At 72.7% G+C, this 49992-nt stretch carries 45 protein-coding genes, 2 tRNA genes and 7 pseudogenes; 26 read left to right on the forward strand and 28 right to left on the reverse strand.

The annotated features are described in order from the left end of the window. A partial coding sequence (locus ACFY4A_RS17420; protein WP_390830334.1) for an OmpL47-type beta-barrel domain-containing protein occupies positions 1-646 on the reverse strand: 646 nt, incomplete at its 3' end. A 605-nt stretch (positions 647-1251) separates the two neighbouring features. On the opposite strand from ACFY4A_RS17420, the gene ACFY4A_RS17425 reads away from it, so the two are divergent. The 4 genes and pseudogenes from ACFY4A_RS17425 to ACFY4A_RS17440 all read left to right on the forward strand — a co-directional run. Then, entirely contained in the window at positions 1252-2232 is a 981-nt protein-coding gene (locus tag ACFY4A_RS17425) for a multicopper oxidase domain-containing protein (RefSeq protein ID WP_390830287.1), read from the forward strand. 279 nt (positions 2233-2511) lie between these two features. Further along, positions 2512-3450 (forward strand): annotated as a pseudogene (locus ACFY4A_RS17430) (ThuA domain-containing protein); the annotation flags it as partial. Between the two features lie 3 nt (positions 3451-3453). Then, positions 3454-5403, forward strand: a pseudogene (locus ACFY4A_RS17435) (ThuA domain-containing protein); the annotation flags it as partial. A gap of 9 nt (positions 5404-5412) precedes the next feature. Continuing rightward, a pseudogene (locus ACFY4A_RS17440) lies at positions 5413-6546 on the forward strand (family 16 glycoside hydrolase); the annotation flags it as partial. 95 nt (positions 6547-6641) lie between these two features. Here the strand turns inward: ACFY4A_RS17440 and ACFY4A_RS17445 are convergent. Continuing rightward, positions 6642-6980, reverse strand: a complete 339-nt coding sequence (locus ACFY4A_RS17445) for a GNAT family N-acetyltransferase (RefSeq protein WP_390830288.1) — start codon at positions 6978-6980, stop codon at positions 6642-6644. A 40-nt stretch (positions 6981-7020) separates the two neighbouring features. After that, on the reverse strand, positions 7021-8010 hold the full coding sequence (locus ACFY4A_RS17450) for a pirin family protein (protein ID WP_390830289.1): 990 nt from the start codon (positions 8008-8010) through the stop codon (positions 7021-7023). Between the two features lie 125 nt (positions 8011-8135). Here ACFY4A_RS17450 and ACFY4A_RS17455 point away from each other — a divergent pair, with 125 nt between their 5' ends. After that, the gene (locus ACFY4A_RS17455; protein WP_390830290.1) at positions 8136-8612 is read left to right on the forward strand and encodes a carboxymuconolactone decarboxylase family protein; all 477 of its coding nucleotides are present in this window, start codon (positions 8136-8138) and stop codon (positions 8610-8612) included. Between the two features lie 117 nt (positions 8613-8729). Here ACFY4A_RS17455 and ACFY4A_RS17460 read toward each other — a convergent pair. From ACFY4A_RS17460 to ACFY4A_RS17475, 4 genes are all read right to left on the reverse strand, one after another. After that, positions 8730-8803: transfer RNA gene (locus ACFY4A_RS17460), tRNA-Pro, on the reverse strand. Between the two features lie 75 nt (positions 8804-8878). Continuing rightward, positions 8879-9514 carry an SRPBCC family protein gene (locus ACFY4A_RS17465; RefSeq protein ID WP_390830291.1) on the reverse strand — a complete coding sequence of 212 codons (636 nt, stop codon included), beginning with the start codon at positions 9512-9514 and terminating at the stop codon, positions 8879-8881. Next, on the reverse strand, positions 9511-9873 hold the full coding sequence (locus ACFY4A_RS17470) for an ArsR/SmtB family transcription factor (protein ID WP_390830292.1): 363 nt from the start codon (positions 9871-9873) through the stop codon (positions 9511-9513). The genes ACFY4A_RS17465 and ACFY4A_RS17470 overlap by 4 nt, the downstream gene beginning before the upstream one ends. A gap of 81 nt (positions 9874-9954) precedes the next feature. Beyond that, a complete protein-coding gene (locus tag ACFY4A_RS17475) occupies positions 9955-10479 on the reverse strand; it encodes a MarR family winged helix-turn-helix transcriptional regulator (RefSeq protein ID WP_390830293.1) in 525 nt (174 codons plus the stop codon). A gap of 242 nt (positions 10480-10721) precedes the next feature. Between ACFY4A_RS17475 and ACFY4A_RS17480 the strand changes: the two genes are divergently transcribed. The 3 genes from ACFY4A_RS17480 to ACFY4A_RS17490 all read left to right on the forward strand — a co-directional run bounded on the left by ACFY4A_RS17480 (position 10722) and on the right by ACFY4A_RS17490 (position 12699). After that, a complete protein-coding gene (locus ACFY4A_RS17480; protein WP_390830294.1) occupies positions 10722-11204 on the forward strand; it encodes an SH3 domain-containing protein in 483 nt (160 codons plus the stop codon). 163 nt (positions 11205-11367) lie between these two features. Further along, positions 11368-12201, forward strand: coding sequence for a DUF2690 domain-containing protein (locus ACFY4A_RS17485; RefSeq protein WP_390830295.1), 834 nt, complete (start codon positions 11368-11370; stop codon positions 12199-12201). Positions 12202-12354: 153 nt separating this feature from the next. After that, positions 12355-12699 (forward strand): cupin domain-containing protein, encoded by a 345-nt coding sequence (locus ACFY4A_RS17490; protein WP_390830296.1) that lies wholly within the window; start codon positions 12355-12357, stop codon positions 12697-12699. Between the two features lie 15 nt (positions 12700-12714). On the opposite strand, the pseudogene ACFY4A_RS17495 reads toward ACFY4A_RS17490, so the two are convergent. Further along, positions 12715-13122, reverse strand: a pseudogene (locus ACFY4A_RS17495) (LacI family transcriptional regulator); the annotation flags it as partial. A 110-nt stretch (positions 13123-13232) separates the two neighbouring features. Between ACFY4A_RS17495 and ACFY4A_RS17500 the strand changes: the two are divergent. Both ACFY4A_RS17500 and ACFY4A_RS17505 read left to right on the forward strand, forming a co-directional pair. Beyond that, a pseudogene (locus ACFY4A_RS17500) lies at positions 13233-13356 on the forward strand (short-chain dehydrogenase); the annotation flags it as partial. A 103-nt stretch (positions 13357-13459) separates the two neighbouring features. Further along, complete coding sequence (locus ACFY4A_RS17505; protein WP_390830297.1) at positions 13460-14464, forward strand: Gfo/Idh/MocA family oxidoreductase; 1005 nt, start codon at positions 13460-13462, stop codon at positions 14462-14464. A gap of 264 nt (positions 14465-14728) precedes the next feature. On the opposite strand, the gene nhaA is transcribed toward ACFY4A_RS17505, so the two are convergent. From nhaA to ACFY4A_RS17545, 8 genes are all read right to left on the reverse strand, one after another. Further along, the gene (gene nhaA / locus ACFY4A_RS17510; RefSeq protein WP_390830298.1) at positions 14729-16606 is read right to left on the reverse strand and encodes a Na+/H+ antiporter NhaA; all 1878 of its coding nucleotides are present in this window, start codon (positions 16604-16606) and stop codon (positions 14729-14731) included. A gap of 63 nt (positions 16607-16669) precedes the next feature. Then, complete coding sequence (locus ACFY4A_RS17515; protein WP_390830299.1) at positions 16670-17917, reverse strand: serine hydrolase domain-containing protein; 1248 nt, start codon at positions 17915-17917, stop codon at positions 16670-16672. Positions 17918-18083: 166 nt separating this feature from the next. Next, positions 18084-18689: a GPP34 family phosphoprotein gene (locus ACFY4A_RS17520; protein WP_390830300.1), complete on the reverse strand. Its 606-nt coding sequence runs from the start codon at positions 18687-18689 to the stop codon at positions 18084-18086. 113 nt (positions 18690-18802) lie between these two features. Continuing rightward, positions 18803-19822: a Gfo/Idh/MocA family protein gene (locus ACFY4A_RS17525; RefSeq protein WP_390830301.1), complete on the reverse strand. Its 1020-nt coding sequence runs from the start codon at positions 19820-19822 to the stop codon at positions 18803-18805. 22 nt (positions 19823-19844) lie between these two features. Continuing rightward, a complete protein-coding gene (locus tag ACFY4A_RS17530) occupies positions 19845-20747 on the reverse strand; it encodes a sugar phosphate isomerase/epimerase family protein (protein ID WP_390830302.1) in 903 nt (300 codons plus the stop codon). Between the two features lie 4 nt (positions 20748-20751). After that, a complete protein-coding gene (locus ACFY4A_RS17535) occupies positions 20752-21669 on the reverse strand; it encodes an ATP-binding cassette domain-containing protein (protein ID WP_390830303.1) in 918 nt (305 codons plus the stop codon). Between the two features lie 5 nt (positions 21670-21674). Next, entirely contained in the window at positions 21675-22745 is a 1071-nt protein-coding gene (locus ACFY4A_RS17540; RefSeq protein WP_390830335.1) for an ABC transporter permease, read from the reverse strand. Positions 22746-22750: 5 nt separating this feature from the next. After that, entirely contained in the window at positions 22751-23773 is a 1023-nt protein-coding gene (locus ACFY4A_RS17545; RefSeq protein WP_390830304.1) for a sugar ABC transporter substrate-binding protein, read from the reverse strand. Positions 23774-24125: 352 nt separating this feature from the next. Here ACFY4A_RS17545 and iolC point away from each other — a divergent pair, with 352 nt between their 5' ends. From iolC to ACFY4A_RS17570, 5 genes are all read left to right on the forward strand, one after another. After that, entirely contained in the window at positions 24126-25097 is a 972-nt protein-coding gene (gene iolC, locus ACFY4A_RS17550; RefSeq protein ID WP_390830305.1) for a 5-dehydro-2-deoxygluconokinase, read from the forward strand. A gap of 13 nt (positions 25098-25110) precedes the next feature. Beyond that, complete coding sequence (locus ACFY4A_RS17555) at positions 25111-25989, forward strand: deoxyribose-phosphate aldolase (protein WP_390830306.1); 879 nt, start codon at positions 25111-25113, stop codon at positions 25987-25989. A 117-nt stretch (positions 25990-26106) separates the two neighbouring features. Beyond that, positions 26107-27000: a 5-deoxy-glucuronate isomerase gene (iolB, locus tag ACFY4A_RS17560; protein WP_390830307.1), complete on the forward strand. Its 894-nt coding sequence runs from the start codon at positions 26107-26109 to the stop codon at positions 26998-27000. Between the two features lie 7 nt (positions 27001-27007). After that, positions 27008-28891, forward strand: a complete 1884-nt coding sequence (gene iolD / locus ACFY4A_RS17565; RefSeq protein WP_390830308.1) for a 3D-(3,5/4)-trihydroxycyclohexane-1,2-dione acylhydrolase (decyclizing) — start codon at positions 27008-27010, stop codon at positions 28889-28891. A 66-nt stretch (positions 28892-28957) separates the two neighbouring features. Beyond that, a complete protein-coding gene (locus tag ACFY4A_RS17570; RefSeq protein WP_390830309.1) occupies positions 28958-29743 on the forward strand; it encodes a GntR family transcriptional regulator in 786 nt (261 codons plus the stop codon). 61 nt (positions 29744-29804) lie between these two features. Here the strand turns inward: ACFY4A_RS17570 and ACFY4A_RS17575 are convergent. Next, positions 29805-29878: transfer RNA gene (locus ACFY4A_RS17575), tRNA-Pro, on the reverse strand. A 99-nt stretch (positions 29879-29977) separates the two neighbouring features. Here ACFY4A_RS17575 and ACFY4A_RS17580 point away from each other — a divergent pair. Together ACFY4A_RS17580 and cobF are read left to right on the forward strand one after the other, a co-directional pair. Continuing rightward, positions 29978-30505, forward strand: a complete 528-nt coding sequence (locus ACFY4A_RS17580) for a DUF309 domain-containing protein (RefSeq protein WP_390830310.1) — start codon at positions 29978-29980, stop codon at positions 30503-30505. An 85-nt stretch (positions 30506-30590) separates the two neighbouring features. After that, positions 30591-31379, forward strand: a complete 789-nt coding sequence (cobF, locus tag ACFY4A_RS17585; RefSeq protein ID WP_390830311.1) for a precorrin-6A synthase (deacetylating) — start codon at positions 30591-30593, stop codon at positions 31377-31379. Here the strand turns inward: cobF and ACFY4A_RS17590 are convergent. From ACFY4A_RS17590 to ACFY4A_RS17605, 4 genes are all read right to left on the reverse strand, one after another. After that, positions 31321-32124, reverse strand: a complete 804-nt coding sequence (locus ACFY4A_RS17590; protein WP_390830312.1) for a cobalt-precorrin-6A reductase — start codon at positions 32122-32124, stop codon at positions 31321-31323. The two genes, cobF and ACFY4A_RS17590, sit on opposite strands and share 59 nt — an antisense overlap. A gap of 418 nt (positions 32125-32542) precedes the next feature. After that, positions 32543-33298 (reverse strand): polysaccharide deacetylase family protein, encoded by a 756-nt coding sequence (locus tag ACFY4A_RS17595; RefSeq protein WP_390830313.1) that lies wholly within the window; start codon positions 33296-33298, stop codon positions 32543-32545. Between the two features lie 50 nt (positions 33299-33348). Beyond that, a complete protein-coding gene (locus ACFY4A_RS17600) occupies positions 33349-34368 on the reverse strand; it encodes a DMT family transporter (protein ID WP_390830314.1) in 1020 nt (339 codons plus the stop codon). Between the two features lie 8 nt (positions 34369-34376). Then, entirely contained in the window at positions 34377-35225 is an 849-nt protein-coding gene (locus ACFY4A_RS17605) for an SDR family NAD(P)-dependent oxidoreductase (protein ID WP_390830315.1), read from the reverse strand. A 299-nt stretch (positions 35226-35524) separates the two neighbouring features. On the opposite strand from ACFY4A_RS17605, the gene ACFY4A_RS17610 reads away from it, so the two are divergent. Further along, positions 35525-36592: a galactosyldiacylglycerol synthase gene (locus tag ACFY4A_RS17610; protein WP_390830336.1), complete on the forward strand. Its 1068-nt coding sequence runs from the start codon at positions 35525-35527 to the stop codon at positions 36590-36592. 33 nt (positions 36593-36625) lie between these two features. On the opposite strand, the gene ACFY4A_RS17615 is transcribed toward ACFY4A_RS17610, so the two are convergent. Both ACFY4A_RS17615 and ACFY4A_RS17620 read right to left on the reverse strand, forming a co-directional pair. Next, positions 36626-37096, reverse strand: a complete 471-nt coding sequence (locus ACFY4A_RS17615) for an RpiB/LacA/LacB family sugar-phosphate isomerase (protein WP_390830316.1) — start codon at positions 37094-37096, stop codon at positions 36626-36628. An 80-nt stretch (positions 37097-37176) separates the two neighbouring features. Next, positions 37177-38304 carry a serine/threonine-protein kinase gene (locus ACFY4A_RS17620; protein ID WP_390830317.1) on the reverse strand — a complete coding sequence of 376 codons (1128 nt, stop codon included), beginning with the start codon at positions 38302-38304 and terminating at the stop codon, positions 37177-37179. 290 nt (positions 38305-38594) lie between these two features. Here ACFY4A_RS17620 and ACFY4A_RS17625 point away from each other — a divergent pair, with 290 nt between their 5' ends. Further along, positions 38595-38750, forward strand: a complete 156-nt coding sequence (locus ACFY4A_RS17625) for a hypothetical protein (protein ID WP_390830318.1) — start codon at positions 38595-38597, stop codon at positions 38748-38750. Between the two features lie 28 nt (positions 38751-38778). On the opposite strand, the gene ACFY4A_RS17630 is transcribed toward ACFY4A_RS17625, so the two are convergent. Next, complete coding sequence (locus tag ACFY4A_RS17630; RefSeq protein WP_390830319.1) at positions 38779-39552, reverse strand: sulfite exporter TauE/SafE family protein; 774 nt, start codon at positions 39550-39552, stop codon at positions 38779-38781. Between the two features lie 63 nt (positions 39553-39615). Here ACFY4A_RS17630 and ACFY4A_RS17635 point away from each other — a divergent pair, with 63 nt between their 5' ends. From ACFY4A_RS17635 to ACFY4A_RS17645, 3 genes are all read left to right on the forward strand, one after another. Continuing rightward, the gene (locus ACFY4A_RS17635) at positions 39616-40422 is read left to right on the forward strand and encodes an alpha/beta hydrolase (RefSeq protein WP_390830320.1); all 807 of its coding nucleotides are present in this window, start codon (positions 39616-39618) and stop codon (positions 40420-40422) included. Between the two features lie 176 nt (positions 40423-40598). Next, the gene (locus ACFY4A_RS17640; RefSeq protein ID WP_390830321.1) at positions 40599-41081 is read left to right on the forward strand and encodes a Dps family protein; all 483 of its coding nucleotides are present in this window, start codon (positions 40599-40601) and stop codon (positions 41079-41081) included. Between the two features lie 191 nt (positions 41082-41272). After that, the gene (locus tag ACFY4A_RS17645) at positions 41273-41812 is read left to right on the forward strand and encodes a hypothetical protein (protein WP_390830322.1); all 540 of its coding nucleotides are present in this window, start codon (positions 41273-41275) and stop codon (positions 41810-41812) included. A gap of 62 nt (positions 41813-41874) precedes the next feature. Here the strand turns inward: ACFY4A_RS17645 and ACFY4A_RS17650 are convergent. From ACFY4A_RS17650 to ACFY4A_RS17660, 3 genes and pseudogenes are all read right to left on the reverse strand, one after another. After that, positions 41875-42381, reverse strand: a pseudogene (locus ACFY4A_RS17650) (HAD hydrolase family protein); the annotation flags it as partial. A 110-nt stretch (positions 42382-42491) separates the two neighbouring features. After that, entirely contained in the window at positions 42492-43703 is a 1212-nt protein-coding gene (locus tag ACFY4A_RS17655) for an ROK family protein (RefSeq protein WP_390830323.1), read from the reverse strand. 127 nt (positions 43704-43830) lie between these two features. Then, complete coding sequence (locus tag ACFY4A_RS17660; protein ID WP_390830324.1) at positions 43831-45123, reverse strand: DUF1479 domain-containing protein; 1293 nt, start codon at positions 45121-45123, stop codon at positions 43831-43833. A gap of 236 nt (positions 45124-45359) precedes the next feature. Between ACFY4A_RS17660 and ACFY4A_RS17665 the strand changes: the two genes are divergently transcribed. Genes ACFY4A_RS17665 through ACFY4A_RS17680 form a run of 4 tightly spaced genes read left to right on the forward strand, consistent with a single transcriptional unit; the run spans position 45360 to position 49399 of the window. Beyond that, positions 45360-46172: an SAM-dependent methyltransferase gene (locus ACFY4A_RS17665; RefSeq protein ID WP_390830325.1), complete on the forward strand. Its 813-nt coding sequence runs from the start codon at positions 45360-45362 to the stop codon at positions 46170-46172. Between the two features lie 48 nt (positions 46173-46220). Next, entirely contained in the window at positions 46221-47624 is a 1404-nt protein-coding gene (locus tag ACFY4A_RS17670) for a glutamine synthetase (protein ID WP_390830326.1), read from the forward strand. Then, positions 47624-48838: an amidohydrolase family protein gene (locus ACFY4A_RS17675; RefSeq protein ID WP_390830327.1), complete on the forward strand. Its 1215-nt coding sequence runs from the start codon at positions 47624-47626 to the stop codon at positions 48836-48838. The genes ACFY4A_RS17670 and ACFY4A_RS17675 overlap by 1 nt, the downstream gene beginning before the upstream one ends. Positions 48839-48871: 33 nt before the next feature. Then, on the forward strand, positions 48872-49399 hold the full coding sequence (locus ACFY4A_RS17680; RefSeq protein WP_390830337.1) for an NUDIX hydrolase family protein: 528 nt from the start codon (positions 48872-48874) through the stop codon (positions 49397-49399). 162 nt (positions 49400-49561) lie between these two features. On the opposite strand, the pseudogene ACFY4A_RS17685 reads toward ACFY4A_RS17680, so the two are convergent. Then, positions 49562-49796: pseudogene (locus ACFY4A_RS17685) on the reverse strand (MFS transporter); the annotation flags it as partial. Between the last annotated feature and the right edge of the window lie 196 nt (positions 49797-49992).

The raw sequence follows: 49992 nt of genomic DNA on the forward strand, positions 1-49992 counted from the left end.
AGAACTGCACCGACTTCACCGCCGACGTGTTCCCCGCCTTGTCCGACGCCCGATACGCCAACGTGTGCGCACCCACACCACTCACCTGAACCGGCGCCGAATAAGCCGCGAACGCACCGCCGTCCAGCGAATACTCGATCTTCGCCACACCGGACTCGACATCCGAAGCCGACACCGTCACCGTCGCACTGCCCACATAGTTACCGGAAGCGTCCTTCGTCCCCGACACCGTCGCCGACGTCTCCGGCGCGGTGGTGTCGCCGCCGGGCGCCGGGGTGACGACGAGTTCACCGGTCATCAGCTGGTGGCCCGGCATCGCGCAGAAGTAGCGGTAGACGCCGGGCGTGAGGACTACTTCGGCCGTGTACTTGCCGCCGTTGGAGTCGAAGGGGCTCGCCTGGATGTTCAGGCTGACGTCCTTGTTGTAATCGGAGTTCGAGACATCGAACGTCAACGTGTGTGGCATACCGGTCGTGTTGCCGGTCGCCGCGCTGTTCTCGAACACGATCGTCGCCGGTCCGGCCACCGCGGTGGTCGGGGCCGACGTGTACTTCGTGTAGTCGTCGCCGGCCGTCCAGGTGAGCACCTGGGTCGCCGCCTTCTCGGACCCGCGGCTCACCGCCGCGTACGCGGCCGGCACGGCCAACGAGAAGGCCGTGAGGACAACGGCCACCAGTGCCACCAGCACCGGGTGTGCGCGGAATCGGTTGCGTAGCGCTGATCCTGAGGGGGGCGGACCCGTCTGGGCATGGAGCAGTCTTCTGAACACCGCTGCACCTTTCGCGAATTCGCTTGTGCGGACCGCGCAGGGACTCGCGGTCCCGTCTAGTGGACGACCAGCCGCCGGGATGAGCGCGTCGAGGGGGTGGTCTCCCGGACCCAACCTCTCTCAAAGTGCGGCAACGTTGGGAAGCTACCGGGCTTTTCACTACTCGCCAAGGTCTATGGCCGCAATCCAACCAACTTTGACCTGAGTCTGGAAAAACTGGAGGGGTGCCCGCTACGGTGAGGCGGTCCCGAGGCGAAGCCCTTTCGCCCAGCCGTCCCGATCCCCCGCCGTATCCGGCAACGAGCCACGCCGGACGGCTGCCACCGGAGTCCGATCCGACGACCGCCCCGCCTGCCCCGCGGGCCCGAACGCCCTGCGCACCACCGCGAACCGCCCTGACGGGACGGCTGCCGCCGGCGGCGGCTCACATCACCACCACGCGACGCCTTCGGGCCCGCACGCGTTTCGAGGATTGGAGAGCGATGACCGAGTCAGGCGCAGGTACGAGACGCCTCTTCTCCCGGCGAGCGTTCGCCACCGGGGCGGCCGCCGCGGCGGTCGTACCCACGGTGCTCGGCGCCACGGCCGCCACCGCCGACCCGAAGGACAAGCCGGCGGGAACCGGTCAAGGAAACAACAAGGGCACCGTCCGCAACCTGACGCTGTACATGGAGAAGCTGCCGAACGGGGAGATGGGCTACGGCCTGAAGCCGGGCGAGGCGACGATTCCCGGCCCGCTCATCGAGCTGACCGAGGGCGACACGATGCACATCGAGGTCGTCAACAACCTGGACGTCGCCGCGAGTCTGCACGTCCACGGCATGGACTACGACGTCGCCAGCGACGGCACCAAGATGAACGACAGCGTCGTCGAGCCGGGCGGCCGGCGGACCTACGTCTGGCGCACCCACGCCCCGGGCCCGAACCACGACGGGACGTGGGACGCCGGCAGCGCGGGCTACTGGCACTACCACGACCACAACGTGGGGACCGAGCACGGCACGGGCGGCATCAAGAAGGGCCTGTACGGCCCCGTGATCGTGCGCCGCAAGGGCGACGTGCTGCCCGACAAGCAGTTCACCGTCGTGTTCAACGACATGATGATCAACAACAGGGCCCACCACGACACGCCCACCTTCAAGGCCGTCCGCGGTGAGCGGGTGGAGTTCATCGTGATCACACACGGGGACTTCTTCCACACCTTCCACATCCACGGCCACCGCTGGGTGGACAACCGCACCGGGATCCTCCAGGGCCCGCAGGACGTGAGCCGGGTCATCGACACCAAGACGGTCGGCCCGGCGGACTCCTTCGGGTTCCAGGTGATCGCGGGTGACCGGGTCGGCGCGGGCGCCTGGATGTACCACTGCCACGTCCAGAGCCACTCGGACATGGGCATGGCCGGTATCTTCCTCGTGACCGAGGCCGACGGCTCGGTCCCCGGCGGCATGCCCCACCACTAGGCGGCAGCGGCGGGCCCTCGATCCGGGCTCCGCCCCCAAGCCACGCCCGTCGTACCACCTGACGGTCCGACGGGCGTGTACGGCTGCCGCCGGCCGGTCCTCACCCGCAAGGACCCGAGGCGAACCTGACCTCGCCCCTCTGGCACCCGTCCTTCCCGGGCCTCGTGACCACCTGCCGAAATCCGCCTCACCCGGCGCACGCCGGGTGAGGCGTCCGCGGCAGCCCTCGCTCCATCCCCTGATCACTCTTCCGTTGTCGGATCGAGTCAAGGAGCAACCATGGGCAAGAGAGACAGGTTCGCCCTCTCACGACGAAGCGGAGCGCCGCCGTCGCGTCCCGCGCGGACCTCTGGTCACGCGTGGTCCTGGCGCCGCGCCATCGTCCTGCTGTCCAGCGCCGCGCTGACCGTGGGACTGACCGCGCTGCCGGCCGTGCAGGCGAACGCGCAGCCGCCGGCGGAGAACACCCAGGACGCCGGGGCCGAGAACCAGGTGAACGTACTGGTCTTCCACGGACCGGCCGCCAAGCAGGACGACCCGGTCAAGAAGGCCGCGGCGGCGATCGAGAACCTCGGCGAGAAGAACGGGTTCAAGGTCGTCGAGTCCGAGGACGCGGGTGTGTTCACCACCGCCCACCTCGCCAAGTACCGAGGGGTGGTGTTCCTGTCGGCCGACGGCGTGACCCTCAACGCCGAGCAGGAAGCCGCCTTCCAGTCGTACATCAAGAGCGGCGGCGGCTTCGTCGGCGTCCACGACGCCGCCCGGGCGCAGTCCGACTCCTCCTGGTTCACCGGTCTGATCGGCACCCGCCCCGCCCTGGGCCTGCCCGACGCCGAGAAGGTCGTCGAGAGCGCGGTCAACGCGGAGAACCCGCCGAGCGAGACCAAGGACAAGCTGTTCGACGGCAAGAACGACACCAAGTGGCTGGCCCGTACGCCGACCGCCTGGGTCACCATGAAGCTGGACAAGCCGGTCGCGGTGGTCAACTATGCGCTGACCTCCGCCAACGACTTCTCGGGACGGGACCCGAAGGACTGGAAGCTGCAGGGCTCGCAGGACGGCCAGGACTGGACGACCCTGGACACCCGGACCGGCGAGACCTTCCCGTCACGGTTCCAGACCAGGCAGTTCCAGTTCACCAACAAGCAGGCCTACCAGCACTACCGGCTGGAGATCACGGCGAACAGCGGTGAGCCGCTGACCCAGCTGGCCGAGCTGCGGCTCTTCAGCTCCAACCCGACGCCTCCGCAGGACTCCAAGGTCCAGCAGGCCGTCGTCGACGTGACGGACCGTCAGCATCCCGCCAACAAGGGCCTGCCGCTCAACTGGACCCGCTCCGACCAGTGGATCAACTGGGACCCCAACCCGATCGGCAAGGTCCACACCATCGCCCAGGTCGAGGAGTGGAAGTACAAGCCGGGCCTCAGCGCCAACGGCCCGTTCCACCCGATCTCGTGGTGCCGGGACTACGACGGCGGCCGGTCGTTCTACACCGGCATGGGCCGCACCGAGGAGAGCTACACCACCGACACCAAGTTCCAGAGCCACCTCCTCGGCGCCATCCAGTGGACCACCGGCATGGTCCGCGGCGACTGCCAGGCGACCATCGCGTCCAACTACACGACCGAGCGGCTGACCGCCCAGAACCAGGCGGGGCAGCTCGACCAGATCGGTGAGCCGCACGGTCTCACCATGGCCCCCGACGGCAAGGCCTTCTACATCGGCAAGGCCGCCTGCCCGTCCGGCCCGATCGTCTCCTGGAACGACCCCAAGGTCGGTCTCGGCTGCGGCACCATCCACCAGTGGGACCCCAAGACCAAGAAGGTCAAGCTGCTCACCACCCTCGACGTGATGGGCAACCGGGGCAGCGGCGACGAACTGGTCAAGAACGAGGAGGGCCTGGTCGGCATCACCCTCGACCCGAAGTTCGAGAAGAACGGGTGGATCTACATCTACTGGATGCCGCACGAGTCGATCGACCGCGACAAGCGGATCGGCCAGCGGACGGTCTCCCGGCTGACCTACGACTTCGCGTCCGAGTCCATCGACAAGGGCACCCGCAAGGACCTGCTGCACTGGGACACCCAGATCCACAGCTGCTGCCACGCCGGTGGCGGCATGTCCTTCGACAAGGACGGCAACCTCTACATCGGCTCCGGTGACAGCAACTCCTCCGGCGGCTCCAGCGGCTACTCCGGGAACAACTGGACCCAGGACTACAAGGGCGTCTCCTTCCAGGACGCGCGCCGCACCTCCGGCAACACCAACGACCTCAACGGCAAGATCATCCGTATCCACCCCGAGCCCGACGGCACCTACACCATCCCGAAGGGCAACCTCTTCGCGCCGGGCACGGCCAAGACCCGCCCCGAGATCTACGTGATGGGTGTCCGCAACATCGCGCGGCTCTCCGTCGACCCCGTGCACAACTGGCTGAACGCCGGCTGGGTCGGGCCGGACGCGGGAGCGTCGAACCCGGAGCTGGGACCGGCCAAGTACGAGACGGCCACGGTCATCACCTCCGCGGGCAACCAGGGCTGGCCGTACTGCATGGGCAACCGGCAGCCGTACCGTGACCGCAGCAACACCGACGCCAGTGTCCTCACCGGCTGGTACGACTGCGACCACCTCAAGAACGAGTCGCCGCGCAACACCGGCCTGGTGGACATCCCGCCGGCCCGCGACAACATGATCTGGTACTCGCCCCAGGGCGGCGGGCCGGTCTTCCCCAAGCGCTCCGACGGCAGCGGCCTCCCCAGCTACGTCGACAGCGAGGCCACCTACACCCAGCCGTACCTCAGGGGCGGCGGCCAGGCCGTCATGTCCGGTCCGACCTACCACCGCTCCCAGGTGGACACCAAGAGCGGCGTCGCCTGGCCGGCGTACTGGGAGGACAAGTGGTTCATCGGTGACGAGTCCAACGCCAACAACCGGGTCGCGGTGACCCTCGACCCCGACCGGGTCAAGGACCAGGGCGCGCCGGCCTTCGGTGAGGACCTGCGCAGCATCATCGCGCCGGGCGGCGGCGCCACCCAGCTGCAGAGCTGGATGGACGCCAAGTTCGGTCCCGACGGTGCCCTGTACATGCTCGACTACGCGGGCGGCTTCTTCAGCCTGCACAACAACCAGAAGCTCATCCGCATCACCTACCAGGGCGGCCCGGCCACCCCGAAGCCGCAGGACGCCGGGGCGCGGGTGGTCACCCAGAGCAAGCCCAAGACGGTGGCGTTCTCCAGCGCCAAGACCGGCGGTGTGGCCTGGGAGTGGGACTTCGGCGACGGCAGCAAGCCCTCGCACGAGGCCAACCCGACGCACACGTACGCCGACTACGGCACGTACCACGCGAAGCTGACGGTCACCTACGCCGACGGCGAGAAGGCCACCGCGACGTTCGACGCCAAGGCCGGCTGCCCCGCCCCCGACGCCCGGAAGACCGTGCAACTGCTCGACAAGGACACGGGGGTGGCCAACCACCGTGCCGGCGGCGGCTGCACCGTCAACGACCTGATCGACGACGAGGCCTCCTGGCCGAACCACGGCGAGTTCGTCAGCCACGTCAACGCCGTGGTCAACGACCTCCGCAAGGAGGGCGTCCTCGACAACCGCGAGTCGTCGGCGATCAGCAAGGCGGCGGCTCAGAGCGAGATCGGCAAGGTCGCCGGGTACAAGCCCCTCTTCGACGGGACCGCGGCGAGTCTGGCCGACTGGCGGCAGGCCGGCGCCGGGAACTTCTCACTCCTGCCCGACGGCACCATGCGCAGTTCCGGCGGCATGGGCATGCTGTGGTACGCCAAGCAGGAGCTGAAGGACTTCTCGGTCAGGCTTCAGTTCCGGGACGTGGCTCCGGGTACCGGCAGCGCCAACAGCGGGGTCTTCATCCGGTTCCCGGACCCCCGGACGCCGCTGGCCGACCGCCCGGCGGGCAGTTGCGGGACGGTCGGCTCGGCCCGCACCGCCCCCGAGTGGGTCGCGATCTACTGCGGTCAGGAGATCCAGATCTACGACGGGGCCACGGGCGAGGTCCAGAAGACCGGCTCGGTGTACAACTTCAAGCCGGTGGGCCTGGACAAGGCGGGGGTGACCCCGAAGGGCCAGTGGAACGACTACGAGATCCGCGCGGTCGAGCAGCACTACACGATCATCCGCAACGGCGTGGTGATCAACGAGTTCGACAACACGCCCGGCAAGTCGTCGTCCCGTGCGGGTGACCCGCCCACGGACCTGCGTCAGTTCCTCAGCGGGTACGTGGGGTTGCAGAACCACGGCAACAACGACCTGATCGAGTTCCGCAACATCCGGGTGCGAAGCCTGTAGCCGGACAGCAGTAGGTGCCGGGCTCGGGGCGACCGCCCCGAGCCCGGCTCTTCTTTTCCCGCTTCCGAGCCGGCCGGCTCGCAGCGTGCGAGCGGTCAGCCCAGTTGGGTGTCCAGCCATCGCAGGACGTCCGGGGTCACGGGGTCGGTGATGTCGGCGAACTCCTCGTGCCTCTTCAGGAACTTGGCCACGTACGGGCAGACGGGCACGATCCGCTTCCCGGACTCGCGCACGTCGGTGAGCGCCTCCTGGACCAGCTGGGAGGCCAGGCCCTGTCCGGCGAAGGCGTCGTCGACCTCGGTGTGGTAGAAGACACGCTGTTCACCGCGGTCGCGGTAGGCGGTCAGTCCGGCGCGCTCGCCGCCGACCAGGATCTCGTAGCGGTGCTTGGCGTCTGCCCGCTGGACGGTCGGAGTGGTGGAAGGCTGGCTCATCGGGTGCCTCTCGGATGGGGTCGGTGACACGTCGAACGGATCAGTGGCGCGGTGGATTCCCGCGCGGCGTGATGACGGCGTTCGGCAGCGCGGGAGCGGGAAGCCGGTCTCCCGGGTATCCCTCGACGGCGCCGAAACGGTCGGAGGCGTTCTGCCAGTCGTCCCGGGCCTTGGCGATGTCCTCGTGGCTGCGCCCGATGAAATTCCACCACATGACGATCTCCTCCTCGAACGGGGGTCCGCCGAGCAGGACCGTCCGTGCGACGTCGTCCGACTCGTTCGCCAGCGTCAGGGCGTCGGTGCCCGGGTGGGCGTAGCCCATCTCCGCGGGAGCCACGAGGGTGCCGGCCAGGCGTACCTCTCCCTGGTCGACCAGGAGGCCGTGCTCGAAGCCGGGGTCCACGGCGAGCGTGAGGGCCGCGCGCGGCTGGAGGACGATCTCGGCGCCGAGCAGGGGCGTGAAGGTCCGCACCGGGGAGGTGCGGCCGGCGAGGGAGCCCAGGAAGACCCTGATCTCGGCCCCGTCGATCCGCGCGGGCTCGGGTGCGTAGTGCTGGAAGTCGCGTGCGGCGTCGCGGTGCTCCTCCGGCAACGCCACCCACAGCTGGACGCCGTGCAGGACCGTGGTCCGCGGGGTGGAGACCTCGGAGTGGCTGATGCCGTACCCGCCGGTCATGAGGTTCAGCTCGCCGGGCCGTACGTAGGCGTGGCTGCCCAGGCTGTCCCGGTGCTCGATCTCCCCGCTGAACAGCCAGCTCACCGTCTGCAGCCCGGTGTGCGGATGCGGGGCGACATCCATGCCGCCCGTCACCGACACGTCGTCGGGGCCGTAGTGATCGGCGAAGCACCAGGCGCCGATCAGAGTGCGGGCGCGCTGGGGCAGGGTCCGCCGCACGGTCATCGCCCGGGGGCCGCCGAGGGGCACGTCACGCGCGGTCAGGACGTCGATCCGGGCCGCCCCGGTCGCCCGCTCGCCGTCCGCCGGCCCGCCGCACCGCACTTCCATGGGCTTCGTCTCGGCGTTGCTCACCGTGGACCGCCTCCCTCAAGATTCGTTTTACATTCAACTACCATGCCGCGATAATAGGCTCGGCGACACCGGCAGGTACACACCACACGACAAGGGAGCCTGACAGGCCCCGGAGGAGTCCCAGGTTGAGCACCCACACGACGGAGTCCGCGGACCGGATCTTCATCGACAAGCAGAGCCCCACCGCCTATCGCGCGCTGGTACAGACCGCGGAAGCGGTCCGTGAGATCGCCGCCGGGGCGGGACTCGACCGGACGCTCGTGGAACTGGTCAATCTGCGCGTGTCGCAGATCAACGGCTGCGCCTACTGCCTCAACGTACACACCAGGGCGGCCGCGCGGGCGGGCGAGAGCACGCAGCGGCTCGGTGTGCTGGCGGCCTGGCGGGACACCGAACTGTTCACCCCCGACGAGCGCGCGGCGCTCGCGCTCGCGGAGGCGACCACCGACCCCGGTGACGCGACCCTTCAGGAGACCGCGTACGACACGGCCCGCGAGGTGCTCACCGACGACCAGATCTCCGCCGTGATCTGGGTGGCGGTCACCATCAACGCCTTCAACCGGGTCTCGATCATGAGCAAGCATCCGGTGCGCCCGCAGTAGGCGGTCCGGTGCCCGGGCGGCGCCTGCGCCCCAGAGGTGGTGAGAGGCGGGCCCCGAAACTTGGCCGGGGCCGCCTTCCACATCTGGAAAACGGCCCCTGACCTGCTGCTTCGCAAGTCGGGACGACAGGATTTGAACCTGCGACCCCTTGACCCCCAGTCAAGTGCGCTACCAAGCTGCGCCACGTCCCGGTGCGTTCGCGCGGTGATCCGCCCGAACGCGCAGGTGAACCTTACCTTACGCGGGCGGGTGCGGCCGATTTCCGGCTATCCCTCCGCGCCCGTGTAGGCGGCGGTGGTGCGGTCGGCGGCCTCGCGGGCGCGTGCCGCGTCCTCGCCGCTCGCGACGTTGGCCGCGTACCACCCCTCGCTGCTCGCGGCGACGAATCGGCGGCCGTCCTCGGAGCCCACCCAGGCCATGGCCTCACTGGAGTCGACCGGCGCGCCGCTCGACAGGTGGAGGGTCAGGCCGATGAGCATCATGTCCCAGCCGATCCCGACCGCGCCGGGACCGAACTCGCCCCACTTGGTGTCGTCGATGTGGAAGAGGTGGTCCAGCTCGAAGCGGGTGCCGCCGCCGTCCTGCGCGGTCAGGCGCAACTCGATCCAGCTGGTGTCGCCGTCGTACTCCCAGGTCGCGGCGAAGCTCTTGGGCGGGTCGCAGCGTTCGATCGTGCCGCCGGCGTTGCCCTCGAGCTGGTAGTGGCCGCCTGGGCGGAGTTCACCGGTGACGGGGAGGAACCAGCGCGGGATGCGCTCGGGGTTGGTGCAGGCGTCCCAGACGTCGTCGAGCGGGGCGTCGTAGGTCTGGCTCACGGTGACCACACGGGCCTCGGTCGCCTTGAAGACACGGCGGCCGACCTGGCGGTCGACGGCGTTGATCTGGTGGGTCACGTCGATCATGGGATGCTCCTCGGAGGGTCGTCGGCACCGCGCAGCCGGCGTTCGCGCCTGCCGCGGGCCAGCTCGGTGGCCAGCGCGTCCAGGGGCTGGACCCAGAAGCCGCGGAACCGGTCGAGCCAGGCGTCGACGTCCTTGAGCGGTGCGGAGTTCACCGCGTACAACCGCCGGGCGCCCTCGGGGCGGACGGTCGCGAAACCGTTCTCCCGCAGCACCTTCAGATGCTGCGACACCGCGGGCTGCGAGATCCCGAACTCCGCCGTCACGGCCTCGCAGACCGCGCCGGAGGTCTTCTCGCCGTCGGCGAGCAGCTCCAGTATCCGCCGCCGGACGGGGTCGCCGAGGACGTCGAACGCGTGCATGGTCGCCAACGTATCACCCACCACTTATATAAGCCACCACTGATACGACATGGGGCCGCGAACCCAGCGCCCGGCACCCCCTCAGCGGGTGCGCCGGGCCGCCTCGGCGGCCTCCTGCTCACCGTCGACGTCCTGGGCGTACACGAGGAAGTCGTCGACCATGCGGTGGAAGAGCGTCGCGAGCCGGCGCAGGTCCTCCGGGGACCAGTCGGCCAGGGCGAGCTGCATGCCGCGGGCCCCGACCTCACGGATGCGGTGGATGGCGTCCCTGCCGAGGTCGGTGAGCTGGATGCGCTGGGCACGGCGGTCGTCGGGGTCGGGAATCCGGGTCACATGGCCGGACCGCTCCAACTGCTGCACCGTGCGCGTGACATGGGAGGCCTCCACACCGAGGCGGTTGGCCAGCTCCCCCGGCCGCTGCGGCTCGCAGTCGGCGATCTGGCGCAGCAGGGCGACCGCCGCCCGGTCCAGCGGCACCCCGGCCAGACTCATCAGCCTCTCGTGCTGCCGGGCCCGCGTACCCAGATAGGTGATGCGCATCAGGGCGCGCTCGATCTCGGCCACTTCGGGCGAAACGGGTCCGGTGGGCAACGATGGAGTGACCATACTGGCAACTTTACCATATCATTGCCTTACTCAAGCAATATGGCCGTACGGGAGCTCGTACGGCGGCGCGTGCGCGGAGCCGGTTCCGGTTCCCCGGACGGCCACACCCCGGGCCTTGTCCCCGGGGACGGCGGGGACGTCCCCGGGGACGCGGGGACGGCATCGCCGGGGCGCGGCACGGAAACGCTGGGCGGCATGTGATCACGACGCGTGATCGCAGGAACGACAGCCCGGAGGTTTCCATGATCCGACGGACCCTCACCAGCGGCGTGCTGGCCACGGTCGCGGCGCTCGCGCTCGTGCCCACGGCGGCCGACGCCGCCCCGGCCGGTCCCGGCTCGCGCCCGGCCGTGTCGACGGTCGCCCCGCACCTGCTCCCCTCGCTGCTGCCCGAGCCCGCCCGGCAGGCGCCGGCCGCACGCCGCGTGAGCCCCGTGGGGCACGTGCAGCCAGGGCGTCATGTCAACCGGTGGGCGACGTACCACCGTTCGATCCACTCCCTCGGACGTGTGGTCACGCACCGCCGGGCGCTGAACGTCCGCTCCGGCCCCGGCACCCGGTACCGGGTGATCGGCGTCCGGCACGCACACCGCCTGGTGGCGCTGAAGTGCCGGACGCACGGGTCCTGGGTGGGCGGCACGCGGCAGTGGTACCGCCTCGCGCACGTACGGGGTTACGTCTCCGCGCGCTACGTGCGGGTCCGGAGCGCACTGCCCTGGTGCTGACACGTCGTCACGCACGTACGAGGTGACCGGCCGGGCCCGTCCGGGGGCAGCACGCTCGCGGACGGGCCGTCGGTTCGAGGTGTGTCGTTGCCCTCAACCCGGGAAACCATCCCGACAACCGGGGCGAAACGCCTAAAGCGGGAGTGGAGTCGGGAGCAGCAGCATGCGGCAACCCCAAGGAACGGCAGCGTCACCCGGGCAGTTGACGACAGCCCTGCGCGGGCTGCGGGACCGTACGGGTCTGAGCCTGGCGGCCCTGGCCGCGCGCACTCCGTACAGCAAGTCCGCCTGGCACCGCTATCTGACCGGGGCCAAGCACCCTCCCCGCTCGGCCGTGGAGGCGCTCGCCCGGCTCGCGGGCGCCGATCCCGCGCCGGCGCTGGCCCTTTGGGACGCCCTCGGCGCGTCCCCTTCCGCAGCCGCCGAGTCCGGACCCGATTCCGAGCCCGGGCCCGATCCCGACCCCCGGCCCGGTTCCGAGCCCGAGTCCGGTTCCGAGCCGGCTGATCCGCCCAGGGCGCGAGTGGGGCATCTGCCGCTGCTGACGGCTCTCACCCTGCCCGCCGCGGCCACCGCGGTGGCCGCGGTCCTCCTCACGCCCTCCCCCGGCAGACCACCGGGCGCCCGGGTGGTGATGGCGTCGCCACGCTGCCACGACGCCTCCTGCCAGGGCGAGTTGCCCGACGCCTCGGCCTGCGCCGGGGACGCGCGGACCCAGAGCGCCGTGGCCGGCGCGACGTACACCGTGCGTCTGCGGTACTCGCCCTCCTGCCGCACCGCCTGGTCCCAGGTGCGGGTGCGGGGCGCGGTCGCCCGGGAGATCTCCGTACGGATGGGCGGGAGCGTCCTGTCGGCCACTTACGCCGCCGACGACACCAGCGGCGACACGAGCCCCATGCTCAGCGTGTCCACGCCACGTGGTGTGGAGGCCTGCGCCGAGGTCGAGGGGAAACTGGCCTGCACCGGCCTGGACCCCGACGCACCGGACCACCCGTGACGGCCTGCCCCGCCCCAGGAGACGGGCACCCGCGCGGACCCGCCCGGACGTGCCGGACTTCGCCGCGGAAGCGACGAAGTGTCCTTGGACCGGGGCCGATCCCCCACACTCTGTCCGCGTTCCCGCGCCGCACGCCCCGGCTAGGGTCACGGCATGACGCACAGTTTCGTTCTGCACGTTCCCGATGCCGACCTCGTGCCCGAGCCGCTCGAACAGGAGCAGATCGTCTCGGGGACGCCCGAGGTGACCGGCAAGGTGGTCTGGGAGTCGGCGGACGGCCGGCAGATCCGCGGGGTCTGGCAGATCACCCCCGGGGTCGTCACCGACACCGAGGCGGACGAGTTGTTCGTGGTGATCAGCGGCTCGGCGACCATCGAGGTCGAGGGCGGGCCGACCCTGCGCGTCGGCCCCGGCGACATGGCGGTCCTGCGCGAGGGCGACCGCACGACGTGGACAGTGCACGAGACGCTGCGCAAGGCGTACGCGATCAACCTGTGAGGCCCGTCCCGGGAGTCAGCAGGCCATCGGGGGCGGCGGCATGTTGTACGGGGTCACCACCTGGATCGCCGACGGAAGCGTCGGCCCGGCGGACGGCAGGGCGCCATGGGCCCGCATCACCAGGCGGCAGGCCTCCCGCATGTCCTGGCGCAGGTCGTGGTGGAGCACGGCGGACAGGCGGTGCTCGCGCAGCAGGCGGGTGTTGTCCTGGTCGAGGTCGTGGGCGATGAACACCGCGCGCTCGCGGCCGAGGTCCGCGAAGGCCCGCAGGGCGGCGATGTTGCCGCCGCCGATCGAGTAGACGGCGCGGATCTCCGGGTCGCGCTCCAGGGCGGCCCGCACGAGGTCGTACTGCGTGGCGTCCAGGCCCTGTCCCTCGGCGATCTCCACCAGCGCCCGCCGGGGGTGACGGGCGCGCATGGCGCCGGGTCAGCGAGGCCTGGCTGGGCCCCGGCTACCGGGTCACCTCACCGATCAACGTGGTCAACCCGGGCGGCGCGGCCCAGACCGTGCACCGCGACTACCACCTGGGCGCGCGGGTGGTCGCCGCGTACGGACGGATCGACTGCCCGGTGAACTCCGCGGCCTACCTCGCGCGGCACGCTCCTTGACACCACGCCCGAGCTGTTCGACGCGCACATCGCGGTCAACCTCAGACTGGGACCAGAACGTGCTCGGCGGACCGGACTGACGTTCCGCCGCACCACCCGCTCAACCACGCACCCACGCACAACCCAGGCACCCAAGGAGCATCAGCCCCATGCGTATCGGAATCCTCGGCCTCGGCCGGATCGGCGCCTTCCACGCCGAGACCCTCTCCGGACTCGACACGGTCGAGTCGCTCGTCGTCGCCGACCCGTTCACGGACGCCGCCAAGACCGCCGCCGAGCGGTTCGGGGCCGAGGTGGCCGACTCGCCCGAGGCGGTGCTGGCCGCCGGGGTGGACGGCATCGTCGTGGCCGCCGCGACCGACGCCCATCCGGCGCTGATCCTCGCCGCCGTCGACGCCGGCCTGCCCGTCTTCTGCGAGAAGCCGGTGGCCCGCACCATGACGGAGGGCGTCGAGGTCCTCAAGGCGGTCCAGGACAGCGACGTGCCCGTGCAGATCGGCTACAACCGCCGCTTCGACGCCGGTTTCGCCGCCGCCCGCGCCGCCGTGCGGGCGGGCGAGCTGGGCAGGCTGCACACCGTGCGGTCCACCACGCTCGACCCGGCGCCGCCGCCGGCCGCGTACATCGCCGCCTCCGGCGGGATCTTCCGGGACTGCTCGGTGCACGACTTCGACATCATCCGCTGGGTGACCGGGCGGGAGGTGACCGAGGTGTACGCCGTCGGCGGCAACCGGGGCGCCGACTACATCAGGGAGGCGGGCGACGTCGACACCACGGGGGCCGTACTCACCCTGGACGACGGCACGATCGCGGTGGTCTCCAACAGCCGCCACAACGCCCGCGGTTACGACGTCCGCATGGAGCTGCACGGCTTCGAGGACTCGATCGCCGTCGGCCTGGACGACAAGCTGCCGCTGCGCTCCGTCGACCCCGGGGTGACTTTCCCCGCCGGCACCCCGCACGACTTCTTCATGGACCGCTTCACTGCCGCCTACCGCGCCGAACTCACCGCGTTCACCGAGGTCGTGGCCGGCCGGCTGCCCTCACCGTGCACGGTCGCGGACGCCCTGGAGGCGGGCTGGATCGCAGAGGCCTGCACCCTGTCACTCCACGAGCACCGCCCGGTACGCCTCGAGGAGGTACGGACCGTCTGACCCGCCGGAGCGGGGACCGGTTACGTGGGCCCTGTGGGCCCATGTGAGGGGCCGTCCGGGCCACTTGGCCGACCTACGACCCACGTGACCGGCCAGGCACTCCACGTAACCAGCCGTACAGGCCCGCGACCGACCCGGCGGGCTCACGTGACCGGCCGAGCCGCCCTGTGCGGCCCACGGAACCGACCCGGCGGACGCACGCGATGAACCATGCGGGCCGTGCGGCCGGCTGGGGCCGCGCAACCGGCTCGGCGTGCCCCGTGGTCAGGGCTGCGGGCCCGTGCTCGCCAGTGCGGCCCGCTCGCGGGCCGCGCGTACCGTTCTCGAGAGGGTGGTGATGTCGTAGGCGCCGTGGTGGCGGCGGCCGTTGACGAAGAAGGTCGGGGTGCCCGAGACGGCGCTGAGGTCGGCCGACTCCACGTCGTCGGCCACCCGCTGCGCGCCCGCCCGCTCCCGCAGGTCCCGGCGGAAGCGGTCCACGTCGAGGCCGATCTGCTCGGCGTAGCGCAGGAGGTCCTTGGGGCCCAGGTCGCCCTGGTGACCGATCAGGACATCGTGCAGCTCCCAGAAGCGGCCCTGGCGGGCGGCACCCTCCGCGGCCTCGGCGGCGAGCTGCGCGTTCGGGTGGACGTCGGTCAGCGGCAGGTGCCGCCAGACGTAGCGCACGTCGTCGCCGAAGTCGGCGAGCAACTCGCGCACGACCGGCTCGGCGAGTCCGCAGTACGGGCACTCGTAGTCGCCGTACTCGACGAGGGTGACCGGGGCGTCGAGCGGCCCGCGGACGTGGTCGCGCTCGGGGTCGACGGGCTCGCCGAGGTCGACGATGGCCCGGCCCCGGCCCAGCAGCGCGCGGGCCCGCGTGCGCGGGGGCAGCAGGGAGAGGACGCCGGTCACCAGCCAGGTGACGGCGAAGGAGCACAGGACCGTCGCCAGGATCCCGATCTTCGCCTCCTCGAGCCGGGTTCCGCGGAAGGCGAGGGTGGCGATCAGCAGGGACACGGTGAAGCCCACCCCGGCCAGACCGCCGCCCGCGGCGATGGCGCCCCAGCCGATCGGCGGGCCCAGCCGCCCGCTGCTCAGCCGCACTGCGAGCCGGGTGGAGCCGACGATGCCGATCGGCTTGCCGACGACGTAGCCGAGCAGGATGCCGAGGGTGACGGGTGAGGTGAAGGCGTCCGCGAGCCGGGCCGCGCCGAGCGGCAGACCGGCGTTGGCCAGCGCGAACAGCGGCACGATCAGACAGCTGGTCCAGGGGTGGAGCATGCGCTGAAGCCGCTCGTTGGGCGACAGCGCGGTGGCCAGGCCCCGGCGCAGGGTGCGTTCCAGCTCGGGTGTCGGCTGCTCGCGGAAGCGCCGGAAGAGCCGGCTGGCGCGTTCCAGGGCGTGCCGCTCGGCCGGGCGGGCGTAGATGAGCAGGCCCATGACCAGCCCGCTGACCACCGGGTCGACGCCGGAGCGCAGCAGCGCGCCCCACAGGACCAGGGCGACCAGCGCGTACACGACGGAGATCCGTACGCCGGCCACGCGCAGGGCGATCAGCACGGCGAGGACGCCGAACGCGGTGAGCAGGGCGGGCACGTAGAGGGTCCCGCTGTAGGCGAAGGCGATGACGGCGAGAGCGAGGAAGTCGTCGGCGACCGCGACGCCGAGGAGGAAGACGCGCAGGCCGCCGGGCAGCCGGGAGCCGAAGACGGCGAGGATGCCGAGCGCGAACGCCGTGTCGGTGGACATGGCCGTGCCCCACCCCCGCGCGGTGGCGTGGCCCGCGTTCACGGCCAGGTAGATCGCCACGGGTACGGCCATGCCGCTGATCCCGGCGATCGCCGAGAGGGCGAGCCGCCTGCGCTCCCTCAGCTCCCCGATGTCGAACTCCCGGCGGGCCTCCAGGCCGACGACGAAGAAGAACAGCGCCATCAGCCCGCTGTTGATCCACTCCCGCAGTTCCAGGGAGACCCCGGCCGAGCCGACGGTGAACGACACGTGGGTGCGCCAGCACGACTCGTAGGACCCGAACGAGACGTTGGCCCACAGCAGTGCGGCGACTGCGGCGGCGAGCAGCACCGCGGCGCTGCCGGTCTCGGTGCGCAGGAAGGTGCGCAGTGGGCCGTGCGCGCCGGCGCCGCAGGCGGTCTGCCCGCTCATGGACGGCTGCGCCGGAGGTGTGGTCGGGGCCCGGGACACGTCGTCAGTCCGTGGAGCGGCCGGTCACCGGGCGGCTGCCCGGGCCGGCAGGTCGAAGACGTGCCCCGGGGTGACGATCTTCGTGACCGCCTCGCCGAGCAGGGTGCTGGGCTCGGTCCCCTTGTGGTCCGTGTCGCTGTTCAGCAGGACGACGAGAGTCGTCCGCGCCGAGGGGAGATAGACCGTGAGTGACTCGTAGCCCGGCAGTGAGCCGTTGTGGCCGATCCAGCCCCGCACCTCGAAGATGCCGAGGCCGTATCCGGCGCCGGGGATCGAGGTCGGGAGTGTGGTGAGCCGCTGCTTCTGGGATGCGGGACTGATGAGCCTGGTGCCGTCGGGCAGGACGCCCGTGGCGACGGTGCGCGCCCATACGCGCAGGTCGTCGAGGTTGGAGACCATCGCCCCGGCCGCCCAGGCCCAGGAGGGGTTCCAGTCGGCCGCGTCCCGCACCTCGCCGTTCGCCGTCTGGTTCGTGTAGCCCTGCGCGTGCGGCCGGGGGAACTGCGCGCCGGCCGGGAAGAAGGTCTGGTCGAGTCCGGCCGGTCGCAGCACACGGTTACGGAGGTAGTCGGCGAGCGGCCAGCCGCCGGCCTTCTCGACGACCAGGCCCAGCAGGATGAGGTTGGTGTTGCTGTAGTCGAACCTCCGGCCCGGCGGGAAGAGTACGGGGTGTTTGAAGGCGTGGGAGAGCAGTTGCCGCGGGGTGAAGGCCCGGCGCGGATCCGAGCTCAGCGCCTTGCGGAAGCCCGCGTCCGTCGTGTAGTCGAACAGCCCGCTGCGCATCCCGGCGAGCTGCCGCAGGGTGATCCTGTCCCCGTTCGGCACGCCGGCGACGTACTTGCCGACGGGGTCGTCCAGGCCCACCTTGTGCCGGTCCACGAGGCGCAGCAGCGCCGTCACGGTGAAGGTCTTGGTCTCGCTGCCGATCCGCATGTACAGCTCGGGCGACATCTTCCGCCCGGTGCTCCTGTCGGCGACGCCGAAGGACTTCACGTGCTGTCCCTGATCCGGCGTCCACAGTCCCACGGTCACCCCGGGCACGCCGGCCTGCCGCATGACTCGCAGCACGGCCTGATCGATCTGCCGGGTCACGTCGGGAGTCAGTCTCCGCACCCCGGTCGGGGACAGTCCCGGAGACGGGGTGGCGGTGACGGCGCCGGGGCGCACGGGGGGTCCGGCGGTGGCGGTCCCGCCGGCGAGCGGCACCACGAGGATCCCGGCGGCGGTCGCGGTGACGACACCCCGTCGAAGTCGTGGACACGCTTGGGTCATGCGCCGGCTCCAAGCGCCTGGGAACGAGCCCGCGGCCGTCCCGGACGAGCAGGGGACGAGCGGCGCCGCCCGCTTCCGCGGCGCACACCGACGGGGTCGCACGGGCGGACGACCCGCACCGCACTCAGCTTAGGAGGGCCGCCACGGCACCGCCTGTCGGCGACGGCTACGCGCCCCGCCAGACGTTCGCGAAGGCCGCGTCTTCTATGGCCCGGCGCTGGCGGACGGCCTCCAGTTCCATCACCGCGTCGTGGACGGCGGCGAGAACGGTGAGGACGGCGTCGTCGGTCACGCCCGGCTCCGCCGGGGTCATCTCGTCTCGGACGCCGACGGCCGCGGCGAGGGTGAGCAGCACCGGCTCGTCGGCCGCCCAGCGGTAGGCCGCGCGTCGCCTCGCGTCGGTGTCGCTGAGGACCGTGCGGCCGCCGCGGAAGGGCAGCCAGCGGCTGCGTTCCCAGGTGACCTGGCCCTCCTGTTCCAGGGCGGTCAGATAGGCCCTGGCCAGGCCGCGCCCGCGCCGCCAGAGCCAGTCCGCCAGGGTTTCGTGGGGCACCTGGCGCACCAGCGAGGAGGCGGCCTCGTCCAGCAGCCGGTCGCCGAGCTCCGGCAGGAGCCGCGGCACGATCCGGTCGCCGTCCAGCTCCAGCAGCCCGGCCCGCAGCAGGTCGTACGCCTCGGCGCCGGCCAGCGCCAGGGAAAGGTCCCCGCGCTCCGGCGACCGGCTGGGTTCCACGTCCAGGGCGACGATCATCAGGTCACGCGCTGTGCTCATCACGCTCCCCGTCGAGGAGTTGCCCGCCACTGCGCCACCCGCACGCAGAACGCGACGTTTCGTGCTTCCCGTACGCCCGACTGTAGCGCTGCGGGCGGGGCGTACGGAGGGTGTCATCCGTACAGTGACGGGCGTTCCGGGAGCTCCACCTCCACGCGGCCGCCCTCGGTCAGGGAGCGGACGCCCGCCGCGCAGATCGCGGCAGCGGCGTATCCGTCCCAGGCGGTGGCGCCGGTGGTCGTGCCGTCGCGGACGGAGTCGACCCAGGCCTGCACCTCGCGGTCGTAGGCGCCTTCGAAGCGTTCGAGGTAGTCCTGCGCGATGGTGCCGCCCCAGCGGCCGTCCGTCTGGGTGACCATGGCGTGGCCGTCGCCGACGCGGGCCGTGCCGCGCTCGCAGACGGCCTCGGCCTGGACCTGGTAGCCGAAGCCGCAGTTGACGAAGATCTCCACGTCGGCGATGACGCCGCCGTCCGTTTCGAGGACGACGAACTGCGGGTCCTGGATGCCGCCGGGGGCGTCGCGGGACGGGGTGGGGCGCAGGACCGTCACCGCGGTGATCTCCTGGCCGAGCAGCCAGCGGGTCACGTCCATCTCGTGCACGAGCGAGTCGCTGATGAGCAGCTCGCTGGTCCATCCGGGTGGGGCGGCCACGTTGCGGTGGCGGTGGTGCAGGAGCAGGGGGCGGCCCAGCCTGCCCGTCCGCAGGAGCTGTTCGAGCCGGAGGTATTCGGCGTCGTAGCGCCGCATGAAGCCCACCTGGATGCACCGCCGGCCGAGCCGCTGCTCGGCTTCGAGCACGCGCGGGGCGGAGGCCGGGTCCGGGGTGAGGGGCTTCTCGCACAGGACGGGCAGGTCGTGGGCGAGGGCGGTGAGCAGTGCCGCCTCGTGGGCCGGGCTCGGAGAGGCAATGAGCACCGCGTCGACGTCGGCCGCGGCCAGCGCGGCGGCCGGGTCGGTGTGCGCGGAGCAGCCGCCGGCGCGGGCCGCGACGGCTTCGGCGCGTTCGGCGTCGGCGTCCACGACGGCGCTCACCCGGGCCCCGCTGATGACCTCCTGGATCCGGCGCACATGGTCGGCGCCCATCCGGCCCACGCCGATGACGGCGACGTTCAGAGTCGATGACCGGGCCATCGTCGTCCTTCCTCGGCAGGGGTCAGGCGCCGCAGGACCGCAGGAACCTGCGCGTGCGTACCGCGATGGGCAGCGGTTTGTCCGGCTCGCACGGGTACATGTCCTGCTCGACGATCGCGAAGAGGTCCACGCCGAGCCCCTGCGCGGCCGTCAGCACCGGTTCCAGCGCCGGTACTCCGGCCGGCGGCTCGCACATCACGCCGCGCTGGACCGCCGGCCCGAAGGGAACCTCGTTCGCCACCACCTCGGCGAGGATCTCCGGGTCGACCTGCTTGAGGTGCAGGTAGCCGATGCGCTCGCCGTAGGTCTCGATCAGCTTGACGCTGTCGCCGCCGCAGTAGGCGTAGTGCCCGGTGTCCAGGCAGAGGTTGACGAGACCGGGGTCGGTGGAGTCGAGGAAGCGCTCGACGTGCGCCTCGGTGTCGATGTGGGTGTCGGCGTGCGGGTGGACGACGATGTCGAGGCCGTACGTCTCCCTGACCTGGTGGCCGAGCCGCTCCATGCCCCGGGTCAGGTGCGCCCACTGCTCGCCGGTCAGCTCCGGCTGCTCCAGGATCTCGGCGGTTTTGTCGTCCCGCCAGAAGGAGGGGATGACGACGAGGTGGCGTGCGCCCATGGCCCGGGTGAGGGCGGCGACCCGGCTGACGTGTTCCCAGGTGGCCCCCCACACCGACGGGCCGCGGTGCAGGCCGGTGAAGACGGTGCCCGCCGAGACCTTGAGGTTCCGCTTGTCCACCTCGTCGGTGAGCCGGGCCGGGTCGGTCGGCAGGTAGCCGTAGGGGCCGAGTTCGATCCAGGAGTAGCCGGCCTCGGCGACCTCGTCGAGGAAGCGTTCCCAGGGCACCTGCGCGGGGTCGTCGGGGAACCAAACGCCCCAGGAGTCCGGGGCGGAGCCGACCCGGATGCGGTCCAGCACGGGGGCCATGTCATCAGTTCCCTTCGGTGGGTGCCGGTGCGGGCGCGGTGCGCGCGGCGAGGTCCTCCGCCTCCGGGAGCTCCTCGACGTCGACACCGCGGACCTGCGACAGCTCGTGCTTGAGGGCGGCGAGTTCGGTGCCGCCGGCCATGTGGTGGGTCAGCTCCTCCAGGCCGACCTCGCTGCGGTCGGCGCTGAGTTCGAGGGTGCCCAGGCGCAGCACGCTGAAGTGGTCGCCGACCATGTAGGCGTGGTGGGGGTTGTGGGTGATGAAGATGACGCCGAGGCCGCGGTCGCGGGCGGCGGCGATGTACTTCAGCACGACACCGGACTGCTTGACGCCGAGGGCGGCGGTGGGCTCGTCCAGGATGAGGACACGGGCGCCGAAGTGGACGGCGCGGGCGATGGCCACGCACTGGCGCTGGCCGCCGGAGAGCGTGCCGATGGGCTGTTCCAGGTCGCCCAGGACGATGCCCATGTCGCGCAGTTCCTCGTCCGCGGTCCGCTTCATCCGGGCGATGTCGAGGCGGCGGACGGGCCAGGGGCCCTTGGTCATCTCCGAGCCGAGGAAGAAGTTCCGCCACACCGGCATGAGCGGGACGGTCGCCAGGTCCTGGTAGACGGTGGCGATGCCCTTGGCTAGGGCGTCGCGCGGGCTGGAGAAGCGGACCGGTTCGCCGTCGACGAGGAAGTCGCCCTCGGTGTGCTGGTGCAGCCCGGAGATGATCTTGATGAGGGTGGACTTGCCGGCGCCGTTGTCGCCGAGCACGCAGGTCACGTGCCGGGGATGGACGGCGAGGTCGACGCCGTGCAGGGCGCGGATGTTGCCGTAGGACTTGCCGGCGCCGCGCAGTTCGACGACGGGCCCGTCGTGCGCGGGCGGGGTGTCGGGGAGGACGGCTCCGTGGGCCGTCGCCTTGTCGCTGGTCATGTCGGTCACCTCCGGGTCGCCGTGCGCCGGACCCACAGATTGATGAGGACGGCGCCGAGCAGCATCACGCCGAGGAAGGCCTTGAACCAGTCGGGGTTCCAGCCCGCGTAGACGATGCCCTGGTTCACCATGCCGAACATGAAGGCGCCGAAGACGGGGCCGATGGCGGAGCCGTAGCCGCCGGTGAGCAGGCAGCCGCCGATCACGGCGGCGGCGATGTAGATGAGCTCCTGGCCGACGCCCTCGCCGGACTGCACGGTGTTGAAGGAGAACAGCTGGTGCATGCCGGCGAACCAGGCGCCCAAGCCGACCAGCATGAACAGGGTGATCTTGGTGAAGGTGACGGGCACGCCGACCGCGCGGGCGCTGTCCTTGTTGCCGCCGACCGCGAAGATCCAGTTGCCGTACTTGGTGCGCAGCAGGACCCAGGTGGCCAGTGCGGCGAAGACCAGCCACCACACCACGGTGATCTTCACCTGGACGCCGCCGACGTCGAAGGACGAGGCGAAGACGGCCTTGGCCTGCTCGAAGCCGTCCATGTCGCTGATGTCGTCGGTGGCCACGTTGCCGGTGACCAGTTTGGTGACGGCGAGGTTGACGCCCTGGAGGATCAGGAAGGTGCCGAGGGTGACCAGGAAGCTGGGCAGACCGGTCTTCACCAGCATCCAGCCGTTGAAGGCGCCGACCCCGAGCGACACCGCCAGGGCGACGATCACACCCGCCCACACGTTCATGGTGAGCTGGTAGCTGAGCATGCTCGCGGTGAGCGCCGAGGTGATCACGGCGACGCCGGCGGAGAGGTCGAACTCGCCGCCGATCATCAGCAGCGCCACCGGCAGGGCCATGATCCCGATGGTCGACGACTGGTACAGGACCGTCGCCATGGAGCCGCCCTGGCGGACCGAGGGCGCGGCGACGAGGAAGAACACGAGCACGGCGAGGGCGCCGAGGAAGACACCGACCTCCGGGCGGGCCAGCAGCCGGAGCGCCAGCGGGCGCCGTACGGTGCGGCCGTCGGTCTGCTGTGAGCCGGGAGCCGGCGGTGTGCCCACCGCCGGTGCGGCCTGCTGGGACATGTCACTCACCGGGTGCCCTTCGCGGCGAACCCCGCGATCTTCTCGACGTTGGACTTGTCGACGAAGGCCGGTCCGGTGAGCACCGGCTGCTCACCGCCGCCGCTGTAGTTGCCGTTGTTCTTGTACAGCCACAGGCCGTCCACGGCCAGGTAGCCCTGGAGGTAGGGCTGCTGGTCGACGGCGAACTCGATGTCACCCTTCTTGACGGCGCCGGTCAGCTCCTTGTTGAGGTCGAAGGTGGCGACCTGGGCCTTGCTGCCCGCGTCGCCCACCGACTGCACCGCGGTCATCGCGACGGGGGCGCCGAGGGTGACGACGTGGTCGACGGAGCCGTCCTGCTTGAGCTTGGCGGTGATCGTCGACTTCACCGACGGCATGTCCGCGCCGTTGACGTAGAGGTTCTCGATCGAGCCCTGGAAGGTCTTCTTCACGCCGTCGCAGCGCTGGGTCAGGCCGACGTTGCCCTGCTCGTGGATCACGCAGACGGCCTTCTTGGCGCCGACCTCGTTCAGCTTCTTGCCGAACGCCTCGCCCGCCACCGACTCGTCCTGCCCGAAGAACTCCAGCAGGTTGAGCTTCTTCCAGTCGTTCAGGCCGGAGTTGAGTCCGACCACGGGTATGCCGGCCTGCTCGGCCTTGGCCAGCACGCTCCGCATCGCGTCCGGCTTGGCGAGGGTGACGGCGATGCCGTCGACCTTCTGGTCGATGGCGTTCTGGACGAGGTTGGCCTGGGTGCCGGCGTTGGGGTCTGCGGAGTAGACGAGCTTGATGTTGTCCTTGGCGGCGGCCGCCTCCGCGCCCTTGCGGACGATGTCCCAGAAGGTGTCGCCGGGCGCCTGGTGGGTGACCAGCGCGACCGTCATCCGGGGCGTGGTGGCCTTGCCCGCGGTGCCGCCGCCACCGCCCCCGTCCTCCTCGGCCTTCTTTCCGCCCGAGCTGCTGGAACAGCCGGCGAGGGTCAGGGCCGCCACCGCGGCCACGGCCACGAGGGGGGCGACTCTGCGGGAGCGGCGAGAAGAGCGGTCCATCTTTCCTGCACCTCACTGTGGCTCGGGGAAAGCTAGGGGAGAACTCGGGAAACTCGGGGGGAAGGTAGGGCATCGGGAGGGTCCGGGGCCCGGGGCCGGCAAGGACGGATCCGGGGCCGTGTGCCGCTTGCGCGGCTGGTGCGTTGGGACCGGATCCAATCCCCTGGCGCGTCCGCTGTCAATACTTTGTCAAGACATCCGTTCACGAGCTAGTCCGAATGTAAGAACAAACCCTTGACAGTGCGGCCGTCCGGGTCCTACATCTGGGAAGCGGCAGGCCCCGGGATCCGTGTCCCCACCGTCGCGGGGCCCCTGGGACCCGCACCCCAGCCCAGCTCGAGGAGCGTCGCGCATGGCAGAGCCCGCTGAGTCCGCCCAGTCCTTCGACCTGATCACCATGGGACGCATCGGAGTCGATCTCTACCCCCTGCAGTCCGGCGTACCCCTGGCGCGGGTGGAGACCTTCGGCAAGTTCCTCGGCGGTTCCGCGGCCAACGTGGCTGTCGCCGCGGCCCGGCTCGGCCGCTCCACCGCGGTGATCACCCGCACCGGCGACGACCCGTTCGGCGCGTATCTGCACGAGGCGCTGAAGGACTTCGGCGTCGACGACCGCTGGGTCACGCCGGTCGCCGCGTACCCGACCCCGGTGACCTTCTGCGAGATCTTCCCGCCGGACGACTTCCCCCTGTACTTCTACCGCCGGCCCAAGGCTCCGGACCTGGAGATCCACACCGACGAACTGGACCTCTCGGCCATCCGCGCGGCCCGCATCTTCTGGATCACCGGCACCGGCCTGAGCGAGGAGCCGAGCCGCTCGGCCACACTCGCCGCCCTGACGGCACGCGACAAGGCGGGCACCACCGTCTTCGACCTCGACTGGCGCCCGATGTTCTGGACGGACCCCGCACAGGCACGCCCGTACTACGCCGAGGCGCTGCGGCACGCGACCGTGGCGGTCGGCAACGTCGACGAGTGCGAGATCGCCACCGGGGTACGCGAACCCGAGGCCTGCGCCGAGGCGCTGCTCGCGGCCGGTGTGGAACTGGCCGTCGTCAAACAGGGCCCCAAGGGCGTCCTCGCGGTGCACCGGGACGGCACCCGGACCGAGGTCCCGCCGGTTCCCGTCGAGGTCGTCAACGGCCTCGGCGCGGGCGACGCGTTCGGCGGCTCGCTCTGCCACGGCCTGCTGTCCGGCTGGGACCTGACGACGACCATGCGGTACGCCAACGCGGCCGGCGCCCTCGTCGCCTCCCGCCTCGCCTGCTCCTCCGCGATGCCCACCCGTACGGAGGTCGACGCCCTCCTCGCGCGAGCCACTGCCTGAACGGAGCCTCCCCTTGACCCTCAGCATCCCCGACCTGACCGCGGTCCGTGCCCGGCACCCCGAGGCCGTCGCGGAGGCGGCCGCGCGCCGGGTGCGCCGCCCGCTGATCGGCGACAGCGGCCGGCTGATGATCGTGGCCGCCGACCACCCCGCGCGCGGCGCGCTCGGCGTCGGCGGCCGCAGACTCGCCATGGCCAACCGGGCCGATCTGCTCGAACGCCTGTGCGTCGCGCTGTCGCGGCCCGGCGTCGACGGGGTGCTCGCCACCGCCGACGTCCTGGAGGACCTGCTGCTCCTCGGGGTGCTCGACGGCAAGGTCGTCATGGGCTCGATGAACCGCGGCGGCCTGTCCGGCGCCTCCTTCGAGATGGACGACCGCTTCACCGGGCACCGTGCCCGCGACATCGCCCGGCTCCGCTTCGACGCGGGCAAGCTGCTGCTGCGCATCGACTACGACGACCCCGGCTCACTGACCACCCTGGAGTCCACCGCCCGGGCCGTCGACGAGATGGCGGAGTTGCGCCTGCCGGTCTTCGTCGAGCCGTTCATCGCGCGCCGCGCCGGCGGCAGGGTCGCCAACGACCTGTCCGCAGAGGCCGTCACCCGCTCCATCGCCATAGCGTCGGGCCTGGGCGGCACCTCCGCCTACACCTGGCTGAAGCTGCCCGTCACCGAGAACCCGGACGACATGGCCGAGGTCCTGCGGACCTCCACGCTGCCCGCCGTGCTGCTCGGCGGCGAGATCGGCGACGACCAGGAAGGCGCCTACGAGCGCTGGCGCAAAGCCCTCAGACTCCCCACCGTGCAGGGCATGGTCGTCGGCCGGTCGCTGCTGTACCCGGCCGCGGGCAGTGTGGAGAGCGCGGTCGACACGGCCGTGAGCCTGCTGTGAGCACCTTCCGGACCGGGCCCGCCCTTGCTCCAGCCGTGACGCCCGTGCTCCAGCCCTGATCCGCCGTGATCCCGCCGGGACCCCGCCCGGATCCCGCCGCGACAAGGAGGCATCTTCGTGACCAGCCCGTACCACCTCCCCGCCGGAAAGGCCCTCGGTGGGCCCTACGTCGCGGACGTGAGCCCGAAGTCCGCCGGCTGGGGCCACTCCAGCCTGCGCGTCCTGGAACTGCCGCCGGGCGGCTCGCACACCTTCGACACCGGCGAGAGCGAGTGGATCGTGCTGCCGCTCAGCGGCGGCTGCGCGGTCGCCGCCGCCGACGACTTCGGCAGCGACACGTTCCAACTGGCCGGCCGAGAAAGCGTGTTCAGCGGGGTGAGCGACTTCGCGTACGTACCCCGCGACGCCCGCGCGACCGTCTCGTCCGCCGGCGGCGGGCGGTTCGCGCTCACCGGCGCCCGCTGCACCCGGCGCCTGCCCGCCCGCTACGGTCCCGCCTCCGGCGTACCGGTGGAGCTGCGCGGCACCGGAAACTGCTCACGCCAGGTCAACAACTTCGGCGCGGCGGACGTCTTCGAGTGCGACAGGCTGATCGCCGTGGAGGTGATCACCCCTGGCGGCAACTGGTCCTCCTTCCCGCCGCACAAGCACGACGAGCACCGGCCGGGCGAGGAGTCGGTCCTGGAGGAGATCTACTACTTCGAGTTCGCCGCCCACGACGGCACCCCCGGCCTCGGCTACCAGCGGGTCTCCCCGTCCGGTCCCGGCCGCGAGACGGACGTGCTGGCCGAGGTGCGCGGCGGTGACGTGGTCCTGATCCCGGACGGCTGGCACGGGCCGTCGATGGCCGTGCCCGGCCACCACATGTACTACCTCAACGTCATGGCCGGCCCGGACGCCGAGCGTGCCTGGCTGATCTGCGACCACCCCGACCACGCGTGGATCCGCGGCACCTGGCCCGAGCAGCCCGTCGACCCCCGCCTGCCCCTGTACACCGCCCCTTCCCCGTGAGGTCACGATGAGCCACTCCACGATCCGCCTCACCGCCGCCCAGGCGCTGGTGCGGTTCCTCGCCGCCCAGCACACCGAGCGCGACGGCGTACGGCACCGGCTGATCGCCGGCACCTGGGGCATCTTCGGCCACGGCAACGTGGCCGGTCTCGGACAGGCGCTGATGGATGCGGGCGAGGACGTCATGCCGTACCACCAGGGCCGCAACGAGCAGGCCATGGTGCACGCCGCGGTCGGGTACGCCCGGCAGCGCGGCCGGCTGTCCACGCAGGCGGTCACGACGTCCATCGGACCGGGCGCCACCAACCTCGTCACGGGTGCGGCACTGGCCACGATCAACCGTCTCCCGGTGCTCCTGCTCCCCGGCGACTACTTCGCCTCGCACGCCGCCGACCCGTTGCTCCAGCAGTTGGAGCACCCCGTCGAGGCGGACGTGTCGGTCAACGACACCCTGCGCCCGGTCTCCCGCTGGTTCGACCGGATCACCCGCCCCGAGGCCCTGATCCCCTCCGCCCTGAACGCCGTGCGGGTGCTCACCGACCCGGCCGAGACCGGGGCGGTCACCCTCGCGCTGCCGCAGGACGTGCAGGCGGAGGCCTTCGACTGGCCGGAGGAGTTCTTCGCCGAGCGGGTGTGGCGGGTACGGCGTCCCGCCCCGGACCCGGCCGAACTCGCCGACGCGGTACGGGCCGTGCGGGCGGCCCGGCGCCCGCTGGTCGTCGCGGGCGGCGGCGTCCACCACAGCGGGGCCGAGCACGCGCTGAAGGCGCTCGCCGACGCCACCGGCATCCCGGTCGCCTCCACCCAGTCGGGCAAGGGCTCGCTGCGCCACGACCACCCGGCCGACCTCGGCGGCATCGGCCACACCGGCACGGCCGTCAGTGACGACCTGGCCCGCACCGCGGACCTGGTCATCGGCGTCGGCACCCGCTACACCGACTTCACCACGGCCTCCGGCACGCTCTTCCAGAACCCGGAGGTCCGTTTCCTCAACCTCAACATCACCGCGTTCGACGCCCGCAAGCTGGCGGCCACGACCCTCGTCTGCGACGCGCGGACCGGTCTCACGGCGCTCACGGAGGAACTGGCAGGGCACCGTGTGGACGCCGGGTACGAGGCCGAGTACCGCGCCGGCAAGGAGCGCTGGGAGCGGGTGGTCGAGGCGGCCTTCGGGGCCGACGACGACAGTGCCGTACCGACCCAGAGCCAGGTGCTGGGCGCGCTGGACGCAGTCGTGGGCGACGACGACGTGGTGATCAACGCGGCCGGCTCCCTCCCCGGTGACCTGCACAAACTGTGGCGGGCCCGCTCCCCGCGCCAGTACCACCTGGAGTACGGCTACTCCTGCATGGGGTACGAGATCCCGGCCGCGATCGGCGTGCAGCAGGCCGCGCCGGACACGCCGGTGTGGGCGCTGGTCGGCGACGGCACCTACCTGATGATGCCGACGGAGATCGTCACCGCCGTCCAGGAGGGCCTGCCCGTGAACGTGGTGCTGGTCCAGAACCACGGGTACGCCTCCATCGGCGGTCTGTCGGAGTCGGTGGGCGCCGAGCGCTTCGGCACCGCCTACCGCTACCGCGCCGCAGACGGTTCCTTCACCGGCGCACCCCTCCCCGTGGACCTCGCCGCCAACGCCGCCAGCCTCGGTATGGAGGTGCTGCGCGCCAAGACGGTCGGCGAGCTGCGCCGGGCGCTGGGCGCGGCCCGTGCCTCCGACCGCCCGACGTGCGTATACGTCGAGACCGACGTCGAGCGTCCCGCCCCGGCCGCTCCCCCGGCCGAAGCCTGGTGGGACGTGCCGGTGGCCGAGGTGGCCGCCCGCGAGCCCGCCGTCCGGGCCCGCGCCCGCTACGACCACGAGGTGGCCGCCCGCCGCCGTCATCTGTGACCGCGCCCCGGCGGCAAGCCGCTCGAGCCCGTGTTCCACCAGACCCGACCCGAAGGGGGTGCCGCCGTGGCGACGACCGGTGACCGGTCCCGTCCCGGGACCGTCTGCGCGCTCGATTCCCTGGACTTCGCCCTGGACCGGGGCAGTCCGGTGCCGCTGTACCACCAGTTCGCCCAGCAGCTGGAGGCCGCGATCGAGCACGGGCTCCTCACCCCGGGGAACCTCCTGGGCAACGAGATCGACCTGTCCGCTCGCCTGGGCCTGTCCCGCCCCACGGTCCGCCAGGCCATCCAGTCCCTGGTCGACAAGGGCCTGCTCGTGCGGCGGCGCGGGGTGGGCACACAGGTGGTGCACAGCCGGGTCAAGCGCCCCCTGGAGCTGAGCAGTCTCTACGACGACCTGGAGACGGCCGGGCAGGGCCCGACCACCAAGGTGCTGCGCAACGAGCGCGTGCCCGCGACCGCCGACGTGGCCGCCGCGCTCGGCCTCGCGGAGGGCGCCGAGATCACGGCGCTGGAGCGGCTGCGGTTCACGCACGGCCGGCCGGTGGCGTTCCTGTGCAACCACCTGCCGACGGCCCCGCTCGAACCGGACACCGCCCGGCTGGAGTCGACGGGCCTGTACCGCCTGATGCGCTCGGCGGGCATCACCCTGCACAGCGCCCGCCAGACCATCGGCGCCCGCGCGGCCACCGCCGAGGAGGCCCCTCTGCTCGACGAGCAGGAGGGCGCCGCCCTGCTCACCATGCAGCGCACGGCCTACGACGACACGGGCCGCGCGGTCGAGTACGGCACCCACGTGTACCGCGCGTCCCGGTACACCTTCGACTTCCAGCTGCTGGTGCGGTCGTGAGCGGACGGCGCACGCACGCGAGGAGCCCCGCAGGCTGCTGCCTGCGGGGCTCCTCGCACCGTCGGGACGACAGGATTTGAACCTGCGACCCCTTGACCCCCAGTCAAGTGCGCTACCAAGCTGCGCCACGTCCCGGTGCGCGCTCGTGCGGTGAACCGCGTGATCGCGCGAACGTCACTTTACCGCACCTCGGGGCCATGCCGAAAAGGGGCACGGGTCGGGGACAATCGGCGTATGAGCGGCACATCCTCCGACAGGCCGGCGGGCGCGCGGGACCGGGACAGTGAGGGGCGGGCGCGCAACGCGCGGCCCCGGGACGGGCTCGGGCGGCCCCTGCCGTACGGCGTCGACGGGGTGCCGCGGCAGCCCGAGGGCCTGGTGCGCACCCCGCTGGAGACGGTCGACGAGGCTCAGGCGCTGCTGGACGCGGGCAAGCCGTTCCACGCGCACGAGGTCTTCGAGGACGCCTGGAAGTCGGGACCGCGGGCGGAGCGCACCCTGTGGCGGGGGCTGGCCCAGCTCGCGGTGGGGCTCACGCACGCGGCCCGCGGCAACGTCACCGGCGGCGCCCGGCTGCTGCGGCGCGGGGCGGGTGCCGTGGAGGAGTGGGTGGCGGACACCGGGGAGCGGACTCCGTACGGCATGAACGCGTCCGGGGTGGTGGCGTGGGCGCGGGAGCTGGCGGACGCCGTGGACAGCGGGGCGGCGGGTGCCGTGGACGCGGCGGAGCGGGCGCCTCGGCTGCGCGGCGGTGGGGCGTAGCCGGCGTACCGTGTGAGCGGTGCCGGGTAGCGGCCGGTGTGGCACCGGTGCACGCATTGTCAGTGCCGTACGGCAGACTCGGGGCGTGCGAAAGATTCATGTGATCGGCATCGGCGCGGGCGACCCCGACCAGCTCACCCTCCAGGCGGTCAGGGCGCTGCGCGACACGGACGTGTTCTTCGTCCTCGACAAGGGCGAGGCCAAGTCGGACCTCGTACGGCTGCGCCGGGACATGCTTCGCACGCACATACCGGAGGGGACGTACCGCGTGGTTGAGGCGCGCGACCCGGAGCGGGACCGGACGGCGGGCGGTGCCGCCTACTCCCCCGCCGTCGGCGACTGGCGCAGCGCACGCGCGGACATGTACGAGCGGCTGATCACCGGGGAACTGGGCGAGGACGAGACCGGCGCGTTCCTGGTGTGGGGCGATCCGGCGCTGTACGACAGCACGCTCGGCATCCTCGAGGAGGTGCTGGCGCGGGGCGCGGTGGACTTCGCCTACGACGTGGTGCCCGGCATCAGCAGCGTCTCGGCCCTGGTGGCCCGGCACCGCACGGGGCTCAACCGGGTCGCCCGGCCCGTGCAGATCACCACCGGGCGGCGGCTGGCCGAAGGGTTCCCGGAGGGCGTGGACGACGTGGTGGTGATGCTGGACGCCCACCAGGCCTTCCGGCACTGCGCCGACCAGGACATCGACATCTACTGGGGCGCCTACATAGGCACCGCGGACGAGATCCTCGTCTCCGGCCCGATCGCCGAGGCCGCGCCGCGCATCGAGCGGCTGCGGGCCGAGGCCCGCGAGCGCAAGGGCTGGATCATGGACACGTATCTGCTGCGCCGGAAGCCGGAGGGCCGGGCGCAGCAGGCGGAGTAGGCCGGGCCGCCAGGCCGAGTCGTTCCAGCACGGCCGTGACGTCCGGTACGGCGGTCAGCTCCGGCGGCAGCGGCGGACGGCGTACGACGACGACCGGCAGCCCGAGTTCCCGCGCGGACGAGAGTTTGGCCGCGGTGGCCGCTCCCCCGCTGTCCTTGGTCACCAGCACGTCGATGCGGTGCGCCTGGAGCAGCTCTGTCTCGCCGGCCACGGTGAACGGCCCGCGGGCGAGCACCACCCGCGCGTCCGGGGGCATCGGAGGCTCCGGCGGCTCGACCGACCGTACGACGAAGTGCACCTCGTCCAGGTGGGCGAAGGCGCCGAGGCCCAGCCGTCCCGTGGTCAGGAACGCCCGGCGCCCGAGCCGCGGCAGCAGCTCCGCCGCGGCGTGCAGCGAGGCGACCGGGTGCCAGCGGTCCCCGGGGCCCGGCCGCCATCCGGGCCGGCGCAGGACCACCACGGGCACGCCGGTCGCCGCCGCGGCCCGCGCCGCGTTCCGCGTGATCGCCTCGGCGAAGGGATGGGTGGCGTCGACGACGGCGTCCACGCGGTGCTCACGCAGCCAGGAGGCCAGCCCCTCCGCCCCACCGAAACCCCCGACCCGCACGTCCCCATCCAGCACCCCCGGCCGAGCCACCCGCCCCGCCAACGAACTGGTCACCCGCACCCCGCCCCGCCCCGCAAGCACCGCGGCCAGCTCACGGGCCTCCGCGGTACCACCGAGAACCAGGATGTGCGAGGACATGACATCGAGCGTAGGGGGTGACGGACGAGGGTCGGCAGCAGGGTGCGGCCGACGGGGGCCGAGGCCGTGCCGGCGGAGGGGCCTCGGCCGTGGGCGGTGCGCGGTCTCACGCGCGATCCGGCATGCGTGCGCGGGCACCGCCTGCCGGCGCGGGCGACGCGGCGCGCCGCGCAGGCGAGCGTGTCCACACGACCACCGGCCGTTCGGGCCCGGCGCGCCCAGCGCAGCCCGGAGGGTGCGGCGGCGAGACGGCCACGGGCCCCTCCGACGAACCGGCCGGGCCGTCCCCGGCGCCCGCCGTGGCCGGCCGCCATGACGCGCGTCCATGGCGCGTCGGGCGGGCACGCCCGGCGGCGGGCCGGCGGGCGCGAGGCGTCCGGGGCTGCGACGGCGTGGGCCCCCGGGAAACGGGTGGGACTCAGCGCGGTTCGGCTCGGTGCAGGCCGTGTTCGGACAGGGGGCCCACCGACCAGCCGGCCTTGTGGCAGGTGTCGATCAGGGCGGGCAGGGCGCCGAGGGTTGATTGCCAGGAGTTGGGGGCGGAGGCGTGGTCGGTGTCGTGGAGGAGGATCGTGCCGCCGCCGCACAGGTCCGCGGCGACGGTCGTGCGGACGGAGGCGGGGGTCGCGTCCGCCGTCCAGTCGCGGCCCCAGGCGGTCCACAGCACGGGGCGCAGGCCCGCGCGCCGGGCGGCGGTCCAGCGGCCCGCGGTGAGGATCCCGTAGGGCGGGCGGTACCACCGCGGCCGCCGGCCCGTGGTGTCGTGCACGGCGAGGGCCGCCCGCGCGGTCTCCCGGACGTCCCGGGCCGGAGCCGGCAGCCAGGGGCGGCTGTGGGTCCAGCCGTGCACGGCGAGTTCGTGTCCCCGGTCCGCGATGTGCCGGGTGAGACCGGGGAAGCGGGCCACCCTCTCGCCCAGGACGAAGAACGTGGCGCGCACGGCGAGCCGGTCCAGTTCGTCCAGGAAGTGCGGAGTGGAGGCCGGGTCCGGGCCGTCGTCGAAGGTCAGTGCGACGTGGTCGGGGCGGCCGGTCCCGGCGAGACCGGGGAAGCACCGGGCCCGCAAGCGGGGCAGCCACGTGGCCGCCGGGACGATGTGGACGGCCGCGACCGCGGCCACCGGCGTGAGGGCCGCCACCGCGGTACGCGCATGACGGCTGCCCGGTCCTGCCACCTGCCGACCACTCCCCACGGGTGCTCCGCCTGCCACCTGCCGACCCCTTCTCACGGGTGCTCCGCCTGCGCCTTTCCCGGATCCGGGGCCGCGCCCGCCGCCGGTTCCGCGTCCCACTTGCCCGACACGGCGGGAGAACGGGACAGACCGACCGTGCCGGCCGCGAGGAGACCAATACCGATCGCCTCGGGCACCATTCGCACGCCCAGGGCGATGTGTTCCCCGAACAGCGCCCATCCCAGCGCCACGCTCGTCAAGGCGTCGCCGAGGGTGAGGGCGGGCTGGGAGGCGACGAGCGTACCCGCCCGGAAGGCGCACTGGAGCAGTCCGAAGGCGGCCAGCCCGGTGATCGCCGTCGCGTACGGCGTCCAGTTCGACGCCAGCGCGGCCAGGCCCTGCGGATAGAGGCCCGTCACCTCCTTGAGGAGGGCGGCCGTCGCCGCGAACAGCACGGCCGAGCCCAGACCGAGCACGGCGGCCCGGGGCGGGCCCTTGACCAGCCGCGCCACGCCGACCAGCAGGAGTACCAGGCACACCACGGCGACGCCGACCGGGATCCAGCGCGCCCCCTCGACCGTGGCGCGTCCGGCGGACGGCGCGGCGGCGCCGAGGAAGACGGCCAGTCCGACGGCCAGGGCCAGGAAGGACAGCCAGGTGATCCGGGCCGGCCGCCTGCGGAAGACGATGCTGCCGATCGCCAGCGTGAACAACAGTTCGGTCGCCAGCAGCGGCTGGACGAGTGACAGGCTCCCGACGGCCAGCGCCGCGGCCTGCAACACCGCGGACCCGGCCAGCATGGCCGCCCCGGCCAGCCAGAACCGCCGCCGCCTGACCTTGACGGCGTGCGGCGAACGCACGGCGACCGGCCCTCGTCCGCCGTCCGCCGCCCGGGGTGCCGGACCGCCGCCCTTCCCACGCCCGTCCGGCATCTCGTCCGCCCTACGGCTGGTGCGCCGGTCGCCCGCTCCCCCGCCGTCGGACGTCTCCGTCGCCGCGCGCCTCATCAACACCGAGGCCGCGGCATTGGCACATGCGGCGAACAGCGCGAGGACGATGGTGAGCGCGTTCACCCCGTGCGTCACCCGAACCGTGCGGCGAGGCGGCGATACAAGGCGGGCGCGGCGCCGCGGACCCGGCCGGGCAGGCGGGTCCAGCCGGGGACGTACACCTCGTCCCGGCCCCGCGACACCGCCTCCCACACCGCGTCGGCGACCCGGCTCGCCGGGACGGGCCGGGGCCGGGCGCGCCGGTAGGGAACTCCGCGGCGGTCGAAGAACGGCGTGTCGACCACCCCGGGCACCACATGGCTGATGCCGACCCCCGTGCCGCGCAGCTCGTAGCGCACGGCGTCGGCGAAGACGCCCAGCGCGGCCTTGGCGGCGGAGTAGACGGCCTCCTCGCGGACACCGACCGTGCCGGCCAGGGAGCCGATGATGACCACGCGGCCCGCGCCCTGCTTGATCATCTGGGGCAGCAGCAGCCGGACCAGGCGCAGCGTCGCCAGCACGTTGACGTCGAACACCTCGTCGATGGCGGGCTGCGGCATGGTGCTGAACGGCCCGGCCCACCCGATGCCCGCGCCCGCCACCAGCAGGTCGACACGGCCGACGCTGTCGAGCGCGAACTCCGCCAGCCGCCGCTCGGCGCCCTGGCCGGACAGGTCCGCGGGGAAGGCAACGGCCGAGGTGCCCCGGGCGACTTCCTCCAGCCGTGTGCGATCGCGCCCGTTGAGCACCAGGCGCCAGCCGCCCTCCGCGGCCAGCCGCCGCGCCACGGCCGCGCCGATCCCGGACGAGGCGCCGGTCACCAGCGCGCCCCCGCCCGGCACCCCGGCACCGCCGGTCCGGCCGGGCGCGGCGCTCGGCGCCACCGGGGCCTCGACCGGCGTGCCGAAGCCGGATCGTACGCGGGAGGGGGCGTGGGACATCGGGACGCACCTCGAGGATCGGACGGACCGAGGGCCGCCGGTGCGGCCCCGGCGGTACGGGACGGCCTCCGGGGTGGTGAAGTATCCCGGGGGCGGTGCCCGAAACGTGGGACGGGCGGAAGGGTGTACCGATTCGTTTGACTGCGGTGGGTGAGGGTTACTCACTTCCAGTGTCGTCCGAATCGTCCGTGCCGCCACCGCTGCCCGCCGCCCGGGAGCCCGGGACGCGCCACGTGCCCGGCCGGCCGGCCCCGACGTCGCCGCCGGGGGCGGAGCGGCTGCTCGTTGTGACCGCGAGCATGGGGTCGGGCCATGACACGGTGGCCGCCGAGCTGGCCCGCCGCGCCCGCGCCGCGGGCAAGGAGACCCATGTCGTCGACGTGCTGGCCCTGCTGCCCGGCGGCCTGGGAAGCGGCCTGCGCGGCTTCTACCGGACCGTCGTCCGTGAGGCCCCCTGGGTCTACGCCGGGATCTACGACCTGTTCCTCGCGCCCGGCCCCGGGCCGCGCCCGAGCGGCACCCCGCTGGCACGGCTGGCCGGTGGGCGTCTGCTGAGCCTGGTGGGTGAGTGGCGGCCAGACGTCGTGGTGCCGGTCTTCCATCTGGCCGCCCAGCTCACCGGCCATCTCCGGGCGCGCGGCGCGCTGCGGGTGCCCAGCGCGGTGGTCGTCGTCGACTTCGCGGCGCACCGTCAGTGGCTGCACCCGGGCAACGACCTGCACGCGTGCCTCACGGACGAGACCGCCCGGGAGGTGCGGCGGGGCACCGGCCGGGCGGCGGAGGCGACCGGTCCGGTCGTCGCGCCGGAGTTCTTCGCCGCGAGGCCGGGAACCGCCGTATGGCGGCGCCGGCTGGAGCGGCACGGCGGCGGGCGGCCCGCGGTGCTGGTCTCCGCGGGCGCCTGGGGAGCCGGCAGCCGTCTGGCCGACACGGCCCGGCTGCTCGCCGCGCACGGCTTCCTGCCGGTCGTGCTCTGCGGACGCAACGAACGGCTGCGCCGCGCCCTGTCCGATACGCCGGGCGTCCTCACCCCCGGTTGGGTGACGGACATGCCGGAGCTGCTGCACGCGTGTGCCGCCCTGGTGGACAACGCGGCCGGGCAGACCGCCGTGCAGGCGCTCGCCGCCGGCCTGCCCGTCGTCGGCCACCGCCCGCTGCCCGGACATGGGGCGGAGGGCGTGCGCCGTATGGCAGCCCTCGGCGTCTGCGACCACGCGCCCGACCCGGCCGCCCTGCTGCGCTCGCTGAGCCGCCTCACGGCGCCTGGCACGCCACGTGAGGAACGGATCACGGCCGGGCGCGCCCTCTTCCGGGAGGACCCGCTCGACCTGGTCGTGCGGGCCGCGGGCGCGAGCCGTCCTTCCTAGGGCCTGCCACGGCCCCGTCCCCCTGGGGGCTTCTCAGGGCCGGTCCCCGGCCTCGTCCCCCCGTCTCAGGTCCAGGCGTCCGGCGCGGGCGACGTTCTCGCGGTCCTCGGCGTCCTCGCTCGGCGCGGCGGCGAACAAGGCGTCGAGGATCTCCTTCAGCAGCGGTTCGAAGGTCAGCCGCAGGCCGAGCGCCGGCACATCGGCGTCGTTCCGGCGGCGGGCGCCGTCCGCCGTGCAGGCGTCGGTGCACAGGGCGGCCCGTACGCCCGGCACCTTGTTCGCGGCGATGGACGCACCCGTGCCGGTCCAGCCGCAGACGACGACCTGGTCGGCGTGCCCCTCGGCGACGTCACGGGCCGCGACGGCCGAGCACACCGCCCACTGCGGGTCGTCCCCGGGGCGCGGCGCACCGTGGATCACCACCTCGTACCCGCGCTCGCGCAGCGGGACGACCAGCGAGCGGGCGACGGCTTCGGCCGTGTCCGAGGAGATGGAGATCCGCATGTGCCGGAGACTGATCAGCGCGCCGTCCGGACTCCAGGGGCACCCGCCCGCCCCGGCCGGCGAGCGCGCCGCGGGCGCGTCTAGAACCACGCCTTCCCGACGAGCAGTGCGGAGACGAAGAGGACGGCGCCGCCCACCACGGCGGCGGCGCGGGAGTGGCGGCGCAGCGAGGAGCGCAGGCCGGGTCTGCGCGGGGGCACCCGGTGCACGCTGGTGTTCCAGCCGGAGTCCATGTCGGCGGCCCCAGACGCGACCCCGGCGCGGGCAGGGGCGGCGGCGCGGCGGTGCGCGGGAGTTGTTGTGCCCCGCTGGCTCGGACCGCGACGCTGCCCGCGGCCCCCGCTCCCACCCCACTGCTCCGGGGGAAGCGGTTCGGGCACGCCGCGCCACGCGCCGCCCGCGAACCAGTCCGCGGCCTGCCGGGCCGTGGGCCGCTCCTCCGGCCGTTTGGCCAGCATGCTCAGCAGGTACGCCTCGAAGGCGGGCGGCAGCGCCGCGCCCCGCTGGTGCGGCGGTACAGGCGCGGAGTCGACGTGCTGGTAGAGCAGGGCGGTCGCGGTCGACGCCTCGAAGGGCGGGGAGCCGACGGCCAGGTGGTAGAGCACGCAGCCGAGCGAGTACATGTCGGAGGCCGCGCTCGCCGGGGTGCCGATGGCCCGTTCGGGCGCCAGGTAGAGGCCGGTGCCGACGATCTGCCCGGTGGTGGTGAGTGCGCCGGAGGGATCGTCGACGAAGCGGGCGATGCCGAAGTCGGCGATGCGGACGGTGCCGTGGTGGTCGCTGAGCAGGTTGCCGGGCTTGACGTCCCGGTGCACGATGCCCTGGGCGTGCGCCGCGGCGAGGCCCTCGGCTGAGTGCTGGGCCACCTGGGCCAGCCGTTCCGGTGTGAGCGGGCCGCCGGCGGTCAGTTCACCGGCCAGGCTGTCGCCCTCGATCAGTTCCATCACCAGGAAGCAGCGGTCCTCCCAGGCACCGAAGTCGAGCGTCCCGACCACGTGCGGATGGTTCAGCCGGGCCGAGGTCTGCGCCTCCAGCCTGAACCGGGCCTCCGCCGAGGCGTCCGACCCGTCGTTCAGCAGCAGTTTGACCGCGATCGGTCTGCCGAGCACCTCGTCGAGGCCTCGCCAGACCTCTCCCATTCCGCCGCGCCCGATGACCGTCTGCAGCCGGTACCGCCCCGCCACCAGCACCCGTAGCCCCGCCCTCAAGATCCCCGAAGTCCCGCCCTCACGACCGCTCCCCGCAGCGGGCGCGGCAGCAGCCGGGCAGCGCATACGGATCGCGGCAACCGCGGCTCATCTTAACGATCACTCGGGGCGCTCCCGACCCCTGCCCGGCCCTCCCGGGCGGATTGTCCGGACAAGAACCTTCCGAGTTCTGGGCCGGGGCCCTCCGAGTGAAAAGCATGGAGTCGTTCGTCATACAAATATGTAGAGCTGATCATGTGTGTCATCGTCGCCCTACCCGGCTGATCCGCTCGGGAAGGAGAGGACGAACCTTGACCCCTCTGACATGGCTGCTCATCCCGCTGGCGACGCTGTTCATGGCGAGCGTCTGGGGCGTCCTCGCGGGACGACCGCGGCGCGCCGACGACGTGGCGGGCGTGGAGCGCTACGACCGCTTCCGCGCGGCGCTGGCGCGCGCGGCCTCCTGACCGGACGGCCTCGCCACCAGCTGACTGGCTAGCGCAGCAGCAGCTGCAAGCCGCCCAAGACGGTCGCCGCGATCACCAGCTGTTCGAAGAGGCGCTGGTTGATGCGATGCACCGCCCATTTGCCGAGCAGCGCACCGGGCACGACGAAGACCACGAGCACGGCGTCCAGGAGGAGCGAGCGGCCGTCGATCAGGCCGAGACCGGCGCTGAAGGGCACCTTGGAGACGTTGACGATGAGGAAGAAGAAGGCCGACGTACCGAGAAAGCCGAGCTTGCGGAAGCCCGCCGACAGCAGGTACAGCGACATCACGGGGCCGCCCGCGTTGGCGACCATGGTGGTGAAGCCGCCGAGGACGCCGTAGGAGCGGGCCTTGAGGCGATCCGCACGCGTGATGACCGAGTCCGGCTCCTCCCCCCGGTCGGCGCCGCGCCGCCGCCACACCGCCACCGCCGCCATCAGCAGCAGGATCGCCCCGATCGACGTGCGTACGACCCTGTCGTCGGCCCGCATCAGGAACAGGGTGCCGACGACCACTCCCGCCGCGACCGCCGGGAACAGCCGCCACAGCGTGGGCCAGTGGGCGTGCCGCCGGTAGGTGAGGACGGCGAGGACGTCGCCGGCGATCAGGACCGGCAGCAGCACTCCGGTGGAGGCGCGGGCGGGCAGGACCGCCGCGAAGACGGCGAGGCTGACCGTGTTGGCGCCGCTGACGGCGGTCTTGGAGAAGCCGACGAGCAGGGCCGCGAAGGCCAGCGCGGCGAACCCCCACCCGGATATGTTCCACAGCGTCATCGTGTTCATGCGGTGACCGATGCTATGTCCTGACAACCGCGGGGCGTAAGGACCGTCTCACCTGGAGGAGCCATGGCCGACGCCCGCGAGCACGTCCTGACCGGCACCCGGGGTGCACTCGCCGTCCGCGAGTGGCCGCACCCGCGGTCGCGGTACATCGCGCTCGTGGTGCACGGGTACGGCGAGCACTCCGGCCGCTACGAGGAGCCGGCCCGCGCACTGGGCGCGCACGGCGCGGTCGTGTACGCACCCGACCACATGGGCCACGGGAAGTCGGCGGGCGAGCGCGTGGTGGTCGAGGACTTCGAGGAGGTCGTCACCGACGTGCACGCCGTGGCGGATCTCGCCCGTGCCGCACACCCCGGGCTGCCCCTCGTGCTGATCGGCCACTCCATGGGCGGGCTGATCGCCGCCCGCTATGCCCAGCGCCACGGCGGGGAACTCGCCGCGCTCGTGCTGTCCGGGCCGGTCATCGGCGCCTGGGAACTGCCGGGCCGGCTGCTGGCCCTGGACGAGATCCCCGACACGCCGGTCAGCCCGGCCGCGCTCTCCCGGGACCCCGCGGTCGGTGCGGCGTACGCGGCGGACCCGCTCGTCTGGCACGGCCCGATGAAGCGAACGACGGTCGAGGCGTTCGCGCGGACCCTGGAGGCGGTGGCCGAGAACGGCGACGTCGGGGAGCTGCCCGTGCTGTGGCTGCACGGCGACGACGACCGGTTGGTCCCGATCGGCGGGAGCCGGGTCGGGATCGAGAGGCTGGGCGGTACGCTGACCGAGCGGATCTACCGGGGCGCCCGGCACGAGGTGTTCCTGGAGACGAACCGGGCGGAGGTGTTCGCCGACATGACCCGATTCCTGGGCCGCGTGCTCGCGCGCTGAGCGCCACCTCCGGCCGGAAAGGGGCGTCCCACCTGGGCAAGCGGTTGTTTGCTCCCTTTCGGCGAGGGCACTCGCGCCTGCATGGAGTGGTTGCGCGGCGTGGGCGGGACCGGCGGGGACGAACGCGTCGCACTGCTCCGTACCGCCAGAGACGACTCCGCAAGGAGAACCACCGTATGACTGTCGTGAAGAGCACGATCCCCGATTCGGCCCGGCAGGTCACCGGGGACGCGCTGCAGAGCACTCTCGTGGACCTTCTCGGGCTCTCCCTCATCGGGAAGCAGGCACACTGGAACATCGTGGGACCGCGGTTCCGGTCCATCCACCTCCAGCTCGACGAAGTGGTGGCGGCGGCCCGCGAGTTCGCCGACACGGTGGCGGAGCGCGCCGCGGCGCTCGGTCTGCCGCCGGACGGCCGCCCGGAGACGATCGCCTCGGCCTTCACGCTGCCCGGCCCCAAGGACGGCTGGGTGCGCGACACGGAGGTCGTCGAGATCATGGTCGAGTCCCTGGAGGCGGCCATCAAACGGCTGCGCGAGCGCATCGACGTGACGGAGAAGCCCGACCCGGTCACCCAGGACCTGCTCATCTCGATCACGGCCGAACTGGAGAAGCAGCGCTGGATGTTCGCCGCCGAGAACGTGAGCGAGCGCGGCTGAGCGCCGCACGCCGGCGGGCCGGTCCGGCCGACGTCCCGCACCCCCGTCACCCGAGCGGTCCCGTCGCGCGGCGGCGGGCATGCGGGACGGGGGCCCCGCGCCTAACGTCGACATCGCACACCAGTGACGGTGCCCGGGACGGCCGGAACGCTGTTCGAGGATGCCGGTTCGGCGTGGGAGGCCGGTCAGCCATGAGACTCACCGAAGCACGTCACCGCGACCGGGACCGGCCCCTGCTCGTCAGCAGATGGCATGAGACGGCGGACCGGCATCTGCCCCCGCTGCGACGGTCGTTGCTGATCACGTGGATCTCCTTCGGGGTCACGTTCGGCACCGTCCGCGTCATCACGCACGGCATCCGGGGCGGCTGGCTGCCCTGGGGCAACATCTCCGCCGCTGGCGAGCACCTGCACCACTACAACTTCGGCATCGCCACCCTCGCCGGCGTGGGCCTGATCGCCGTACGCGGTGACGAACGCGCGGTCGGGCACCCCGCCGTCGCGGCCGCCTACGGCTGCGGCACCGCCCTCATCTGCGACGAGTTCGCGCTCCTGCTGGACCTCCAGGACGTCTACTGGGCCAAGCAGGGCCGGATCAGCGTCGACGTCTCCCTCGGAGTCCTCTCCGTACTGGGCGCCTACCTGACGGCGAAGCCGTTCTGGCACGAGATCGGCCGTGTCACCCGGCACCACATCGTCGCCGCGGCCGCGCGCCACGGCGCCACCGCCTGATTCCCGCACCGCCCCACGGCCCGGCCACCGGCGTGCGCGCCGCGCGGGCGGTCGCACCCACCGTCGTCGTCGACGGCTGCGGCGTCCGACACGATCCGGTGCCGGACGTAGTACTTGCGGACCTCGGCCAGGAAGGCCTCGTCGGTCCGCTCCACGTAGGCCGACCGCTTGCCGCAGACCACGGCGCCCACGTCCACGCCCTAGGCGACGAGTTCCCGTACGGCGCCGACGAGGCGGGCCGCTACGGCCGGGTCCAGGGGGTCGGAGCTCAGCTCCACGCCGTCGCGGACGACGTAGGTGCCGTTCTCCGCGATGAACACCATGCCCTCGTCGTGTCCGGCGAACTGCTCGGCCAGCGTGGCGTACTGGCGGCCGCTCGCGGGGCTGAACAGCACACCGCGGCGGCGCAGCTCGGCCAGGGTCGGCCACAGTCCGGCCGGGAGCCGCTTGTCGTCGTCCAGGAGCGTGCCGTCCATGTCGGTGACGATCAGCCGTATGCCGACGGGGCCGGTGACGGGCTCGGTGACGGGTTCGGGGGCGGTGAGCCGGGGCGAGGGTGTGCTGGGCATGTCCGTTTTCCGTGGCGGCGCGGTGGGCGCGTCCGGGGGTGGTGGGGCGCCGGCTCCGTTGCCGTGCGCGGGGCGTGCGGTGGTCGTCTGGTCGTGGCGGGGTGCCGTGGTCAGCCGGTTCCGGCGCGGGTGCGCAGATCGGCACGGCTGCGCAGATCGGTGCGGGCTCGGCGCAGGGCGACGGCCAGGGCGCCGCGCAGGGGGGCGGCCTCGCCCAGGGCTCCGGGTTCGACCGGCGGGGGCAGCGGGGCCAGCGTCCGTACCGCCTCGCGGACCGGTTCGAGCAGGGCGGGGTGGCTGCCGACGGGGCCGCCGAGCAGGACGAGCTCGGGATCGACGACCGCGCAGACGGTGGCGATCGCCTCGCCGATGGTGCGGCCCTCCTCCGCGACGACGGCCAGCGCCTCGGCGTCGCCCTCCTCGGCGCGCCGCAGCACCTCGCGGGCCGCGGCCACCGGATCCGGGCCGTCGGGCTCGGGCAGCTGCCCGGTGCCGAAACCCGCCTGGGCCACGGCGCGGGCCAGGCCGTGCGGGGTGCCGGGCGGCTGGGAGCTGACGCTGAGGTAGCCGATCTCGCCGGCCACGCCCCGGGAGCCCGGAACCAGCCGGTCGCCGATGACCAGGCCCATGCCGAGGCCGGCGCCGATGTAGACGTAGGCGAAGCTGTCCGCCGCGCGGCCCGCGCCGTGCCAGCGTTCGGCGACGGCGGCGAGGTTGACGTCGTTCTCCACCAGCAGCGGCGCGTCGGTCAGGCCGGCCAGCGCCTCCTGCGGCTGGAAGACGCCGCCCGGGTAAGGGGTGTCCCGCAGCGGGATCACCGCGGAGGTCCTGGGGTCGACGGGGTTGGCCACCGAGACCGCCACGGCCAGCGGCCGTCCGTGGTCGACGCCGCCCTGGTCGACGGCGCCGGCCACGAGGGTGCGCAGTTGCCGGGCGGTGTGCTCGGGGTTGCGGGGCCGCATCGGCTGGTGCGTGCTCTGCAGGAAGGGGTGGCCGAAAAGGTCGGCGGCGCACAGCCGGATCTCCGTCGGGTGCAGGCTGACGGCGAGGACGAATCCGGCGTCGGCGGCCACCTGGTAGTAGGTGCCCACCCGGCCCTGCCGGCCGCGCTGTTCGCCGGCCGGTCTGAGCAGCCGCATCTCCTCGAGGCGCCGTACGGACTCCGAGACGGTGGTCTTGGAGATGCCGGTGCGCTGGGCGATCTCCGCCCGGGTGACCGGCGCCTGCTCGAACACGGTGTCCAGCACGATCTGGTCGGTCAGCTCCCGCACCAGAGCCATGCTCGGCAGGCCCGCTCCCGCGAGTTCCCGGCGGATCTCCATCGCACCTCTCGTCGGTCGGGTCGGTCGGGCCGTGCCGCGGTGGTGCCACGGCTCCGCCAGCCTACCGGGCCGCGCTTGGTAAGGGCTCCTTCCTGACTAGTGGCGGCCGCCAGGAGGCCGGTCCCGGCTACAGGCCGAGGCCGCGGCGGCCGATCTCGTTGAGTCGGTCGGGGGTGAAGCGGCCGGTCCAGGCCCGCTCGTAGTGCTCCTCGGGGAAGTCGCTCGGGCTGGAGCCGGTGCGGAACGCCTCCCGCACGTGGGCGGCGTAGGCCTCGTTGCGGGGGCACCAGGGCGCGGCGGGGATGTACATGACGTTGCCCCAGCCCTTCTGGTCCCGCACCGGCGCGACGCTGTGGATCATGTCGCAGTGCCACCACACGGAGTCGCCGGCCCGTACGTCGGGGATCGCGGTGAGGGCCCGCAGGAGAAGCGGGTGCCACGTCTCGCTCGCCGGGAAGACTTGGTTGACGGTGACGTCGCACATGTCGTCCTCGGGCACGTCCTCCAGCAGCGGGCGCAGCATCAGCAGGGCCATGGCCTCAGGGATCGGCACGGTGTGCAGGACGCCCTGGTCGTGGTCCATGTCCGACAGGGCCGTCCAGCCCTGGAAGGTGCGGAAGGCCGAGCACATGGTGGTGCCCGGGTACTGCGGGCCCGCGGTGCGGTGGGCCGCGTCCCACGGGTCGTACTCCTCGACGCTGCCGTCCCACAGGTGCCTGAACGCTTTCTGGTACGCCTCGGTCATCCACAGGTCGAGCGTGCCTGGGTCACAGTGGGCGCCGAGGCCCTCGGAGTCCGTGCCCGGCGGGCGGCGGCGGATGCGGTCGGGGTACAGGGCGTCGCGCTCCGGGTCGAACCACTGGACGCCGTCGGAGGTGTGCTTCCAGAAGGAGTTGAGGAAGGACTGCACCCGGGCCATGCGGTCGCTCTGCCGGGCTTCCATCTGGGCCGGCGACCAGTAGACCGGGTAGATCTCGGGCCTGGAGCCGACGCTGCCGAAGAAGTCGTCGCCGGGACCGGTGTAGGTCTCGAAGAACCTGTTCCGCTCGACGTAGTCGACGATGCCGGTATCCCAGGCCAGGGCCTGCTCCCGGGGGAAGTGGCCCCGCACCACCAGGCAGCCGCGCCGCTTGAGCCTGGCCATCTCCCGGGGGCTCACGGTGCCGTTCTCGATGTCGGTGTAGTCGACGACCGGCCAGACGCTCTCGCCGCGGCGCCTCTCGGCCTCGATCTCGGCGACCCGGGCCGCGACCCGCCTCTCCACCGCGGCGAAGACCTCCCGCACTCCGCGGCCCGAGGCCTCGATCCGGGCCCGCAGGGCCGCCTTGATCTCGCGGATCGCCGCGGGCAGGTCCTCGGGGGTCGTCTCCCAGTGGGGCAGGGCCCCGGCGGGGGGTGCGCTCCCGGTCGTGGCGGTCATCGCCGACCTCCTTCGATCCTCTGTCTTTAGTCAAGTCCCCTGACTAGAAATCGAGCAAAGCATGGCTTGCGCGATTTCGGCAAGAGCCCTCACCAAAGCTTCCCGATAAGCCCGGTTCGGCCGATTCCCGGACACGGTGATCACCGGGCGGCACAATGGCGGCGTCGGCCGCGGCCGGCCGCAGGCAGGGCGCGACGACGACCACGAGACGGACGAGACGAACCAGGAGCGCAGACGTGAGCGAGAGCCACACCCCGCCGGACGGGTCGCCGAGGTCGAACACCGCGGTGGCGCACAACGCGCGCGTGTGGAACTACTGGGTCGGCGGCAAGGACCACTACGAGGTCGACCAGCGGGTCGGCGAGCACGTCGCCGGAATGTTCCCGGTGATCCGGGACGTGGCCCGCGCCGACCGCGAGTTCCTCGGACGGGCGGTCCGCTTCCTGACCGCCGAGCGCGGGGTGCGCCAGTACCTCGACGTCGGCACCGGGCTGCCGACGGTCGACAACACCCACGACATGGCGCAGCGGATCGCCCCCGACGCGCGGATCGTGTACGTCGACAACGACCCGATCGTCCTCGCTCACGCCCACACCCTGCTGACCAGCACCCCCGAGGGCGCCACCGCCTACATCGAAGCCGATGTGCACGACCCGGAGACCCTAGTCGAGCGTGCCTCCACGACCCTCGACCTCGGCCGGCCCGTCGCGGTGATGATGCTTGGCATCCTGAACTTCGTCCTGGACACCGACAAGGCGCGTGACATCGTCCGCCGCCTCATGGCCGCGGTCCCCTCGGGCAGTTTCCTGGTGCTGACGCACCCCACCTTCGACGCCGACCTCGGCGGCGAGGGCAACGTCCCGGCGATGGAGTTCTGGAACGCCAACGCGACACCGCCGATCACCGCCCGCCCGCGCGCCGAGGTGGCCGCCTTCCTCGAGGGCCTGGACCTGGTCGAGCCGGGCCTGGTGGCGTGCTCGCGGTGGCGTCCCGACGGCGACTCCCCCGCCGCTGTACCGCAGTTCGGCGCGGTCGCCGTGAAACCCTGACACGGGCGGCACCGGCCGCCGGCTCGCCCGAGCCCGCCGAGGAGGACTATGACCACCCTTGCCGACCCCGTCCCCGGCGGGCGTCCCGGTGACGTCGAACGGGCCACCGCGCTCAGCGGCGAACTCGCGGGGCGGGGCGTGCACGGCGTCGTCCTGGCCTACGTCGACACCGCGGGGATCAGCAGGGTCAAGACGGTCCCGACGGCGAAGCTCCCCTCGGCAGCGGCCTGGGGAGTGGGCATGTCCCCGGTGTTCGACACCTTCCTGGCGCACGACTCGATCGTCACCACCGACGTCCTCGGCTCCCCCGACGGCGATCTGCGGCTCTACCCCGACCTCGATCACCTGGTGGTCCTGTCCGGGCAGCCCGGCTGGGCCTGGGCCCCGGTCGACCGGATCACGCAGGAGGGTGAGCGCCACCCCGGGTGCAGCCGTACGTTCCTGCGCCGGATCACCGCCGAGGCCGAGCGGCGCCACGGCCTCACCTTCGGGGCAGCCATCGAGATCGAGTGGGCCGTCGGCCAAGGAGACGCGCCCGGCGGCGAGTTCGAGCCCGCGGTGTCGGGTCCGGCGTACGGGGCCGTCCGGCAGGTGGAGCTGAGCGACTGCGCCGCCGACCTGCTGGCGGCCCTCGCGGCGCAGGGCGTGGACGTGGACCAGTTCCACCCCGAGTACGCGGCCGGGCAGTTCGAGGTGTCCGTCGGCGCGGTGGACCCGGTGGCGGCGGCCGACCGCAGCGTGCTGGTGCGGCAGACCGTGCGGGCCGTGGCCCGGCGGCACGGGTTGAAGGTCTCCTTCGCGCCGGCCGTCCTCGCGCGAGGTGTGGGCAACGGCGGCCATGTCCACCTCTCGGCCTGGCGCGACGGGACCAACCTGCACTCCGGAGGCGACGGCCGCTACGGCATGACGGCCGAGGCCGAGTCGTTCACGGCCGGTCTGCTGGCCCATCTGCCCGCGCTGACGGCGGTGACCGCGCCGAGCCCGGCCAGCTATCTCAGGCTCAAACCCTCCCAGTGGGCCGGGGTGTTCACCGCCTGGGGCCGGGAGACCCGCGAGGCCGCGCTCCGCGTGGTCACCGGAAGCCGGGGGCAGGGCGAGCGGGCGGCCAACCTGGAGGTCAAACCGGTCGACCTCGCGGCCAACCCGTACCTGGCGCTGGGCTGCCTGATCGCCGCCGGGCTCGACGGGATGGCGTCGTCCGCGTCCCTGCCCGAGGAGATCACCGGAGACCCGGCGCGGTTCGGCGAGGCGGAGGCGGCGGCCCGGGGCGTACGGCGCCTGCCGGTCTCGCTGGCGGAGGCGGTCGCCGCGTTCCGCGGGGACGACCTGCTGCGCGCCGCTCTCGGACCGGTCCTCGCCGACGCGGTCACCGCCGTGCGGCAGGGTGAGATCGCGGCCGTCGAGGGGCTGGACGACGAGCAGGTCGCGGCGGCCTACCGCTGGACGTACTGATGAGCGCGTCGGCCGGGGCCGCGGCGGTCCACGAAGCGCTCGCGGAGCTGCCGCTCGTGGACCACCACTGCCACGGGGTCGCCACCGCCGACCTGGGCCGGGCCGGCTTCGAGTCCCTGCTCACCGAGGGCGAGGTGTGGCCCGGCAGCGGGATCTCGCCGTTCGACAGCCCCGTCGGCGTCGCCGTGCGCCGCCACTGCGCCCCGGTCCTGGACCTGCCGCGCCACGCGCCCGCCGAGGCGTACCTGGCCCGCCGGGCCGAGCTGGGCGCGGCGGAGGTCAACCGGCGCTTCCTCGGCGCCTGCGGCACGGCCGTCTTCTGCGTCGACACCGGCTTCGCCCCCGATCCCGGCACCACCCCGGAGGAGCTGGCCCGCGCCGCGGGCAAAGACGCGGTGGCGTACGAGGTCGTACGGCTGGAGCGCGTCGCGGAGGCCGTGGCGGCCGGGGGCGTCGAGCCCGGCGAGTACGGCGCCGCCTTCCGCGCGGCCGCGCAGGACGCCGTGCGGCGGCCGGGCGTGATCGCCGTGAAGTCGGTGGCCGCCTACCGCACCGGCTTGGACCTGGACCCGGCACGACCCTCGCGGGAGGAGGTCGCGCGGGCGGCGGCCGGCTGGCTCGCCCGCGCGGGCGACCGTCTCGACGACCCGGTGCTCGTACGGCATCTGCTGTGGACGGCCGTCGACCTCGGTCTGCCCCTCCAACTGCACACCGGGTTCGGCGACGCCGACATCCGCCTGCACCGCACGGACCCCGCCCTTCTGACCGACTGGCTGCACCTGACCGCCGGCACGATCCCGGTCCTGCTGCTGCACTGCTGGCCCTACCAGCGCCAGGCCGCCTATCTGGCCGCCGTGTTCGAGCGGGTGCACCTCGACGTCGGTCTGACGCTCCACCACGTCGGGCCCGCCCGGGCCCGCGCGGTCCTGGCCGAGGCCCTGGAGATCACGCCGTTCCGCAAGCTGCTGTACAGCTCCGACGCCTACGGTGTGGCCGAGTTCCACCACCTGGGCGCGGTGGCCTTCCGGCAGGGCCTGGCCGGACTGCTGCGGGAGCGGGTGGACGCCGACGAGCTGAGCCCGGCGGACGCGCTGCGGATCGCCCGGTGGACGGGGCGCGACAACGCCCGGCGGGTCTACGGATTCACCGAACTCACCGGCCTCGAGGACCCCGCTGACCCCAGCGATCTCCCTGATACCGACCTCCCCGATTGACACCACTGAAAGTATGATCACGCGATGTCTGACATGACCGAAACCACGCCCGGTTGGCTGACCACGGACGAGCTGGAGTCGGCGCGCGCCCGCATGCCGATCCTGTACGTCGAGGCGGTGCCGGTGCGCGTCGACGACAGCGGCGAAGTGACCAGCATCGGCCTGCTGCTGCGCATCGGACCGGACGGAACGGTCAGCCGGACCCTGGTCTCCGGCCGGGTGCTGCACCACGAGCGCGTGCGGGACGCCCTGCTGCGCCATCTGGAGAAGGACCTCGGCCCGGTGGCGCTGCCCCGCGTGCCGGCGTCCCTCCAGCCGTTCACCGTCGCCGAGTACTTCCCGACGGCCGGCATCACGCCGTACCACGACCCGCGTCAGCACGCCGTGTCGCTGGCGTACATCGTGCCGGTCGCCGGCGACTGCCGGCCGCGGCAGGACGCGCTGGACCTGGTCTGGTTCAGCCCGCAGGAGGCGGCCTCCCCCGCGCTGCAGAGCGAGATGCCGGGCGGGCACGGGGTGCTGCTCAAGCAGGCGCTGGCCCATGTGGGTCACGCGTACTGACCGGCGCCGCGAAGGGCGCCTCCGGCTCACCGGCGGCGCCCTCCCAGGCCCGGCCGGCCAGCCGGCGGTCGCAGGGGCCGGCACGCGGTCCTCGCCCGTCACGAGGTGGTCGGCCGGGCCGTCCGGGTCGAGGAGCCGGCCCAGCCGGCCCGGCACGTCGAAGACGGTGGCCGCCACCGCGAGCACCACGTTGACGGCGGCCCTGGCCCGGGTGGTGAAACAGTGGGCGCAAGGGGTTGGGCCGCTGCTCCCGACCGGCGGCCGAGGCCTTCCAGTCGGCGGCCTCGGGCAGCGCGCGGCGCATCCACAGCGCGACCAGGACGGGGATCAGGCCGAGGTGGAACATCCAGCGCCAGCCGAGCGCCGGCACGACCCGCTTGTAGACCTGGGACGAGAGGGCCCGTGCGCAGGTCGGGTTCAGACTCCGCCGGTGACGTCCCTTTCCGTCAGGAGCCGACTCGGCGGGCCGTCGTGTGGAAGGCACGGTGCAGTTCGCGGAGGCGGCCGGTCAGGGCCGGAACGGGGCCCTGCACCGTCAGGCCGGGCACCACGTCCTGGATCCGCAGGCAGCGCACCGGGGAGGGCGGCACGTC

Origin of the sequence: Streptomyces sp. NPDC001292 (assembly GCF_042896465.1) — a bacterium.
Taxonomy (GTDB): Bacteria; Actinomycetota; Actinomycetes; order Streptomycetales; family Streptomycetaceae; genus Streptomyces.

Excerpts from the sequence above, each read along its gene's own strand:
- ACFY4A_RS17425 (WP_390830287.1), top strand. The coding sequence starts at position 1,252 with ATGACCGAGTCAGGCGCAGGTACGAGACGCCTCTTCTCCCGGCGAGCG.
- ACFY4A_RS17445 (WP_390830288.1), bottom strand. The coding sequence starts at position 6,980 with ATGAGCCAGCCTTCCACCACTCCGACCGTCCAGCGGGCAGACGCCAAG.
- ACFY4A_RS17465 (WP_390830291.1), bottom strand. The coding sequence starts at position 9,514 with ATGATCGACGTGACCCACCAGATCAACGCCGTCGACCGCCAGGTCGGC.
- ACFY4A_RS17470 (WP_390830292.1), bottom strand. The coding sequence starts at position 9,873 with ATGCACGCGTTCGACGTCCTCGGCGACCCCGTCCGGCGGCGGATACTG.
- ACFY4A_RS17475 (WP_390830293.1), bottom strand. The coding sequence starts at position 10,479 with ATGGTCACTCCATCGTTGCCCACCGGACCCGTTTCGCCCGAAGTGGCC.
- ACFY4A_RS17480 (WP_390830294.1), top strand. The coding sequence starts at position 10,722 with ATGATCCGACGGACCCTCACCAGCGGCGTGCTGGCCACGGTCGCGGCG.
- ACFY4A_RS17485 (WP_390830295.1), top strand. The coding sequence starts at position 11,368 with ATGCGGCAACCCCAAGGAACGGCAGCGTCACCCGGGCAGTTGACGACA.
- ACFY4A_RS17490 (WP_390830296.1), top strand. The coding sequence starts at position 12,355 with ATGACGCACAGTTTCGTTCTGCACGTTCCCGATGCCGACCTCGTGCCC.
- ACFY4A_RS17505 (WP_390830297.1), top strand. The coding sequence starts at position 13,460 with ATGCGTATCGGAATCCTCGGCCTCGGCCGGATCGGCGCCTTCCACGCC.
- nhaA (WP_390830298.1), bottom strand. The coding sequence starts at position 16,606 with ATGAGCGGGCAGACCGCCTGCGGCGCCGGCGCGCACGGCCCACTGCGC.
- ACFY4A_RS17515 (WP_390830299.1), bottom strand. The coding sequence starts at position 17,917 with ATGACCCAAGCGTGTCCACGACTTCGACGGGGTGTCGTCACCGCGACC.
- ACFY4A_RS17520 (WP_390830300.1), bottom strand. The coding sequence starts at position 18,689 with ATGAGCACAGCGCGTGACCTGATGATCGTCGCCCTGGACGTGGAACCC.
- ACFY4A_RS17525 (WP_390830301.1), bottom strand. The coding sequence starts at position 19,822 with ATGGCCCGGTCATCGACTCTGAACGTCGCCGTCATCGGCGTGGGCCGG.
- ACFY4A_RS17530 (WP_390830302.1), bottom strand. The coding sequence starts at position 20,747 with ATGGCCCCCGTGCTGGACCGCATCCGGGTCGGCTCCGCCCCGGACTCC.
- ACFY4A_RS17535 (WP_390830303.1), bottom strand. The coding sequence starts at position 21,669 with ATGACCAGCGACAAGGCGACGGCCCACGGAGCCGTCCTCCCCGACACC.
- ACFY4A_RS17540 (WP_390830335.1), bottom strand. The coding sequence starts at position 22,745 with ATGTCCCAGCAGGCCGCACCGGCGGTGGGCACACCGCCGGCTCCCGGC.
- ACFY4A_RS17545 (WP_390830304.1), bottom strand. The coding sequence starts at position 23,773 with ATGGACCGCTCTTCTCGCCGCTCCCGCAGAGTCGCCCCCCTCGTGGCC.
- iolC (WP_390830305.1), top strand. The coding sequence starts at position 24,126 with ATGGCAGAGCCCGCTGAGTCCGCCCAGTCCTTCGACCTGATCACCATG.
- iolD (WP_390830308.1), top strand. The coding sequence starts at position 27,008 with ATGAGCCACTCCACGATCCGCCTCACCGCCGCCCAGGCGCTGGTGCGG.
- ACFY4A_RS17580 (WP_390830310.1), top strand. The coding sequence starts at position 29,978 with ATGAGCGGCACATCCTCCGACAGGCCGGCGGGCGCGCGGGACCGGGAC.
- ACFY4A_RS17590 (WP_390830312.1), bottom strand. The coding sequence starts at position 32,124 with ATGTCCTCGCACATCCTGGTTCTCGGTGGTACCGCGGAGGCCCGTGAG.
- ACFY4A_RS17605 (WP_390830315.1), bottom strand. The coding sequence starts at position 35,225 with ATGTCCCACGCCCCCTCCCGCGTACGATCCGGCTTCGGCACGCCGGTC.
- ACFY4A_RS17610 (WP_390830336.1), top strand. The coding sequence starts at position 35,525 with ATGGGGTCGGGCCATGACACGGTGGCCGCCGAGCTGGCCCGCCGCGCC.
- ACFY4A_RS17615 (WP_390830316.1), bottom strand. The coding sequence starts at position 37,096 with ATGCGGATCTCCATCTCCTCGGACACGGCCGAAGCCGTCGCCCGCTCG.
- ACFY4A_RS17630 (WP_390830319.1), bottom strand. The coding sequence starts at position 39,552 with ATGAACACGATGACGCTGTGGAACATATCCGGGTGGGGGTTCGCCGCG.
- ACFY4A_RS17635 (WP_390830320.1), top strand. The coding sequence starts at position 39,616 with ATGGCCGACGCCCGCGAGCACGTCCTGACCGGCACCCGGGGTGCACTC.
- ACFY4A_RS17640 (WP_390830321.1), top strand. The coding sequence starts at position 40,599 with ATGACTGTCGTGAAGAGCACGATCCCCGATTCGGCCCGGCAGGTCACC.
- ACFY4A_RS17645 (WP_390830322.1), top strand. The coding sequence starts at position 41,273 with ATGAGACTCACCGAAGCACGTCACCGCGACCGGGACCGGCCCCTGCTC.
- ACFY4A_RS17655 (WP_390830323.1), bottom strand. The coding sequence starts at position 43,703 with ATGGAGATCCGCCGGGAACTCGCGGGAGCGGGCCTGCCGAGCATGGCT.
- ACFY4A_RS17660 (WP_390830324.1), bottom strand. The coding sequence starts at position 45,123 with ATGACCGCCACGACCGGGAGCGCACCCCCCGCCGGGGCCCTGCCCCAC.
- ACFY4A_RS17670 (WP_390830326.1), top strand. The coding sequence starts at position 46,221 with ATGACCACCCTTGCCGACCCCGTCCCCGGCGGGCGTCCCGGTGACGTC.
- ACFY4A_RS17675 (WP_390830327.1), top strand. The coding sequence starts at position 47,624 with ATGAGCGCGTCGGCCGGGGCCGCGGCGGTCCACGAAGCGCTCGCGGAG.
- ACFY4A_RS17680 (WP_390830337.1), top strand. The coding sequence starts at position 48,872 with ATGACCGAAACCACGCCCGGTTGGCTGACCACGGACGAGCTGGAGTCG.